This window comes from Martinezella lusitana (assembly GCF_014207095.1).
Lineage (GTDB): Bacteria > Pseudomonadota > Alphaproteobacteria > Rhizobiales > Rhizobiaceae > Rhizobium > Rhizobium lusitanum_B.
On sequence record NZ_JACHBG010000023.1, the window covers coordinates 1 to 57,671 of the forward strand.

The 57,671-nt window shown below is 57.9% G+C and carries 49 protein-coding genes and 5 pseudogenes (1 of these 54 running past the window's edge); 31 read left to right on the forward strand and 23 right to left on the reverse strand.

The annotated features are described in order from the left end of the window. Together GGD46_RS28005 and GGD46_RS28010 are read right to left on the reverse strand one after the other, a co-directional pair. On the reverse strand, positions 1 to 1,302 hold a 1,302-nt coding region (locus tag GGD46_RS28005; RefSeq protein ID WP_246806489.1), incomplete at its 3' end, for an IPT/TIG domain-containing protein. An 890-nt stretch (positions 1,303 to 2,192) separates the two neighbouring features. Then, positions 2,193 to 3,446, reverse strand: coding sequence for a carboxymuconolactone decarboxylase family protein (locus tag GGD46_RS28010; protein WP_246806490.1), 1,254 nt, complete (start codon positions 3,444 to 3,446; stop codon positions 2,193 to 2,195). Positions 3,447 to 3,604: 158 nt separating this feature from the next. Between GGD46_RS28010 and GGD46_RS28015 the strand changes: the two genes are divergently transcribed. From GGD46_RS28015 to GGD46_RS28040, 6 genes and pseudogenes are all read left to right on the forward strand, one after another. Next, positions 3,605 to 4,519 (forward strand): LysR family transcriptional regulator, encoded by a 915-nt coding sequence (locus GGD46_RS28015; protein ID WP_184710042.1) that lies wholly within the window; start codon positions 3,605 to 3,607, stop codon positions 4,517 to 4,519. A gap of 331 nt (positions 4,520 to 4,850) precedes the next feature. After that, complete coding sequence (gene blh / locus GGD46_RS28020; RefSeq protein WP_184710044.1) at positions 4,851 to 6,149, forward strand: bifunctional sulfur transferase/dioxygenase Blh; 1,299 nt, start codon at positions 4,851 to 4,853, stop codon at positions 6,147 to 6,149. Beyond that, positions 6,140 to 6,487 (forward strand): sulfite-sensing transcriptional repressor BigR, encoded by a 348-nt coding sequence (gene bigR / locus GGD46_RS28025; RefSeq protein WP_184710046.1) that lies wholly within the window; start codon positions 6,140 to 6,142, stop codon positions 6,485 to 6,487. Before blh ends, bigR begins: the two co-directional genes overlap by 10 nt. Beyond that, positions 6,484 to 6,894, forward strand: coding sequence for a YeeE/YedE family protein (locus GGD46_RS28030; RefSeq protein WP_184710048.1), 411 nt, complete (start codon positions 6,484 to 6,486; stop codon positions 6,892 to 6,894). The genes bigR and GGD46_RS28030 overlap by 4 nt, the downstream gene beginning before the upstream one ends. Beyond that, complete coding sequence (locus tag GGD46_RS28035; RefSeq protein WP_184710050.1) at positions 6,891 to 7,322, forward strand: YeeE/YedE family protein; 432 nt, start codon at positions 6,891 to 6,893, stop codon at positions 7,320 to 7,322. Before GGD46_RS28030 ends, GGD46_RS28035 begins: the two co-directional genes overlap by 4 nt. 12 nt (positions 7,323 to 7,334) lie before the next feature. Then, a pseudogene (locus GGD46_RS28040) lies at positions 7,335 to 7,533 on the forward strand (ISKra4 family transposase); the annotation flags it as partial. A gap of 78 nt (positions 7,534 to 7,611) precedes the next feature. Here GGD46_RS28040 and GGD46_RS28045 read toward each other — a convergent pair. Both GGD46_RS28045 and GGD46_RS34565 read right to left on the reverse strand, forming a co-directional pair. Further along, positions 7,612 to 7,956, reverse strand: coding sequence for a GSU2403 family nucleotidyltransferase fold protein (locus tag GGD46_RS28045; RefSeq protein WP_184710052.1), 345 nt, complete (start codon positions 7,954 to 7,956; stop codon positions 7,612 to 7,614). Further along, positions 7,934 to 8,349, reverse strand: a pseudogene (locus GGD46_RS34565) (GSU2403 family nucleotidyltransferase fold protein). Before GGD46_RS34565 ends, GGD46_RS28045 begins: the two are co-directional and overlap by 23 nt. A gap of 351 nt (positions 8,350 to 8,700) precedes the next feature. Here GGD46_RS34565 and GGD46_RS28060 point away from each other — a divergent pair. The 4 genes and pseudogenes from GGD46_RS28060 to GGD46_RS28075 form a co-directional block, all read left to right on the forward strand. Next, positions 8,701 to 8,877: a hypothetical protein gene (locus GGD46_RS28060; RefSeq protein WP_184710059.1), complete on the forward strand. Its 177-nt coding sequence runs from the start codon at positions 8,701 to 8,703 to the stop codon at positions 8,875 to 8,877. 179 nt (positions 8,878 to 9,056) lie between these two features. Beyond that, positions 9,057 to 10,094: a DUF3991 and toprim domain-containing protein gene (locus tag GGD46_RS28065; RefSeq protein ID WP_184710062.1), complete on the forward strand. Its 1,038-nt coding sequence runs from the start codon at positions 9,057 to 9,059 to the stop codon at positions 10,092 to 10,094. Positions 10,095 to 10,160: 66 nt separating this feature from the next. Beyond that, positions 10,161 to 10,754 carry a DUF1419 domain-containing protein gene (locus GGD46_RS28070; protein ID WP_184710063.1) on the forward strand — a complete coding sequence of 198 codons (594 nt, stop codon included), beginning with the start codon at positions 10,161 to 10,163 and terminating at the stop codon, positions 10,752 to 10,754. Positions 10,755 to 10,843: 89 nt separating this feature from the next. After that, positions 10,844 to 15,586 (forward strand): annotated as a pseudogene (locus GGD46_RS28075) (DEAD/DEAH box helicase family protein); the annotation flags it as partial. Between the two features lie 53 nt (positions 15,587 to 15,639). On the opposite strand, the gene GGD46_RS28080 reads toward GGD46_RS28075, so the two are convergent. Then, positions 15,640 to 16,407: an IS6 family transposase gene (locus GGD46_RS28080; protein ID WP_184710065.1), complete on the reverse strand. Its 768-nt coding sequence runs from the start codon at positions 16,405 to 16,407 to the stop codon at positions 15,640 to 15,642. A gap of 163 nt (positions 16,408 to 16,570) precedes the next feature. Here GGD46_RS28080 and GGD46_RS28085 point away from each other — a divergent pair, with 163 nt between their 5' ends. Further along, the gene (locus GGD46_RS28085) at positions 16,571 to 16,936 is read left to right on the forward strand and encodes a hypothetical protein (RefSeq protein ID WP_246806492.1); all 366 of its coding nucleotides are present in this window, start codon (positions 16,571 to 16,573) and stop codon (positions 16,934 to 16,936) included. A 59-nt stretch (positions 16,937 to 16,995) separates the two neighbouring features. Here GGD46_RS28085 and GGD46_RS28090 read toward each other — a convergent pair. Continuing rightward, a pseudogene (locus GGD46_RS28090) lies at positions 16,996 to 17,115 on the reverse strand (IS5/IS1182 family transposase); the annotation flags it as partial. Positions 17,116 to 17,162: 47 nt separating this feature from the next. Here GGD46_RS28090 and GGD46_RS28095 point away from each other — a divergent pair. Beyond that, positions 17,163 to 17,702 (forward strand): hypothetical protein, encoded by a 540-nt coding sequence (locus GGD46_RS28095; protein ID WP_184710067.1) that lies wholly within the window; start codon positions 17,163 to 17,165, stop codon positions 17,700 to 17,702. A 469-nt stretch (positions 17,703 to 18,171) separates the two neighbouring features. Further along, positions 18,172 to 19,647, forward strand: a complete 1,476-nt coding sequence (gene ltrA / locus GGD46_RS28100) for a group II intron reverse transcriptase/maturase (RefSeq protein ID WP_184710069.1) — start codon at positions 18,172 to 18,174, stop codon at positions 19,645 to 19,647. Between the two features lie 217 nt (positions 19,648 to 19,864). On the opposite strand, the gene GGD46_RS28105 is transcribed toward ltrA, so the two are convergent. Further along, positions 19,865 to 21,079: an IS701 family transposase gene (locus tag GGD46_RS28105; protein WP_184710072.1), complete on the reverse strand. Its 1,215-nt coding sequence runs from the start codon at positions 21,077 to 21,079 to the stop codon at positions 19,865 to 19,867. A 45-nt stretch (positions 21,080 to 21,124) separates the two neighbouring features. Between GGD46_RS28105 and GGD46_RS34455 the strand changes: the two are divergent. The 4 genes and pseudogenes from GGD46_RS34455 to GGD46_RS28120 form a co-directional block, all read left to right on the forward strand. Next, positions 21,125 to 21,418 (forward strand): annotated as a pseudogene (locus GGD46_RS34455) (winged helix-turn-helix domain-containing protein); the annotation flags it as partial. 244 nt (positions 21,419 to 21,662) lie between these two features. Next, positions 21,663 to 22,856 carry an ImmA/IrrE family metallo-endopeptidase gene (locus GGD46_RS28110; RefSeq protein ID WP_184710074.1) on the forward strand — a complete coding sequence of 398 codons (1,194 nt, stop codon included), beginning with the start codon at positions 21,663 to 21,665 and terminating at the stop codon, positions 22,854 to 22,856. Positions 22,857 to 22,865: 9 nt separating this feature from the next. Beyond that, entirely contained in the window at positions 22,866 to 23,360 is a 495-nt protein-coding gene (locus GGD46_RS28115; protein ID WP_184710076.1) for a DUF4411 family protein, read from the forward strand. Between the two features lie 191 nt (positions 23,361 to 23,551). Continuing rightward, positions 23,552 to 24,256 (forward strand): IS6 family transposase, encoded by a 705-nt coding sequence (locus tag GGD46_RS28120; protein ID WP_184710078.1) that lies wholly within the window; start codon positions 23,552 to 23,554, stop codon positions 24,254 to 24,256. Positions 24,257 to 24,258: 2 nt separating this feature from the next. Here the strand turns inward: GGD46_RS28120 and GGD46_RS28125 are convergent, their stop codons facing one another. After that, on the reverse strand, positions 24,259 to 24,654 hold the full coding sequence (locus GGD46_RS28125; protein ID WP_246806493.1) for a DUF1016 N-terminal domain-containing protein: 396 nt from the start codon (positions 24,652 to 24,654) through the stop codon (positions 24,259 to 24,261). Between the two features lie 638 nt (positions 24,655 to 25,292). Between GGD46_RS28125 and GGD46_RS28130 the strand changes: the two genes are divergently transcribed. Beyond that, complete coding sequence (locus GGD46_RS28130) at positions 25,293 to 26,129, forward strand: alpha/beta fold hydrolase (RefSeq protein ID WP_184710080.1); 837 nt, start codon at positions 25,293 to 25,295, stop codon at positions 26,127 to 26,129. A 77-nt stretch (positions 26,130 to 26,206) separates the two neighbouring features. After that, positions 26,207 to 26,884, forward strand: coding sequence for a gamma-glutamylcyclotransferase (locus GGD46_RS28135; protein WP_184710160.1), 678 nt, complete (start codon positions 26,207 to 26,209; stop codon positions 26,882 to 26,884). Positions 26,885 to 26,925: 41 nt separating this feature from the next. Here GGD46_RS28135 and GGD46_RS28140 read toward each other — a convergent pair whose 3' ends face one another. The 5 genes from GGD46_RS28140 to GGD46_RS28160 form a co-directional block, all read right to left on the reverse strand. Next, complete coding sequence (locus GGD46_RS28140) at positions 26,926 to 27,825, reverse strand: LysR family transcriptional regulator (protein WP_184710082.1); 900 nt, start codon at positions 27,823 to 27,825, stop codon at positions 26,926 to 26,928. Positions 27,826 to 28,341: 516 nt separating this feature from the next. After that, complete coding sequence (locus tag GGD46_RS28145; RefSeq protein ID WP_184710085.1) at positions 28,342 to 29,250, reverse strand: glyoxalase; 909 nt, start codon at positions 29,248 to 29,250, stop codon at positions 28,342 to 28,344. 462 nt (positions 29,251 to 29,712) lie between these two features. Next, entirely contained in the window at positions 29,713 to 30,096 is a 384-nt protein-coding gene (locus GGD46_RS28150) for a type II toxin-antitoxin system VapC family toxin (protein ID WP_184710087.1), read from the reverse strand. Further along, the gene (locus GGD46_RS28155) at positions 30,097 to 30,297 is read right to left on the reverse strand and encodes a type II toxin-antitoxin system VapB family antitoxin (protein ID WP_184710089.1); all 201 of its coding nucleotides are present in this window, start codon (positions 30,295 to 30,297) and stop codon (positions 30,097 to 30,099) included. Positions 30,298 to 30,561: 264 nt separating this feature from the next. Next, positions 30,562 to 31,491, reverse strand: a complete 930-nt coding sequence (locus GGD46_RS28160) for a LysR family transcriptional regulator (protein WP_210325745.1) — start codon at positions 31,489 to 31,491, stop codon at positions 30,562 to 30,564. A 157-nt stretch (positions 31,492 to 31,648) separates the two neighbouring features. Between GGD46_RS28160 and GGD46_RS28165 the strand changes: the two genes are divergently transcribed. From GGD46_RS28165 to GGD46_RS28175, 3 genes are all read left to right on the forward strand, one after another. After that, the gene (locus tag GGD46_RS28165) at positions 31,649 to 32,425 is read left to right on the forward strand and encodes an SDR family oxidoreductase (RefSeq protein WP_184710091.1); all 777 of its coding nucleotides are present in this window, start codon (positions 31,649 to 31,651) and stop codon (positions 32,423 to 32,425) included. Further along, on the forward strand, positions 32,418 to 32,819 hold the full coding sequence (locus tag GGD46_RS28170; protein ID WP_184710093.1) for a heme-binding protein: 402 nt from the start codon (positions 32,418 to 32,420) through the stop codon (positions 32,817 to 32,819). Before GGD46_RS28165 ends, GGD46_RS28170 begins: the two co-directional genes overlap by 8 nt. Positions 32,820 to 33,043: 224 nt before the next feature. Further along, complete coding sequence (locus GGD46_RS28175) at positions 33,044 to 33,406, forward strand: hypothetical protein (protein ID WP_184710095.1); 363 nt, start codon at positions 33,044 to 33,046, stop codon at positions 33,404 to 33,406. A 482-nt stretch (positions 33,407 to 33,888) separates the two neighbouring features. Here the strand turns inward: GGD46_RS28175 and GGD46_RS28180 are convergent, their stop codons facing one another. From GGD46_RS28180 to GGD46_RS28225, 10 genes are all read right to left on the reverse strand, one after another. Beyond that, positions 33,889 to 35,097 (reverse strand): MFS transporter, encoded by a 1,209-nt coding sequence (locus GGD46_RS28180; RefSeq protein WP_184710097.1) that lies wholly within the window; start codon positions 35,095 to 35,097, stop codon positions 33,889 to 33,891. A gap of 68 nt (positions 35,098 to 35,165) precedes the next feature. Beyond that, a complete protein-coding gene (locus GGD46_RS28185) occupies positions 35,166 to 35,933 on the reverse strand; it encodes a class I SAM-dependent methyltransferase (protein WP_184710099.1) in 768 nt (255 codons plus the stop codon). A 30-nt stretch (positions 35,934 to 35,963) separates the two neighbouring features. Then, entirely contained in the window at positions 35,964 to 37,136 is a 1,173-nt protein-coding gene (locus tag GGD46_RS28190) for a 2-aminoethylphosphonate aminotransferase (RefSeq protein WP_210325746.1), read from the reverse strand. After that, the gene (locus tag GGD46_RS28195) at positions 37,133 to 37,882 is read right to left on the reverse strand and encodes an NTP transferase domain-containing protein (RefSeq protein ID WP_184710101.1); all 750 of its coding nucleotides are present in this window, start codon (positions 37,880 to 37,882) and stop codon (positions 37,133 to 37,135) included. The genes GGD46_RS28190 and GGD46_RS28195 overlap by 4 nt, the downstream gene beginning before the upstream one ends. Continuing rightward, positions 37,879 to 39,012 (reverse strand): phosphonopyruvate decarboxylase, encoded by a 1,134-nt coding sequence (aepY, locus tag GGD46_RS28200; RefSeq protein WP_184710103.1) that lies wholly within the window; start codon positions 39,010 to 39,012, stop codon positions 37,879 to 37,881. Before aepY ends, GGD46_RS28195 begins: the two co-directional genes overlap by 4 nt. Then, a complete protein-coding gene (aepX, locus tag GGD46_RS28205; protein ID WP_184710105.1) occupies positions 39,009 to 39,926 on the reverse strand; it encodes a phosphoenolpyruvate mutase in 918 nt (305 codons plus the stop codon). Before aepX ends, aepY begins: the two co-directional genes overlap by 4 nt. A 216-nt stretch (positions 39,927 to 40,142) precedes the next feature. Continuing rightward, positions 40,143 to 40,829: a CDP-alcohol phosphatidyltransferase family protein gene (locus tag GGD46_RS28210; RefSeq protein ID WP_184710107.1), complete on the reverse strand. Its 687-nt coding sequence runs from the start codon at positions 40,827 to 40,829 to the stop codon at positions 40,143 to 40,145. After that, complete coding sequence (locus GGD46_RS28215; protein WP_184710109.1) at positions 40,826 to 41,551, reverse strand: HAD family phosphatase; 726 nt, start codon at positions 41,549 to 41,551, stop codon at positions 40,826 to 40,828. Before GGD46_RS28215 ends, GGD46_RS28210 begins: the two co-directional genes overlap by 4 nt. A gap of 544 nt (positions 41,552 to 42,095) precedes the next feature. After that, a complete protein-coding gene (locus GGD46_RS28220) occupies positions 42,096 to 43,010 on the reverse strand; it encodes a hypothetical protein (RefSeq protein ID WP_184710111.1) in 915 nt (304 codons plus the stop codon). Positions 43,011 to 43,258: 248 nt separating this feature from the next. Then, positions 43,259 to 43,453, reverse strand: coding sequence for a hypothetical protein (locus tag GGD46_RS28225; protein ID WP_184710113.1), 195 nt, complete (start codon positions 43,451 to 43,453; stop codon positions 43,259 to 43,261). A 179-nt stretch (positions 43,454 to 43,632) separates the two neighbouring features. Here GGD46_RS28225 and GGD46_RS28230 point away from each other — a divergent pair, with 179 nt between their 5' ends. From GGD46_RS28230 to GGD46_RS28270, 9 genes are all read left to right on the forward strand, one after another. Beyond that, entirely contained in the window at positions 43,633 to 44,520 is an 888-nt protein-coding gene (locus GGD46_RS28230; protein WP_246806494.1) for an amino acid ABC transporter permease, read from the forward strand. Beyond that, positions 44,520 to 45,281 (forward strand): amino acid ABC transporter ATP-binding protein, encoded by a 762-nt coding sequence (locus GGD46_RS28235; RefSeq protein ID WP_184710115.1) that lies wholly within the window; start codon positions 44,520 to 44,522, stop codon positions 45,279 to 45,281. The genes GGD46_RS28230 and GGD46_RS28235 overlap by 1 nt, the downstream gene beginning before the upstream one ends. Before the next feature lie 41 nt (positions 45,282 to 45,322). Continuing rightward, on the forward strand, positions 45,323 to 46,153 hold the full coding sequence (locus tag GGD46_RS28240) for an ABC transporter substrate-binding protein (RefSeq protein ID WP_184710117.1): 831 nt from the start codon (positions 45,323 to 45,325) through the stop codon (positions 46,151 to 46,153). A 130-nt stretch (positions 46,154 to 46,283) separates the two neighbouring features. After that, positions 46,284 to 47,156, forward strand: coding sequence for a polysaccharide deacetylase family protein (locus GGD46_RS28245; protein WP_246806495.1), 873 nt, complete (start codon positions 46,284 to 46,286; stop codon positions 47,154 to 47,156). Beyond that, positions 47,153 to 48,052 (forward strand): polysaccharide deacetylase family protein, encoded by a 900-nt coding sequence (locus GGD46_RS28250; protein ID WP_184710121.1) that lies wholly within the window; start codon positions 47,153 to 47,155, stop codon positions 48,050 to 48,052. The genes GGD46_RS28245 and GGD46_RS28250 overlap by 4 nt, the downstream gene beginning before the upstream one ends. After that, complete coding sequence (locus tag GGD46_RS28255) at positions 48,042 to 49,403, forward strand: MmgE/PrpD family protein (protein ID WP_184710123.1); 1,362 nt, start codon at positions 48,042 to 48,044, stop codon at positions 49,401 to 49,403. The genes GGD46_RS28250 and GGD46_RS28255 overlap by 11 nt, the downstream gene beginning before the upstream one ends. Positions 49,404 to 49,451: 48 nt before the next feature. Then, positions 49,452 to 50,840 carry an argininosuccinate lyase gene (gene argH / locus GGD46_RS28260; RefSeq protein ID WP_184710125.1) on the forward strand — a complete coding sequence of 463 codons (1,389 nt, stop codon included), beginning with the start codon at positions 49,452 to 49,454 and terminating at the stop codon, positions 50,838 to 50,840. Positions 50,841 to 50,912: 72 nt separating this feature from the next. Further along, the gene (locus GGD46_RS28265) at positions 50,913 to 51,854 is read left to right on the forward strand and encodes a LysR substrate-binding domain-containing protein (RefSeq protein ID WP_184710127.1); all 942 of its coding nucleotides are present in this window, start codon (positions 50,913 to 50,915) and stop codon (positions 51,852 to 51,854) included. Positions 51,855 to 52,405: 551 nt separating this feature from the next. After that, positions 52,406 to 57,671: the 5' portion of a YDG domain-containing protein gene (locus GGD46_RS28270; protein ID WP_246806496.1), read on the forward strand. Its footprint extends 3,218 nt past the window's final position; only the first 5,266 of its 8,484 coding nucleotides appear in the window; it begins with the start codon at positions 52,406 to 52,408; its stop codon lies beyond the right edge, outside the window.

Sequence of the window (57,671 nt, forward strand, 5' to 3'; positions counted from 1 at the left end):
CGTGCCGCCACCGGTGGTCACGCGAACATCGACCCTCCCCGCGCCCGCCGGTGTCGTCGCCGTGATCTGCGTTGCCGAGTTGACCGTGAAACCGGCCGCAGCCGTCGCGCCGAAGGTCACGGCCGTGGCATTGCTGAAGCCGGTTCCGGTCAGTGTAACGCTCGTCCCGCCCGCCTCGACACCCGCAGCCGGCGAAATCGCCGTCACCGTCGGAGCAGCAATGTAGGTGAACTGATCCGCCGCAGACGTCGTACTCGTCCCACCCGCGGTCGTCACCGTCATATCGTATGTTCCAGCCGCATTGGCCGGAGACACGGCCGTGATCTGCGTTGCCGAATTGACTGTGTAACTGGCTGCTGCCGTCGCGCCGAAGGTGACAGCCGTCGCGCCCGTCAGGTCCGTGCCGGTAATCGTCACACTCGTCCCGCCCGCGGCTGGACCCGACGTCGGAGAGATCGACGTCACCGTTGGAACGGGCCTATTGACGGTAATCGAACCAGGCGACGGAGCGACATAGACTGCGGCGCTTGTTCCGGAAAGTGCATAACTCACCGCGATTGCCCCCGGTCCGGCATTGGATGCGGCCGTCACCGTGAAGCTTTGGGTTGCTCCGCTCGAAAAATTCAAAGTGGAAGGTGCAAACGTCAATCCAGTCGCCGACGGGGTCACCGATACGTTACCGGGCGCAGAGGCGATCATTGTCAGGGTGGCGGAAGTGCTGCCCTGGATCAAGGCCGGGTATGCCGGTGGGCTAATAGTGCCAAGAACGGTCAGCGACGAGTTCGCCGGCGTTACATATTGCGCAGCGTCGGCGCCACCCAGCGCGTAGCTGATCGTTGCTGCCCCGGGCGTTGCGCCGTTGTTTGCCGTCACTGTGAACGTCTGGCTGGAACTACCCGCTCCAAAGGCGATCGTAGGTGGGGTAAATGTTAGTCCCGTTGCCGTCGGGGTCACAGTGAGGCCGGAACCCGGCGCCTCCGACAAAGTCATAGTCAAGGCGCCTGTCGTGCTGCCCGCCTGCACCACAGGAAAGGTCGGCATGGTGATCGGTGTCGGAATACCTTGGCAGGTGACTGTCGCATGAACCGCGCCGGTCACTCCTAGCGACCATGCATAGACCGTAAAGTCGGGATATGCCTGGTCAGCCGTGTAGGTGCCGTTCAGATTAAGTTCGTGGCTAGCGGTCGAATAATCTTCAAGAATGACCTCCGGCCCCGGTCCGCTTGCATCGTGTTTGGTATATAATGCAAGTCCTGATCCACCGCTTGGATTCATATCCGTGTTGGTACTTCCAGTGGTCATAACACTATAAGTGATCTTGTCACCTGCATTCAGAGAGAGGCCTGGTTGCCACAGCGATCCTCCGTTGGAGAATGTCCTCCCGCCACCCCAAGAGGCATTGATCGCCTTACAGCCTGAGGAGGCAAACGAACTCGGTGCAAAAGCGACCTGCAGCACGAACAAAATAAGTGCGAGAACAAATCCCGGCTTAAGCTTCGAAAGGCGGTTTGTCTTGCCGTCGTCCTTCCAAACGGAAGCGCGAATTGTCTGAAGGCAAGAGCGATTGTTCATGTGGGATCCTGCAAGCGTCAAGAATAAAGAAAATATTGGCAGGACATTCTACGGTGGCCACACACAGCGCCTTCCCCTACCCGTTGAGCACCCTATAGATGTGAATCTGCGTTGGGAACTTTAGTTTCGCTTGTATATTTAGATCATAGCGTGTGTGTGTTTTTAGTAACAATTAGTAAGGGTTGCTTGCAGTTCGAATGAGAGGGAAATCATCGAACAACTGTCCACAAGTCGTTCTTTCGATGCATCCCGCCAGCACCAAACCCAATGACGCAATTCCGGCGTTTGCCGCTGCAATACTAGGACATGCGTTTCATTGAAGGATTGTAGCCTATCAAGGAAGCTCTGCTTCGGAGGGTGTTGACGGGCGAAAATACAAGAGAACCGGTGCGGCGGTGCCAGCTGACGAGACAGCCTAGGTTTGCGCGATATCGGAAAAGCGATTTCGAAGGATCTCGCTACCGGGGGCATTGACCGTGCAATGATGTCGCCGCGACACAGCGCCAAGGCTCGCTCAGACGCTCATCCGACCAGCCGAGAATCCTTTCACGGGACAGTTCCCTATGCCCCGAATCCGGCTCAATCGAGACCGGTCGGCCGGGCGGTTGCCGAAGACGAGCTCACCCATATTTGGCGAATTCCTCCGCGGCGATGCGTGTAGCATGCTGAACGGCGGGATAACCACAATAGGGAGCCAGGTTTACGAAGGTTTCGATTATCTCATCACGGGTTGCACCGACATTAAGGGCAGCGGTGATATGCACGCGAAGCGGCGTCTCGGCGGCATTCGTGCCGAGCGCAGCCAGGGCGGCGCAGGCCGTCAGCTCCCTCGTCTTCAGATCGATGCCATCACGGCAAAAGATCTCACCATACGAATGTTCGACGATCATTCGTCCAAGGTCCGGCGCAACGTCGTTGAAGCTGTTGATCACCGCATTCCCCGATGCCCCCGATGTCTGCGCAAGTGTGGCACGGCCACGCTCGCGGCGCTCCATGCGACCTTCAGATCTGGTAAACGGGAGGGTCTCGGCGCGGGGCAAGTTCGTTTGCGCGGATAAAGCTTCCTTCGCGACGGAAAAGGCGTTCAGCGCTGCGGGAAAGCCGCAATAGACGCTAAGCTGTATCAGCACTTCAATGATCTCTTCAGGCGTGACGCCGGCCGCAAGCGCGCCGCCAAGATGAAGACGAAGCGCAGCGGCGCGATTGCCGTTTGCCGCCAGCATTGAAATGATCGCGAGCAGTTTGGCTCTCCGATCGAGCCCGTCGCGCGCCAGCGCCTCACCGAAAGCAAACTCGACCGAGAGTCGGGCGAGATCGGGGGAGGCTGTTTCGAAGGCATTAAAGTAGGCAGTGACATCGCCGGCCGCGAGTGCACGAAGGGTGGCTGACCCTGTCTGGCTGCGCATGGTGCCGTCGTCGGTTGCAGGCGCTAGAGGCTCTAGTTCCATGCCGCGCTCGGAAAATACGGCCCGAACCAATCCGACTGCGTTGACCGTTGACGGGAAGCCGAGGATTGCGACCGAAATGAAGAGGAGTTCCAATAGCGTCTCGGGCTTGCCGCCGGCATTGAGATAACCCGCCATGTGAAATTTCAACTGCGGCTGCGCATTGCCGTCAGCCAGCAGCATGGAGACCGTGCAGAGCTGTCGTAAGGTCAGATCGAGGCCGGGACGCGAGAGTACATCCCCATAGGGATATTCGACAGTGAAGCGCGAAAGATCGGGCGATGTTTCGGCAAGGCTGTTGATTGGGGCGTCGAAATTCTCTCCGCCGATTTTCCGAAGAATGGCGAGACCGCGTTCGAACCGTTCCGTGCTGGATGTGTGCATTTGGGCATGGACCTCACGATTGCCGATGGCGAGTAATGCGGCCATGACAGGAAGCCATCGCCGGGGCGCTGCCGATCCACCATCGATTGTTGCTCTCCAGGTGTGCAGGATCGCGTTCCTGTGGCATGGCCGTTTCTGGAATTCCTTGACTGCATCTCCCACAGTGCTTGTCATCAATCCAATTCATTATTAGCATAGTCACCATGAACAAGGTGCATCTCTCTGGCGTTGATCTGAACCTCCTCGTCGTCTTCGACGCGCTTGTCTCGGAAGGCCATGCCACACGCGCCTCCGAGCGGATCGGGTTGACCCAGCCGGCGGTCAGTCATGCGCTCAACCGTCTGAGGGCTCTGTTTGGCGATCCGCTCTTTGTCCGTTCGCCACGTGGCATGGTGCCGACGCCGCTGGCGCAGGAGATCGCTCCAGGCGTAAAGTCAATCCTTGAGCAGGTGGAGGGTCTTTTGCTCGGCGGTCGCGGGTTCGATCCCGCTTTGAGCAGGCGTCAGTTTACGCTCGGCCTGTCCGACTATGCTGCCTTGGTGCTGCTTCCACGCCTCACCGCACGGCTTGACCGTGAAGCGCCAGGCGTCTCTCTGATTGTCAGGAACACCGGCCATAGTCATGGCCTGGCGATGCTGGAGGACGGCTCGGTAGAGCTGATCGCAGGCAACTTTCCTGAGCCGCCAACACATATGCGGGAAGAGCTGCTTTACGAAGAAGACTTCGTTTGTGCGTGCCGTAGTGATCATCCCGGCTTCGACGGAGCGATCGACCTCGACCGCTATCTTTCGCTGAGACATCTTCAAGTATCGACGAGAGGTAATCCGAGAGGCCATGTCGATGAGGCGCTTGCGAAGAAGGGGTTCAAACGCAACGTCACGGTGACGGTTGGTCACTTTCTTATGGCGCCGATGCTGGCCGATGCGTCTGATCTGGTGGCGACCGAACCCCGTCGTCTGTTCGTGCCGCTTGCCGGGCGTCTCTCGATCAGGCTCTTTCCGCCGCCTTTCGACATTCCTCCGTTCAAGGTGGTTCAAACCTGGCATGCACGGCACGAGGCCGATGAAGGCCATCAATGGATGCGGCGCACGCTGCGGGAAGTAGGGCAGGAAGCGTAAGGATGGCCATCGAATTGTCCTGTTCGGGCGCGTTCGTCTCACTGATTCCGCGGAACGAGACGTTTCCTAGCGCGCGATCTTCCTGAGCCAGTTGCTGAAGATCGCAGGCCGCAATTGCCACGCTCATACGCCGTTTCCTACGCAAGGCGACGGGAATTTGACCTCCTGTCAGTTGCTCCAAGCCCTTTCCGCGTCTGGCGGGCATCCATTGATATCTTTGCTGGCACAGAGGCATGAGCTTTCCGAACAATGAGAATGCGATTTTCATCTTGAAAGTTTATCAATATATAATATGTTATAATGTATATTGATTGGCGCTATGGAGCTCGCTATGTCTGCAATCAAAATTTCGGAGAAACTGTCTGTTTCGCATCAGCCAAGTGTCGAAGACATCCAGGTGTTAGCCGGGGAAGGGTTCAAGACACTGATCAATAATCGACCAGATAGGGAAGAAAACACCCAATCCGGGACTCAAGTCGAAAGCAAGGAAGCCAACCGCCTCGGCCTGTCCTATGTCTTCATTCCCGTAACCCCCGATACGATCACCGAAGCCGACGTAAGGGCCTTTCAGAAGGTAGTATTGGACTCGAAAGGTCCCGTTTTTGCCCACTGCAAAACCGGCACACGTTCGTTGAGCCTCTACCTGATCGGCGAGGTGCTTGACGGCCGCATGTCTGCCGACGAGGCTGTTGAATTCGGGCGCAGCCGTGGAGCCGACACCAGCGGCGTTAAACGCTGGCTTGAAAAACACACCAGCCGCCGGCCGCAAGTGAAAGGCTTCTTCGACAAGCGCACCTCGAGTGTTCAGTACGTGGTGTCCGATCCAACGAGCCGAAAGTGCGCCATTATCGATCCCGTCCTCGACTTTGACGAGAAGGCCGGGGCGACCGCGACGATCAATGCGGATGCAATCCTCGGCTACATCAGCGATAACGGACTGACGGTCGAGTGGATTCTCGATACTCATCCACATGCCGACCACTTCTCCGCCGCCCACTACCTAAAAGAGAAAACCGGTGCTCGCACCGCAATTGGCGAGCACGTCGTTCATGTTCAGCGCCTCTGGAAGGACATCTACAACTGGCCCGAGCTGAGACCCGATGGCTCCCAGTGGGACCGGTTATTTGCCCATGGCGAGACCTTCAAGGTCGGCTCGATCGACGCAAAAGTGCTGTTCTCGCCCGGACATACACTCGCTTCCATTAGCTACGTGATCGGTGACGCCGCCTTCGTGCATGACACGCTCTTCATGCCCGACAGCGGTACGGCACGCGCCGACTTCCCCGGTGGCGATGCACACGCCCTGTGGAGGTCGATCCAGGAGATCCTGGCACTACCAGACGAGGCGCGGGTGTTTACGGGACACGACTATCAGCCGCAGGGGCGCATGCCGCGATGGGAAAGCACCGTGGCCGAACAGAAGAAGTCTAATCCGCATATTGCTGGCGTCACGGAAGCAGAATTCGTGGCGCTTAGAACGGCGCGAGACAAGACGCTACCCATGCCGAAACTCATCCTGCATGCCCTGCAGGTCAATGTTCGCGGCGGCCGTCTACCGGAGCCGGAGGCTAACGGTAAGCGCTACCTCAAGCTTCCGCTCGATGCCTTGCAGGGGGCGGCATGGGAATGAGTATCAACCTGAAAGAAACGAGAAAGGCAAAGCTCTCGTCAGTCGAAATGGCCGAGAGGGCCGGAGACGTGGCAGACCTCCTGAAGACGCTTTCGCATCCAGCGCGCCTGATGATTGTCTGCACTCTCGTGGAGGCCGAGTACGCCGTCAGCGACCTTGAAGAAAAGGTCGACGTACACCAACCGCACCTGTCGCAGCATTTGACGGTGCTACGACACTCAGGAATCGTCGAGACGCGGCGGGAGGGAAAACAGATTTTTTACCGCCTGACGGAGAAGAACGCCGCCCGACTGATTGGCGCTCTCTACGACATCTTCTGCGTTAAGGAAGAAAAATGAATACCTATCTTCTATCTTTATTGGGCGGTTTACTGATCGGCGCATCGGCCGTGCTGCTGCTGCTCCTTAACGGCCGTATCGCCGGCATCAGCGGGATCGTCGGGCGTCTTGTCCAAGGTGTCGGTCTGACCACCAACCTCGCCTTTGTCCTCGGCCTGCTGCTCGGGCCGGTCGTCTACCTGCTTTCTTTGGGCACCTGGCCTGTTGTACAGGTTACCGTAGAGTGGCCGCTAATCATTGTCGCCGGGCTGCTCGTCGGCTTCGGGTCGCGCATGGGATCGGGCTGCACCAGCGGCCATGGTGTGCTCGGGCTTGCGCGCATGTCGCCTCGTTCCATGGTGGCCGTTGCCACCTTCCTGACGACCGGAGTGGTTGCGGTCGCAGCCTTACGAGGTTTCGGATTGTGAACCGTAGCCTATTCCAATTCGGGGCCGCCCTCGCTTCGGGCATCGTATTCGGTTTCGGCCTGTCCCTGTCCGGCATGTTAAATCCCCATCGCGTTCAAGGCTTTCTTGACATTTTTGGTGCCTGGGATCCGAGTCTTGCCTTCGTTCTCGGCGGCGCCGTCGTCATTGCCTTCATCGGCGTGCAGGTCATGAAGCGGATGCGGCATCCGGCATTCGACGAGAGCTTTCATGTGCCGACGAACCGGCGGATCGACGCGTCGCTTGTAATTGGCTCGGCGTTGTTCGGCCTGGGCTGGGGTCTCGGCGGCTTCTGTCCGGGGCCTGCGATTGCGTCCCTCGCCGTTGGCGTGCCACAGACAGCGCTGTTCGTCATCGCAATGCTGGTCGGCATGATCATATACGACAGAGTGTGGAGCAGCAGGTCTTAGGGAGACCGACGGGAGGGATATCGCGGTTATGGCGACGTTACTGTGCTCTCCGATGGCGCTGAAATCCTCAAGCGCCTGCCACGCGCCATGCCGAAACCGACAGCCCACATTATCGACTGGTTCCACATTTGCCATGCGGGTCCAACCCATGCAGCAGATCGCGGACTGCATTGTACGATCCCAATCCGGTCTCTCACCAGAACAGATTGTCTGACGCATGCTATCGGAGGTTCTACGCCTCATTCGCGTGGCTAGGTTCGCACCTAGCCTTTGAAATACAGTGATCACGTCAGGCCGGCTTGAAAAGCGGCATTGCGGCGTCGAACACTGCTTTTGGTAAAATGCTAAGCTCGGCCGCCGCGTATGGCAGATGTGGGAAATGCATGATCGTAAGTTCAGCGACGGCTTCGGCCTGTGCCCTGTCGCGCTGACGTTTGAGTGGCTCGCGATCTTCACGTTGAGACACCCAAAGTTTATGCGCGGCAAAAACGCGTGGATCAGGAGAGACGATACGCAAAGGCTCGCCTTTTTCATCTATCGCGATAGCCTCGAACTGACGCGCGTTTTCGAGCCATTCAAGACCAACGATCGCGGCAGCGACGAACTCGCCCTCATTTTCTCCGATGCGTTTCACGGCTCTCCTTCCAAACGGGTTTGGGGAGCGGCTTGATGAGATCGACCAGATAGCCATCACGGTTGATCGCTCGGAAGGTGGAGCGTATTCGCTCAAACGACTTATCAACCTTCCTCAGGAGGTCGATAAGGGTGCCCTCCTTCAACTCGCCATCTGCCAGGATTTTCAATGAGCGTCGGGCATCCATGAGCAAGTCGATATCGCCGGTGGTCGTGAGTCGGGGTCCACGAAAACGCCGGCGGCCGCCTCATAAGCGGAGATGGCGTTGGTGCCGGCAACACGAATGCGCGTGCCAAGCAAACCAGGATTGTCGAGTGCGCGGATAATTCGAGCCGTAAGGAGCGGTACGCGGCCAAGGCGCAGTGCTCGATTGACCGCAGCTTGCCGATCCATCTGAGCTTTTCGCGCAGCGAGCACGTCCTGGGCAGCTTGCCCGGCCGTACCGTTTTTGAAGCGGAAGCTGTCGTTTCCGGTTTCAACGATGTGGCAATGATCGGTGAGCCGGTCGAGTCAGACTGGGCATTGAAGACCATGCGTCAAGCCTTTGCAGCAACGAAAGCAATCCAATCCCGCTTCTGGTGATGGCGTCCTGGACCAGGTCCGGATCTCCGTCGATCAACCCTCAAGGGGTCGGCTAGCCAGCTGCCGCCGCTGCGTCTTCGCCTTCGCGGTGATCGCGACCGTCCCTGTTCCCTTGAGGAGCCATCAGCGGGAATTGGCCCGCTTCCGATGGAGCACTCGAACATGGCGCACGATCTTTCCCTCGCTCAGTCCCACGCCTTCCAGCTTTGCCGCGACTTGATGGTCCCGATCACCCTGTTCAAATCCGGCGACGAATTCGGCGTCCTTCCGTCCGACGAACTCGATGACGAAGACGATCTTGAGATCGTGCACGAATATTTCCCGCGCGGGTCTCATTGAGACCCGCTTGTCCCCGCCGCTCGCGAGCCGTCGGCCGCAAGGGAAGCTGCGCCGCGGCCGGTGCAAATCTGCACCTTGATTGCCGCGGCCTTGCCCCCTCCACTCTTCGCGGCCTGAAAGACGATAGCCGCAGGTGTGCGGACGGAAAAGAAGGGCGATCGACTAGCGATCGAAGAAAAATGAAGAGAGAAGAGTTAGAGGCGCTGCGCGCCAAGGTCAGTTGCGAAGCAGTGCTAGAGCGAGCTGGCTACCAAATCGACCTGAAGGAAAGCACGCGTCGCGCTGTCAAATACCGGCGAGGCAGTCACATCATTATTGTCACGCATGCTGGACGCGGATGGTTCGATCCGCTCAGCGACGAGAAGGGCGATGTCTTCGGCCTTGCCATGTTCCTCGATCGCATTCATTTCCCGTCTGCGGTGGAAGCGGTCGCGTCGCTTATCGGGTTTCAGCTATCGCGGTCGGAGTGGACATCGCCACGATATTCCGCGCCGATCGAGGGCATCGCCGAACGCTGGCAATCCCGTCACTCGCCGTCGCCCAGGTCCAGCGCCTGGCGCTATCTCTGCCACGCGCGGTCGATTCCGACCGCCATCGTCCGACAGGCAATTCGCGAAGGTGTCCTGAAGGAGGGACCGCTCGGCAGCATGTGGGCGGCCCATGTCGATAGCAACGACCGCGTCATTGGCTGGGAGGAGCGCGGTCCCGACTGGCGAGGTTTCTCCTCTGGAGGATCAAAACTGCTATTTCGGCTAGGTCCGGCCGATGCCTGCCGTCTTTGCGTCACGGAAGCGGCGATTGATGCGATGAGCCTTGCAGCCCTCGAAGGTCCGCGGGAACAAACCCTCTATCTCAGCACGGGCGGCGGTTGGTCGCCGGCGACAGATGCGGCTCTTGTCGAGTTGGCCGCACGGCCAGGGCTCACCCTGGTTGCCGCCACCGATGGCAATTCTCAAGGGGACGCCTACGCGGACCGGCTGCGTGTCGTTGCTGAACAGGCCGACTGCGACTGGCAGCGCCTCCGGCCACCGGCGGACGATTGGAATGCTGTTCTGCAAAATAGAGCAAAGGAACATCGGGAAAGGGAGATGGAACAGAAAAGCAAGGCGTGCCGCGTGCGCGTCGGTCGCGTCAAGGGAGGCTTCGCCCGGCATGCGCCGGCCCTTGACCCGGCCGGACACGAAGACGGCTTGGCGGGAATGGTCACGAAGGACTGAAGAGAATGGTGAGGTCGTAACCGCGTCACCGCCTTCGGTCCAAAAAAAACCGAAAGGACCAAGTTGATGACCTTAACAATCCTCCCCCGCAAAATCTTCCAGGGCGTGGCGAAACGCTCGGACATGTTCCGCCTGTTCGACCGGCACGCCAAACGCCCCAACCGTTTCGATAGCGACCAGCCGGCAATCTACGCCGGCGAGTGGTTCGAGATCGATGAGGTCGCCTATAGTTACATGCTCGACATCCTGCCGCCGCTATGGATGCGCGGGGCGGTCTTTGCGATGCGCGAGTTCATGATCGGATCGGTGACGTCGGTCTTCTATGCAATCCGGATCGACGAAGCGGTGCGCTACTTCCACACCTATTGCGACCTTTGCGACTCGAGTTCGGTGGAGGCAATGCGCGCTGCGATCATTGAGCGCCAGAGCCGGCCGGTCCGGGCAATGAGCCGTGAAGAACGGCTCGAGCATATCTGGAGCACGACCGCGGACGACTATCGAGGCTATGCCGGCGAAGCCTGGCCAGAGACGGTCCAGGGATATCGCACCGTCATGATCTACGGCGGCAGAGAAGGCACCTCCCTGAAGCTGACCGACGACGAGATCGCAGCCAAGCTGCCTTTCCACTTGCGTCACCTCTCCTTCTCCCTGGCTGCCTGAGCCGGATCAACCCACGCAGTTTCCGCGCCAGAGATGAACGGCCCTTCGGCCGAACGATGGCGCATGCCCTCATTCCAAGGAGCTTTCCCATGAGCAATGACCCATTTACACTAGACATGTTCGGCTTGATCGCCCTTTCCACCGGCCTTGGGCTTGGTGTGACAGCTTTCGGCGACTTCTCGTTGATCGCCGCCAATGATGACGATCCGACCCCGCCGGCGCCAGCACCAGCGAAGTCCGTCGTTACAACGCCAACCCGGCGCGCGAGGCTTCGGACGAACTTCTATCTCGATGGTGACCGCGGACTGGCTTCGTCCTGGAAGGACCGAGCCCGCGTGAGTGTCGCCGCCATCCTCGTCGCCGATGCGATTGCCAAGCAGGACCGGCCGGCGACACCCAACGAGCAGGCGCAGCTGATCCGCTTCACCGGGTTTGGCGCTGGCGAGGTGGCCAACGGCATGTTTCGCCGGCCAGGCGAGGTCGATTTCCGGCAAGGCTGGGAAGATCTCGGTTCCTCGCTCGAAACAGCCGTCTCCGAAGCGGAGTATGCGTCGCTCGCCCGCTGTACCCAATATGCGCATTTCACGCCCGAGTTCATCATCCGGGCGATCTGGGCCGCGATCTTAAAACTCGGCTGGCGCGGCGGGCGGGTGTTGGAACCGGGCATCGGCACGGGCCTCTTTCCGGCGTTGATGCCCAAGGTCTATCGCGACTCTGCCCATGTTACGGGCGTCGAGCTCGACCCGGTCACAACGAGGATCGTCCGCCTGCTCCAACCGGGCGCGCGGATCATAAGAGGCGATTTTGTCCGCACCGATCTGGCGCCGATCTACGATCTCGCCATCGGCAATCCGCCCTTTTCCGATCGCCCCGTCCGCTCCGACCGTGCCTACCGATCGCTTGGGCTGCCCCTGCACGACTATTTCATTGCCCGGTCGATCGACCTCCTGAAGCCCGGGGCACTCGCCGCCTTCGTCACATCGCATGGCACGATGGACAAGGCCGATACCACGGCGCGCGAGCATATCGCCAAATCCGCCGATCTGATCGCGGCTATCCGCCTGCCCGAAGGCAGCTTTCGCCGCGATGCAGGTACGGATGTCGTCGTCGACATACTCTTCTTCCGGAAGCGCAAGGTCGGCGAAACGGCTGGCGATCAGTCCTGGCTCGATCTCGATGAGGTTCAGCCGGCCAACGACGATGAAGGCGCGATCCGCGTCAATCGCTGGTTCGCTCGTCACCCCGATTTCGTGCTCGGGACGCACGCGTTGACGTCAGGGCCGTTCGGCGAAACCTATACCTGCCGGCGGCGCGACGGCGAGGATCTCGAAACCACGCTCACGGCAGCCATCGACCTCCTGCCTGCCGATCTCTATGACGGCGAGCCGACGCCCGTCGATATCGATCTGGAGGACGAACTTGGCGACATCGCCGATATCAAGCCGAAGGAGGGTTCTGTCCGCGAGGGCAGCTTTTTCCTCGACCGGTCAAAGGGCCTGATGCAGATACTGGACGGATCGGCCGTGCCGATCGCCGTCCGCAAGGGCCGCTCGGGCGACGGGATCACGGAAAAGCGCGTCCGGATCGTCACCAAGCTCATTCCGATCCGCGATGCCGTCCGCGAGGTGCTGAAGGCGCAGGAGGCCGACCGGCCCTGGCGGGACCTTCAGGTCCGGCTGCGCATCGCCTGGTCGAGCTTCGTGCGCGATTTCGGGCCGATCAACCATACGATCGTTTCGATCCAGGAGGATGCCGAAACCGGCGAAGTCAGGGAGATCCATCGCCAGCCGAACCTTGCGCCGTTTCGTGACGATCCCGATTGCTGGCTGGTCGCCTCGATCGAGGACTACGATCTGGAGACCGACACGGCGAAGCCGGGTCCGATCTTCGCAACCCGTGTGATCGCTCCGCCGATGTCGCCTGTCATCACCAGTGCGGCTGATGCGCTGGCGGTCGTACTCAATGAGCGCGGCCATGTCGATATCGATCATATCGCCGAATTGCTGCATCTCAATGTTTCCAACGTTATCGATGATCTCGGCGATGAAGTCTTTCTCGACCCGACCAATGGCTCATGGCAGACGGCCGATGCCTACCTCTCCGGTTCGGTTCGTACAAAGCTCGCCACTGCGCAGGCAGCGGCCGAGCTTGATCCGGCTTTTGAGCGCAATGTCCGCGCATTGCATGCGGTACAGCCGGCGGATCTGCGGCCTTCCGATATCACCGCCCGCCTCGGCGCGCCGTGGATTTCCGCCGCCGATGTCGTCGCTTTCGTGAAAGAACGGATGGAGGCGGATATCCGCATCCACCACATGCCGGAGCTCGGATCCTGGACCGTCGAGGCCCGTCAGCTCGCCTATAGCGCAGCTGGTACCTCCGAATGGGGAACCAGCCGCCGGCATGCCGGTGAGCTGCTTTCCGATGCCCTGAACAGCCGTGTGCCGCAGATCTTCGACGTCTTCAAGGATAGCGACGGCGAGCGCCGCGTGCTGAATGTCGTCGATACCGAAGCCGCACGCGACAAGCTGCAGAAGATCAAGCAGTCGTTTCAGGACTGGGTCTGGACAGATCCGGATCGCACCGATCGTCTGGCCCGCGATTACAATGATCGCTTCAACAATATCGCACCGCGCAAATTTGACGGCTCCCATCTGAAGCTTCCCGGCGCCTCTGGCGCCTTTACTCTTTATGGGCACCAGAAACGCGGCATCTGGCGGATCATCGCCGATGGATCGACCTACCTTGCCCATGCCGTCGGCGCCGGCAAGACGATGACCATGGCGGCCGCCATTATGGAACAGCGCCGGCTTGGCCTGATCGCCAAGGCCATGCTGGTCGTTCCCGGCCATTGCCTGGCGCAGGCGGCGCGCGAATTCCTGGCGCTCTATCCCAATGCCCGCATTCTCGTCGCAGACGAGACGAATTTCACCAAGGACAAGCGCGCCCGCTTCCTGTCGCGCGCCGCGACCGCCACCTGGGATGCAATCATCATCACCCATTCAGCGTTTCGTTTCATCGCCGTCCCATCGGCCTTCGAGAGCCAGATGATCCAGGACGAGCTTCAGCTTTACGAGGATCTGCTGGTGAAGGTCGACAGCGAGGATCGCGTGTCCCGCAAGCGCCTCGAGCGCCTGAAGGAAGGTCTGCAGGAGCGGCTGGAGGGGCTTGCGACCCGCAAGGATGACCTGCTGACCATCTCGGAAATCGGTGTCGACCAGATCGTTGTCGATGAGGCGCAGGAATTCCGCAAGCTGTCTTTCGCCACCAATATGTCGACGCTGAAGGGCATCGACCCGAATGGCTCGCAGCGCGCCTGGGACCTATATGTGAAATCCCGCTTCATCGAAACGAAGAACCCGGGCCGCGCGCTGGTGCTCGCCTCCGGCACGCCGATCACCAATACGCTCGGCGAAATGTTCTCGATTCAGCGGCTTCTGGGTCATGCAGCGCTCTGCGAACGCGGGCTGCATGAGTTCGACGCCTGGGCGTCGTGCTTCGGCGACACCACGACCGAGCTCGAGATCCAGCCGTCCGGCAAATACAAGCCGGTCAGCCGTTTCGCCTCCTTCGTCAACGTGCCTGAGCTGATCGCCATGTTCCGCTCCTTCGCCGATGTCGTCATGCCGGAGGATCTCAGGCAATATGTGAAGGTTCCCAACATCTCGACCGGCCGGCGGCAGATCCTGACCGCCAAGCCGACGGCGCTGTTCAAGTCCTACCAGCAGACGCTCGATACACGCATCAAGGCGATCGAGAAGCGAGAGGGACCGGCCAAATCCGGTGACGACATTCTGTTGTCCGTCATCACTGATGGCCGCCATGCGGCGATCGATCTGCGCTTGGTCCTGCCGGCGGCGGAAAATGAGCCAGAGAACAAGCTCAATCTTCTGGTCCGCAATGCCTATCGCATCTGGAAGGAAACCGGAGAGACGATCTACCAGCGCCCGGATGGGAAAGACTTCGACCTACCAGGCGCCGCCCAGATGATTTTTTCCGATCTCGGCACGCTGAACGTCGAGAAAACCCGTGGCTTCTCCGCCTATTGCTTCATCCGTGACGAACTGATCAGGCTCGGCGTGCCGGCATCGCAAATCGCGTTCATGCAGGATTACAAGAAGACCGAAGCAAAACAACGGCTGTTCGGAGAGGTCCGGGCCGGCAAGGTCCGTTTCCTGATCGGATCATCCGAGACAATGGGGACCGGGGTCAATGCCCAGCTCCGCCTCAAGGCGCTCCACCATCTCGATGTGCCATGGCTACCATCGCAGATCGAGCAGCGCGAGGGCCGCATCGTCCGCCAGGGCAACCAGCATGACGAGGTCGATATCTTCGCCTACGCGACCGAAGGCTCGCTCGACGCGTCCATGTGGCAGAACAACGAGCGCAAGGCGCGGTTCATCGCCGCGGCGCTATCGGGTGACACCTCGATCCGGCGACTGGAGGATATTGGCGAAGGGGCGGCCAACCAGTTTGCCATGGCCAAGGCAATTGCATCCGGCGACGAACGGCTGATGCAGAAGGCGGGACTTGAGGCCGATATCGCCCGTCTCGAGCGGCTGCGCGCGGCCCATGAAGACGACCAGTATGCCGTCCGCCGGCAGATGCGCGATGCCGAACGCGAGATCGAGGTCTCGACCCGGCGCATTGGCGAGATAGGACGGGACATCGCGCGGCTGGTGCCGACCGGCGGCGATCTGTTCAGGATGACCGTGCTCGGCGAGGAGCATTCCGAGCGCAAATCAGCCGGTCGCGCACTGATGAAGGAAATCCTGACCCTTCTCCAAGTGCAGCAGGAGTGCGAGGTTCATCTCGCCACCATCGGCGGCTTCGATGGCTCTGTTGCAAATATTCCGGATGTCTGTGAAGAGGCTTTTCTGCGCTTCAGTCACGCGGGTCTGGCGTCGAGATTCTGCTGGAGCATTGCCACCACCTCGGTGAGCGCGCTTGGCCCAATAGCGAAAGCGCGTTCCACGATGCGGGCCTCTCCGCGAATGTCGCCGGTCAAGTTGAAGATCGCGGCCTGGCCCTTGCGTAGAGCACGCATGACCTCAAATCCCTTGATCGTCGCATAGGCGGTTTTCAAGGTCTTGAACCCTCGAACTGGCTTGATCAGCTGTTTGAGCTTGCCGTGATCCGCCTCGACCACATTGTTCAGATACTTGACCTGCCGGTGCACGAGCTCTTTTGGGCATTTGCCTTCGGCCTTCAGTTCCGAGATCGCGATGCCATAGGTTGGCGCCTTGTCGGTGTTGATGACGGTTGGCTTTTCCCAATCCTTCAGGCCATTCAGGGCTTTGCCGAGAAATCGCTTCGCCGCTTTGGCATTGCGTGTCGGCGACAGATAGAAATCGATCGTGTTGCCGAACTTGTCGACAGCCCGGTACAGATATGTCCATTTGCCACGGACCTTCACATAGGTTTCATCGACGCGCCAGCTCGTCGATTGCGGTCGGCGCCAATGCCAACGGAGCCGTTTTTCAATCTCAGGCGCATATTTCTGGACCCAGCGGTAGATTGTGGAATGATCCACGGCCACGCTCCGTTCGCCCATCATCTGTTCGAGATCCCGATAACTCACCCCGTAGCGGCAATACCAGCGAACTGCCCACAAGATCACTTCGCCCTGGAAATGCCGCCACTTGAAATCGCCCATCAAAAATCTCGCTGAATATCACCAGCGCTCTTTCCCGCACGAGCGGATTTTTTGCAACAGAGCCTGTCGCGATTAGGGACCCCAACGGCATGCAGTATTTTAGTCCCAGAGCAACGTTTAAAGAAGCTTTTACCGGAGAGGTCGTGGTACCTAGGAGCCCATGATGGAAATCGAACTGACAATTGCCAAAAATCTCGTTACCCGCGCACTTTTGGAGCAAAAGGGCATCCCGTGTGTGTGCCGCGTCGGACTTGGCCACGACTTCGAAATTGATTTCATTCCCCCTTTGCCGGAAGCACATGGCATTGTTAGCAATTGGGATCGAAAGAAAATAGAAGAGCGAGCGCCTGCTGGAGCAGGGGGCAGGTATACGCATTATTGCTTCGGAAAATTAAGTCTCATGCCGATTGAAGGCCGCAAATATGCGATTGTCGATTTAATTTTCTTCTATGAGGATTTTGGTTGGTGCCCGGTCGTAGTCGACGGAGAATACGGGCCGATTGGCTCTTTCTGGGACGAGGAAGAGTAGGCCATCAGCGTTGGTGCATCGGTCGCTGAAAGAACGGATTTCTGTCTTTGCTGCTCTGGCTACGCGGTGACGGTTTTGCAGTGGAAAGATTTCGGGCGTGCGCATGCCAGCATTCGATTGAGGACGGCACCCCCCATGGCGACTTCCGTCTGCTGCGCTCCGAACGAGCGCGCCGGCAACAAGCGCGGCCGCGGAAAAGCTTGCCAACGGCATTCTCCAGAACGCATTGGATGCCAATCCAAATCTCACCTATACGCAACGAGCCGCCGTTGGTGAATGGGCTGCCGCTCTTGTGGGGGCTGCCGCAAGCCTCGATAGTTTCAACAACAACTATCTCAAGCACGATCAATTGGCCCTGCTTCTACAGAAGCTGAAAGACTGCGCCGACGACGCGTGCAAGCAAGCAGCCATGGAGACTGCGCAACAACAGTCTCAGTTCAACACCGCACAAATGCAGCAGTGTGGCAGCGCGGCCTGCTTTGAGGCTGCGCTGCAGGAAATGCGCCAGGACATGGATCTGCTGAAGGGAAGCGAGGAATATGCTGGATTGCTCGCAGATAATTCAATTGGCGGGCTGACTGCTCGGGGCTTCGTTTTTGGCCCTCGATCCGATGGAGGCTTGTCCAACTTCGATCTGAGTTACGCGCAGCGCGCCCTCGACATATTGGCTGGCAAACCACTGAACCGGCTTATCCCTTCGGCGACGTGCAAAAGGACTGGAACGCGCTTCAGGCGGCGATCAAAACAAATAATAGCGATGTCGTAAGCGCCACGCTGCACAACTATCTCTCAACGGTGCAGGGGTACGATGTACTCGCCTGTTTGTCGGCCTACGAGGGAGCGGCAAATGTCGGTGGGTTAGCATTACAGTTGGTGCGCCGGGAGACCGGCAAGGAGTAGATGGTGCAAGTCCATTGCGATGAAGGCGTAGCGAGCCACATCGGCCCCGAGCCGTGCGCAGGCATCCGCGAGGGTGTGTGCGAAGCGTCGGTAGGGGAGCATACAGGCCAGCCATTGAGCCGCGTAAGAATGTTATCCCGGGTGCCGACGCCGTCAACTGTGCGGAAGGCGACACGGGCGGGTGCGCAATCGCGAGCATCCGTCTGGCCCGGCGTGGTCGCAGACCCTGGCATGTATGGAAGCTCCTTGTACGGGAACCGGGAGATCTCCGGGTCGGCCATGACCCATTTTGGGTACCTGGTCCGCAGCGGGAAGGCGAGGAGCCGTCGCCGCTGATGCACGACACGGAGAAGTCTGACTTCGGCATAGTAGCTATGAAGCCGACGAACAAAACCGGGTTGCCGGTAGCGGAGTTGGTGGAGCCAAGGCCGGGGACCAAGGGGAACGCGGAACAGCAACGCATGCACCGGACACAGAGCCGGGCGCGCATGTCCCAGTCGCTGGATCGCGTACGGAAAGTCGCAAGGCTAAAGAAAAAGGAACGGTTCACCGCACTTCTCCACCACATCAATGTCGATGCACTTCGAACGGCATTCTACGCGCTCAGGCGCAAAGCTGCCGCTGGCGTGGATGGCATAACATGGCAGGACTATGAGGCAGAGCTTGAGCCTCGGCTCAGGGGCCTGCAAGCACGAGTTCACGGGGGAGTGTACCAACCGCAACCATCTCGCCGGACGTACATACCGAAGGCGGATGGAAAGCAGCGGCCGCTGGCGATCGCAGCCCTAGAAGATAAAATCGTCCAGGGCGCAACGGTCTTGGTGCTCAACGCGATCTATGAAGGCGACTTCTGCGGTTTCTCATACGGGTTCCGACCCGGACGAGGCCCGCACGATGCGTTGGATGCCTTGTCCGTCGCGATCAGCGAGCGGAGGGTGAACTGGATTATGGATGCCGATATCCAAAACTTCTTTGGGGCGGTCAGCCAGGAATGGCTGGTCCGCTTCCTGAAGCATCGGATCGGCGACAAGCGCATCATCCGTCTGATCCAGAAATGGCTGAAGGCGGGCATCCTCGAAGATGGAGTCGTGATCGTCGATGACAGGGGCACTGGTCAGGGCTCGGTAATCTCACCGTTCCTCGGCAACATCTACCTGCATTACGTTCTCGACCTCTGGGCCAAGCGCTGGCGACAGCGTGAGGCCACCGGTGACATGATCATCGTGCGCTATGCCGATGATCTGGTCGTTGGTTTCGAGCGTGAGGACGACGCTCGTCGTTTCCGCGATGCGATGCGTGCGAGGCTTGAGGAGTTCATGCTGTCGCTCCATCCGGACAAGACCCGCCTGATTGAGTTTGGTCGCCGTGCGGCGGTCAACCGCAAGAAGCGTGGAGTTGGCAAACCGGAGACCTTCGATTTCCTGGGGTTTACGTTCATATGTGGAAAATCGCGCCGTGGGAACTTCCTGCTTCAACGGAAGACGCGACGTGATCGCATGCGGACCAAGCTTCGCGAGATCAAGGCGGAGCTGCGGCGTCGAATGCACAGGCCGATCCCTGAACAAGGGAGATGGCTGAAGCAGGTCGCAACTGGGCATTTTGCGTACTTCGCGGTCCCCACGAACGGCCGAGCCCTGAACGCGTTTCGGTTCTACATAACCGATCTCTGGAGACGAACCCTTCGGCGGCGCAGCCAACGGAGCGGTTTGACCTGGGAACGCGTAACAAGGCTCACCGATCACTGGCTTCCCAGACCCCGGATCCTTCATCCCTGGCCACAGTTGCGCTTCGCCGTCACACACCCGAGGTAGGAGCCGAGTGCGGGAATTCCGCTCGCTCGGATCTGTGCGGGTGGCGCCTGGCAACAGGCGTCCCTACCGCGAACATTTTAGTTTTTCCGATGAGCTCGTCGCGCGGCAGCCTGATGGGCGCGTCTCCAACTTGACCATGCGATGACGTAGGCGGGAGTTATGCGCCGCTGGGCGAGTCTGATGGCGATGCGCCGGACTTCCTGGATAGACCAGCGGATCAAATCCTGATGGTCGGCATCCGCAGTCTTTTTTGGGGCGTTACGTCATTGGCGCGATACCGGATCACCGCCATCATAGCGAAGGCGAGCATGACGAGGGAGACGTGGCGATGCCAGCCATGCCACGACCGGGTTTCGTTGTGATCGAGCCCGAGCTCATTCTTGGCGGTCTCGAAGCTGTCTTCGATCGCCCAGCGATGGCCTTCAACGGAAACGAGCGTTTGGATGTCCGTCCCGGCCGGGCACCATGTGGTGAAGAATGCGAGATCACCGTCGCTGATAGTGCGCCGGATCAGGAGCCCACGGGTCCAAAGCCCCGATTTCGTCTCGTTATATTCGTCGGCATCGAGATCGGCGAGTTCGCAGTAGGCCCAGTCATGAAGCCGCGCGCCTTTGGTGCCCTCACCGGCGGAAAGGCGCTGCCATGCAGTTGGATCGAGATCACGAGCGATCTCCTGCGCTGTGCCGGCGACCGGAGGCTTGCCCGACCAGGAACCGAAATGGTGGTCCGACTTAACCCCGAGAACGTAGCCTTTGCAGGCTCGGCGCAGGGTTCCTTCGACGTCCCCGACGCCATAGACCGCATCTGCGGCCACCCATGAAAACGGCACATCGGCTGCCAGCGCCCGCCGTATCATATCGACAGCCAGGCCTGGCTTGGTAGCGAAGGCTGTAGCCTGAGGAACGTGAGCTGCTGCAAGCCTTGCCGGATCGCCAGTCCAGCTCTTGGGCAAGTACAGGGCTCGATCGATAAAGGCATGACCGCGAACGGACACATAGGCGGCGAACACACCGATCTGGCAGTTCGTTATCTTGCCAGCCGAACCTGTATATTGACGTGCAACACCGCACGATGTCTTGCCCTGCTTGAGGAAGCCTGTCTCGTCGATGACCAGGACCGCATTATCGGTGGCGAGGTTTTCTACGACATACTGTCGCACGATGTCGCGAAGTGCGTCCGCGTCCCAGCGCCCGCGCCCCAGAATGGCTTGTTGCCGCCACGGGCCGGGATCACCGGCCGCTTCAGCGCGCATCCAACCTGTCTTACGCCGCTCGTCACTCAGCAAGCCGTCCAGGAAAAGGTTCGCAGACGCTGCAACTCGCTCCTGCGTAAAAAGTCCGCGCATGCGGGCTTTCACGTCGCGCAATGATGTTGCCCAAAGCTCAAGCGTCGTCTCGATTGATGCACCCGACATCCATGACCTCCGAATCATGGAGACCTATAGATTCAGATTACAGATAAATATACAACTGTAATGCTAACAGGTGCAGCCGACACCGCGAACCAAGCTTTTGAAGCTGTCACTCGGATTGTCGGCCTTTTCAAGGAAGACAGGGAGAAAATCACAACCGAGAGCGATAGAGCCGGATCAGCCCTTCGCATTCACGACCTCTTTCAGCAAAACCCCTTTCATACGGCAAATCAGACCGTTCAAACAGCAGGCCTTTCTGCGCCGACTGTCAATGCAGTACTCGCTGACTTGGAACGTTTGGGGATGGTCGACGAAGTCACAGGTCGCAAGCGTGGCCGTGTTTTCAGCTACCGTAGATAACCCGCGATCCTAAGCGAAGGCACTGACCCTCTGCCTACCACGTGACTAAATCGCGGGGTCGCAAGTTCGAATCTCTTCAAGAGCAATCGAGCCGCTAGAGGCCAGCCGTGGCATGAGCGGAATGCGCGAGATTGCTGTTCGGCGGTGTATTTTATAGATGTGCCCCACTCCATGACTATATCTTTCGTAACGATTGCATGATCAAATCAAACGACGTATCGGCCTGTCCGAACAGAGGTGAAAGGTGCCAAAGGTCAATCCATTGATCCTGCGTTGGGCGCGCGAGACCGCGGGGCTCAGCGTAGAAGATGCTGCAGACAAGCTCGGTATCGGCGATGCACGCGGTGTTGCGGGCATCGATCGCCTTGCCATGCTTGAAGACGGCCAGGTTGAGCCGACCCGTCCACAGTTGATCAAGATGTCCACACAATACCGGCGCCCGCTGCTCACCTTCTATCTTGCCGAGCCGCCGGTAACCGCGGCGCGCGGCGAGGATTTCCGGACCCTTCCCGACGAATATGCGCGGCGCGATGCAGCGCTTGTAGATACGCTGTTGCGCGAAGTTCGCGCTCGTCAGGAAATGGTGCGTTCATTGCTTGAGAGCGAGGAAGAGGCCGAACCACTCGATTTCGTGGCATCTTATGACATTCGCCGTGGAGCGGAAGGTCTGGCCACGGTGATCAGCGAGCGTCTGGGTTTCAGCCTCCAGTCTTTCCGATCCAGCAATGGTCGAGGCACGCCCAAAGGGTTTGCCTATCTGCGCGAACGCGCAGAGGCTGCAGGGATTTTCGTGCTGTTGATCGGCAATCTGGGAAGTCACCACAGCGCTCTCAATGTCGAGCTGTTCAGGGGGTTCGCCCTTTCCGACAAGGTCGCGCCCTTCGTTGTGATCAACGACCAGGACAGCGAGCAGGCTTGGTCGTTCACTTTGCTGCACGAACTTGCCCATATCTGGCTCGGCCAGACAGGTGTGAGCGGCGGCCGGCCGACATCGGATATCGAAACCTTCTGCAACGATGTGGCGGGGCGTATTCTGCTGCCTTCGGCCGAGATCGCCGGCGAGGTCGCGTTGCGCGGAGCGCGCCAGGACGTCGTGATTGCGCGTATCGGCGAAATCGCGGAGCTACGACAGATCAGCCATTCGATGGTCGCCTACAAGCTCTACCGCGAAGGGATCATCGACCAGGCCATATGGTCGTCAGTGACGGCTGTCTTCCGGCAGCAGTGGCTGAACAATAAGGCAGCTCAAAGAGCACGCGCGCGTGAAAACGAAGGTGGGCCGAGCTACTATCTCGTTCGTCGCCACAGGCTTGGCAATCGCCTTCTGAGACTTTCGAAACGGATGCTTGCAGACGGAGCCCTGTCTCCTTCCAAGGCGGCGGCGATCCTCGGCGTGAAGCCGAACAACGTCTTCTCGCTGACCGACGGCGTGGCTTAAGGGGGCGGCGTGCATCTTCTCGACGCGAATGTCCTCATTACGGCGCATAATCTTTACTACCCGATTCAGCGGGTGCCCGAATTCTGGGACTGGCTCGTCCATATGGGCGAGACAGGCGCGCTGAAAATCCCGGTCGAAATCCTCGAGGAGATCACCGAAGGTTCGGAACTGGCGCAATGGTTGAATGAGGGGGACAATTATGACGCCCTCAAGCTAAATCAGGATGTCGATCCGGCTCTCGTTCAGACCGTCATCGAAAAATATGCGCCCGACCTCAACGACGCCGAGATTATCGAAGTCGGCCGCGATCCATTCTTGATTGCCTATGCCTTGGTACATCGCGCCGACCGGATCGTCGTGACGGTCGAGGCGTCCAAGCCAAGTACCAAACGGGCAAATCGCAGGATACCGGATGTCTGCAACGATCTCGAAGTGCGCTGGTGCAACAGCTTCCAAATGCTGACGGATTTGAATTTCAGGACCGGCTGGCGCTCGCAGCTCTGATCGCAAATAAGAGGAGATATTCGGCCATTCGCGGTAATTGTCGGATCTCCAAGCAATTGTCGTGGATTCAGCCAGCTGACCATCTGAGAGATGGTGGCCGCAAGTTCGATTGCGTTCAAGAGCTTCACGTGCGCTTAAAGGGCGTTGTCACATAAACGAGCCGTCAGTGAATTGTGCATAGAGACGGTGGGATGAAGAGTGCTGCCATCAGCTACAAAGGTCACCGTTTCCCGCAACAGATCATCGCCCATGCGGTATGGCTGTATTTCCGGTTCCCTTTGAGTCTGCGGATGGTCGAGGAAATGCTGTTGGAGCGCGGCATTGTCGTTTCTTACGAAACGATCCGTCGATGGGGTCGAAAATTCGGAGCGGCTTACGCCAGTCGGTTGCGCAGAAAGAAGCCATCGCGAAACGATACCTGGCATTTGGACGAGGTCGTGATTTCTATCGGCGGCCGAAAACATTGGCTTTGGCGTGCCGTCGACCAGGACGGTTACGTTCTCGACGAGATCGTCCAGGCCCGCCGGGATACCAACGCTGCCAGGCGATTGCTGATCAGGCTGCTGAAGAAGCAAGGCCTCGCGCCGAGGCGGATCGTCACTGACAAGCTACGTTCATATGGAGCGGCAAGACGGGACGTGATGTCTGCCGTCGAACATCGCACGCACAAGGGCCTGAACAATCGCGCAGAGAATTCTCACGGGCCACTTCGAAAACGAGAACGGATGATGCAGGGATTTCGATCTCCTGGCGGATTGCAACGCTTCATTTCAGTCTTCTCAGCACTTCGAAACCTCTTCGTCCCGCCGCACCCGAAACGCTCCGCCCTCGCCATCCACATCCATCGCATTCGCGCCATGGCGCACTGGAAAACCGTGACCGGCGCAACAGCCTGATTTCACTGACAACCGCCTTGTCCGCGTGCGCGTGAAACAACGTGACGTCGCCGCTTGACGTTATGGCCCCAGGGCAAATGTGCAACAAGCTGTTGCACGATTTCCTCGTTTGGGAATGCCTCAGCAAAGGCACGCATATATTTGAGGTTTCGAGGCGAAAGGCCAGTCATTTCCGGAAAATCACGCCTGAGGTCCGCTGCCAGGCGATCAATCACGCGGGCTCCCCAACCTTCCACTGTCTGGCGGGCGAGGATGTCACGGCCAATGCTCCAGTAGAGCATGATCAGTTCTTGGTTGACAGCAATGGCCGCCCTGAGCCGAGCCGCTCGGATTCTTTCCTTGAGCTCTGCGAGTAGGGATACGTAACTAACGTCTGGTGCAGGGATAGGGGTCGTCATGTCGTGAGTCTTTACCAGCTGTGGCCCTAAAAAGCTTCATTTCATTTCAGCCGAGGCCGAGCGGTTTATAAATTCCTAGAAACATAACAGTTTCCGTAAAGAGGCAGATTCCGGTTCGTTTCCCTTCACATCAATGGATCCGATTTTTTTGATCGGGGTCGTGATCTTTAAAAATGGGGTTGCAGCCAACTGCGGGACGACTACTTTGCGCCTCCATTTCGGACAGCGAGCGATTCACGGGACCGCCTGGAAGCTGCCATCCCCTGCTCGCAGCCTCGTCAGCGTCGGGGTTTAATCCTTCTCGCCCCCGCAGAGCAAAGGTCTCAGGGCTCATTTTCCGAGGGCGCCGCGTTGGCCAGGTAGCTTGGCTTCCAATTGTCACGGATGAGCGCAGCGTGTGGTTTCTGTTCGAGATCCTCCGCAATATCAGTAGATAATCTAAGCGAGGCAGGCAATAAGCCCTCCAAGATCGGATCTCGATAATTGCGATATAGGCAATAATATAGAGAAAATTACTGCAATTGTCATCGTCAATGAGCGGCGGCAATATTGAGACATCAGACGAACAGAGCATCGCCTGAGCTGCCATGTTGATAGCAAATGCTGCTTCCATTCAACCGATTAAAGGAACGACCGAAATGACTACCATTACTACCGAAGATGGCACGAAAATCTTCTACAAGGACTGGGGCTCCAAGGATGCGCAGCCCATTGTCTTCCACCATGGCTGGCCGTTGTCCTCCGACGATTGGGACGCGCAGATGCTCTTCTTCCTCTCCAAGGGCTATCGCGTTGTTGCTCATGACCGCCGTGGCCATGGGCGTTCGTCGCAAGTAGCCGACGGCCATGACATGGACCACTATGCGGCCGATGTTTTCGCCGTCATGGAGCACCTTGACCTGAAAAACGCGGTTCACATCGGCCATTCGACGGGCGGTGGTGAGGTTGCACGCTATGTCGCCAAGTTCGGCCAAAAGGCTGGTCGTGTCGCCAAGGCGGTTCTCGTTTCCGCCGTTCCGCCGCTGATGCTGCGGACTGTCGATAACCCGGAAGGTCTGCCAATGGAAGTCTTCGACGGATTTCGCTCGGCGCTTGCCGCAAACCGCGCCCAGTTTTTCCGCGATGTCCCCGCCGGTCCGTTCTACGGCTTCAACCGCGCTGGCGCCGAGGTTCAGGAAGGTGTGATTCAGAACTGGTGGCGTCAAGGCATGATGGGTGGTGCCAAAGCCCATTACGACGGCATCAAGGCGTTTTCAGAAACGGATCAAACCGAAGATCTAAAGGGGATCAGCGTTCCAACGCTGGTTCTGCACGGCGAAGACGACCAGATCGTGCCGATTGCAGACTCTGCCCATAAGGCGATCAAGCTTCTGAGAAACGGGACGCTTAAGACCTATCCCGGCCTCTCGCATGGCATGTTGACTGTCAATGCCGATCTGCTCAACGCGGACATGCTGGCGTTCGTTCAGTCCTGACCTAAAATAGGTGGCTGCGGTGGAGACCTGCCGCGGCTACCTGCACATGAGCCTTATTGAGAAGCGAACATGCGATGATGATGCTGACACGCGAACTTGTTGCCCTGACGAAAAGAGACGTCCGCGATGACGGCCCGGAACCGGGGTGGACGCCACTCTCCCGGGCAGAACTCGACAAACTGGTCCGGCGGATAGAAAGCGAGGCGGGCGATGATCCTCTTTTTGTATTTGCCTATGGATCGCTGATCTGGAACCCTGAATTCGAACCGGCGAGCCGAGAGCGTGCCACCATACATGGATGGCATAGGTCGTTCTCTCTGAAGATCGAGCGCTGGCGAGCAACCAGTGACCAACCCGGACTGATGATGGTCCTCGAGCGAGGTGGCCAATGTAATGGCATCGTCCTTGAGTTGTCATCCGAGCGGCTGCAAGAAGATCTGCGCATGCTCGTAGCTCGCGAGATCAAGTATCGCGAAGTCATAGACATGGTGCGATGGGTCCCGGTGCGAACCAAGGCAGGCGTTCGCAAAGCGCTGACATTTTGGGCGAGCACGAAGCGTGCTGGTCTGACAAGGCCGCTCCCATCAGAGCAGGCATCTTTGCTCATCGCGAGAGCCTGTGGGCAAGGCGGCTCCTGTGCCGAGTATCTTCACAACACGATCGTCGACCTTCGCGCTGAAGGCATTCATGACCGCAATCTATGGCGCATGCAGGCTTTGGTCGCGGAAGAAATAGTCGGCCTTCATAGGAGGTAAGCGCGCGCGCTTCGTGTCGTGCGCAGAAGAGAAGTGTCACTCTAGCTCAACGGCACCATATGAGCAGCGACCTGCTCCTCGAAGAATTTAGAAAACGAGGCGATGCGGGGTGGCAAAGCCTGATAGGGTGGATAATAAAGCGTCAGCCACAAATCGGCCGGTGCCCATCCGCGCAGCACGTGAACCAGACGACCGATTCTCAAGTGCTCTGAAACATTGAAGCCCGGCAGCATCGCCACGCCCGCTCCATCGGCTGCCATATCAGCAAGAACTTCGCCATTATTGGCACTGAACGCCCGGCCTGCGGAAATTGTCATACTCGACACGCCATCCGACAGCACCCAGTTCTCGCCGCGGCTTTCATCGCTGTAGGCAAGGCAATCATCGGGCGTTAGCTCGCTCGGGTGCTGCATTCCGGCATACCGGCTTGCCGGTGCAGCGACGAGAATGCGTGGAACAATGCGGATCTTGCGCCAGATCGTGAACTTGTCGGAGGGTTGCGACGAGATGCGAATTGCCAGGTCGTAATCGTCGTCCACAATGTTCACGAGCCCATCAGACAAGGAAATCTCAAAGCTGATTTTCGGGTTAAGTCGCCGAAAACCGGAAAGGATTTGCGGCAGTACCGCCTTGCCGAACCATGTCGGCGCACTGATCCGTAAGCGCCCCTGGTCGGCTTTGTGAGCATCGCGAACGTCCTTGCGGGCGTTTTCGAGCGTGTCGACGGCCGGCTTGATCTGCGCGGCAAACACCGCTCCATCAGTTGTCAGCGATACCTGACGGGTCGTGCGTACGAATAGCTGCACACCAAGATCGTCTTCAAGTGCTGCAATTGCTCTTGTGACAGCAGCGGGAGTAAGATCAAGTTCGCGGGCAACCTGCGCAAAGTTGCGCTTTTCGGCAGCCAGCAGAAACGTCTTCAGGGCCTTATAATCGTTCATCTCATTATTTCACGAATTGCAATTCATTGACATCGAGTATTGCAAACCACATCCGCAATCAACGGCATATCGGAAATGTGCTGATCCAAAGGGCGGCGCCGGCTATTAAATCTGTCCAGCTTGTATCCCTGCAGCGGGGATGCCGCTCGGGCCGCTTCTGTTGCGCTCTAACGCTGCTAACCGTCTGCATCCTAAGATGCAAACCTGAAGAGCGGACATTACCAAGGCATAAGCTGAGGAGCTGTCACCGCCAGGCGTGCGTAATTTTTGCGGATCCTCAGTGTTAAGCGGAACGCATGCGGCAAATGGATCATTCCTGCTTGGCACGATCTGCTAGGCTGGCTTTTGCGGGCGGTTGGCGGTGACGGAGGGCCACTAAGTGCCGCTAACCTTATAGATGCCGGCTACGCGACCGACGCAGATGACCCCGAAAAAGGCCATTGCAGTAAGGAAGACCTTACCAGCAAGGCCAATCGTATCCTTCTGTGTCGTCGCGGCCGGATTTAGGACAGTCAGTCACTGCGAGGCGAATGGTGTGTGGACTTCGGCAATGTATCCGCCCGGAAACCGGAGGATCGCAACCTGCCGCTTGTCCGACTGATAAGGCTGGACCAGCACCGCCGCGCCAGAAGCGGTTGCCTTTGCGATGGTCGCGCTCAGATCCTTCACCTCGTAACCGGTTGCCTCATAGCCGTAAGGGTAGGGAAGATGGCCGTCGGTCACGAGCACCGACATGTTGCCGAAGTCCGATGTGATGCGGATGCGGCGGTAAGTATCATTTGGGCGGCCGATCTCTACGCCAGGGGCTTGCCTATTGTCCAAGACAATCTCTCCGTGTGAAAACTTGAGAAAGCCGTGAATGAAGGCGTCGACAGAGTCCTTTGAGATGTAAACCCTGTTTTCGGGAACTGTTTCGAGGCCCGCATAGTGTGGAGCATCGGTGTGCCAATAGAGCTGCATGTTGATGCCGCCTGGCCATTGAATGACGGCATCGCGGCCGATCGGATCGGGGAAGGTGTCAACAATGACCGAAGCTCCGGCATTCTTTGCCTGTCGGATCGCCTCGTCCATATCCGTCACGAGATAGCCGGTGCGCTCAAGACCGAAGGGGTAGGGGATCGGCGTTTTGAACCCGAACAGCGATACAGGTCCAACGGGAGTCTGGATCAGTTGTGAGGTCGTCCTGCTCTGTGTCGGCGTCACCGTGGTGACGATCTGTTTGGTCGAGGCGCCGCCGAAGGTGGCGACGAGACTATTCGCAAAGGCATCGACATCAACCACGGGGACATAGACGTGAGTGGTGTCGTACTGCGCTCCAACCGCGACGCCCCGCTCGGCCGCATGGAGTTGTGTTATAGAGGCGGCCAGAAGCGTTGCAGCAGCCGCAGTAAAAAAGAATTTCGATCTAAATGAGGGAGAGGTCATCGGTATATCCCGGCAATTTGTAAGGGGTGGCTTAGTTCGTCGCAGTTGGTGTTTGCGAAACAACAATGACCCAGAAGTACGGCCGCTAGCAATTGCAACAATATTGTCGAATGCGTTGCTGATTCTGCAATAATAGCTGAGGCTTAAAGGAGAGACTTTCCACTACGTGCTTTTTCCAGTGCTGGGTTATGATTCATTTGCGCATACCTGGTTTGATCCAGAGCGACTTTGCATAGGCCGTGCTCATTTAGGGTCCGGCAACCGCATGAAAGCGGCGTTTCGACGCGGTGTGTGAGAATATCAAGAGGATGGCGGAGAACGGGCGTCGGGCAGATAGCCTCATGAGTCGTCAATAAAAATCCATAGCTTGACGTTCTAAAAGCGACAGGTCAGCGGTTCCTATCCTCTCAAGAGCGAGGGGATCGCAATCCTGCCTGAAGCATCAGGCCTATAGCGTCAGCGTTAGTGAGGGGCACTGACTGGTATATGCAGCGAGGCTTGTGCCTTTTCCGCAGCTGCCTGCAGGCGCTTGTCCCTGGTCCACAAGGAGGCTCTTTGGTCAAGAAGAACGGACGCCAGCAAGTGAGCATCCGTGTAGCCAATGCCCATGCTGAAAATACCATGTCGATCGATCATTATCATGACTTCGTCATGTGTCGCGACGACAGCCGCGCGCTGAGCCGCCAGGAGAGCTATCACGTTACCGCGATCCCGAAGGCTGCCAAGAGCCAACTCGCCGATCACGCTTGGATGGCAAAGTAGTCGATCATCTTCGATAATCCTGCGCAGTTCCGCGTCGGCAGATCGGAAATGATCAATCCAGATCGAGGTGTCTGCCAATATCACTCAATTGCCTCGCTCGCTGCGGCGGCGCGGCGGTGCTTCGGCGTCCGGCATGGTTCCGCCAAGCGCGATGAGGCGTTTCCCGGACTCTATACGGACAAGTGTCTCCAATGCCTGGCGAACGAGCGCCGCGGTTTCCTTGGTCCCGGTCAATGACTTCGCCCTATCCATGAGTGCATCGTCGAGATTGATAGTCGATCGCATGAGCCGAATCCCTTTGTTGAAGCATGTAAAATAGCACCAATTGGTGATGAATTCCACGCCTCTTTTCTGTTCCCATGCGCAGGGCATTGTCTTCAGTCCACGGAAGCGGGGCTCTACTGTTCGAACTGGTCAAGAGCTTGGATACGCGCGACCTTGCTCCTTAGTTTGGCCACAGCTTCAACGCCATGATCAAATGAGGTTGCCGGGACTGCGCCGCCAGGGTTCCACTTGAGTTGGGATCAGCCAGCATGAAATCGCAATCTGTTATGGATTAAGATGCTGCGCCCGCCGTCCTTTTTTTACAGTATCAATTAACGCTCGCAAGGCTGACGAAACATGTCGATGGCCCGGATAGTATAGGCACACGCCGGGGAAAGGCGGACACCAGCTGTCGAGCAATTGTTCGAGTGCCCCTGAGCGAAGTGCATCAACGACAAGGAAGTCGGGCACAAAAGCAATCCCGATGCCATCGATCGCCGCCTCCACCATCAGCGTCTGATCCGTCAGGGTCAATGGCCCATTGACATTGATGGTTTCGACAATGCCATGACGTTCGAATTCCCAGCGGTAAATCGCTCCACTTTCGAACCGAAAACGGATGCAATCGTGCTGATAGAGGTCCTGCGGTGCTACCGGCCGGCCGCGAACGGCGATATACTCTGGTGATGCGACAGCAGCAAACCGAGCGGTCTCGGTGAGGCGAACCGCGATCATGTTCTGCGGCACCGCTTCCTCCAGGCGAATGCCCGCATCAAAGCCCTCGCCGACGATATCACCAAGTCTGCCATCCGTGACGATATCGAGATGGACTTGGGGATAATCGCGCCTGAAACGAGTCAATATCGGCCGCAGGACCATACGGATAGCCGCGTCGCTGGCGTTGATCCGCACCGTACCGGTTGGAACGCCGCGAAAGTCGTTAACCTCCCGCAATGCTTCGGTGACCGACGACATGGCTGGTCGCAGCTTCGCGGCGAGTCGTTCGCCGGCCTCCGTCAGGGAAACGCTACGCGTCGTTCGATTGAACAGGCGGACGCCAAGGCGTTCCTCAAGACCTCTGATGGAGTAGCTGATCGCGGAGGGTGTTACCTCGAATTCAGGTGCCGCCGCCCGAAAACTCCGGTGATTGGCGACTGCCAGGAATACATTCAAGGCGAACAGATCGCCGCTTCCCGATTGGTGAAGATCTTTCATCGCACTATCAAGCATTGCTGACATTGTTGTGTCAATTGCGATTGCATAGCTTTGAAACTCGGCTGAGGAGAGATTGCGAAAGCTAATTTATGCATCGGATCCCACCTCCGCCGAAAAGGTCGAAACGACATCAATGACAGAGTGAAGAAGAAACGTCATGACAAAGAAGATCTTGATTACTGGTGCCAGTTCCGGTTTCGGCCGTGGCGCGGCAATCGAACTTGCCCGCCGCGGACATCAGGTCATAGCGACCGCTGAAAGCTGGCCTCTCGTGCGGAGCTTGCGGTCCGATGCAGCGGACGCGGGCGTCAAGCTTGAAGTCATCAAGCTCAATCTACTGGACGAGATCGATATAGCCCATGCAGCGACCTATGATCCCGACGTGCTCGTGCTCAATGCCGGCGTCATGGAAAGTGGCTCCGTCATCGACATTCCGATGAAGCAGGTACGCGAGTCGTTCGAGATCAATGTTTTCGGTCATCTGAAACTGGTGCAGGGCATCGTTCCCAAGATGGTGGCGCGCAAGTCCGGCAAGGTGGTGTGGACCTCATCAATGGGCGGCATCCTCGTTGTTCCTTTCGTGGGGATATACTGCGCCACGAAGCATGCCATCGAGGGCATAGCCGGCTCCATGAGGGCTGAACTAGCGCCACATGGTGTCAAGGTTGCTACCGTAAACCCTGGCGTCTTCGGCACCGGCTTCAACGATACCGGCGCGGAGAGCCACGCGCAATGGTACGATAAAAAAACCGCTGTCGTCCCGATGCCGGACTTCGGAAATTCGCTGGCGGATCAAGCCGACCCAAAGGAGATGATCGATGCAATGGTCGAGATCATCCCGGCAGACGATCATCTTTATCGCACGATGCGTCCGTTCGGAACGATCGAAGCCGCAAAGCAATGGCAGGAAACGGAGTGGGTCCAAAATGCCTGATATGACGCTCGAATATGCGCAAGGTCTTGTCGCAAAGGGCCGCGCGGCCGCCGAGGACTCTGACATGAAGGTGGTGTTTGCGGTCATGGACAAAGGCGCGAATCTAGTGGCGTTCTCCCGCATGGATGGGGCCTGGCTGGCATCAAACGAACTCGCAATTGCCAAAGCGCGCACGTCCGTAATGTTTCAGGCACCCACCGATGCACTGAACGCACCGTTAGAGCTTGGCGAGCCACTCCTGCATTTCGATCATATCCACCATGGCGGCCTCCTTCTGGTGGGCGGCGGCGTGCCACTGTTTAGCGTCGACGGGGCATTGATCGGTGCGCTTGGAGTATCGGGCGGTACGCCCGAGCAGGATGCGGCTATCGCTTACGCGAGTACCGTCGGATAGAGCCACCGATTCCGCTTGATTCCGCGACGGGATTAGCCAACTACTCCGACTAGTTTCGGATGCCTCGAAGGCTGACTCTGATTGAATTGGCTGCTGATTATCGCGAGAATCTGCCCCACTTTTTCATTTCGCGATCATCCAATCAGGCCTTTAAATGGTGTTTGCCGATAATTTGATAGCGCGGATACTGTGGATCAACGCGAAACGAAAAAGTGGGTTAAATCATGCTGCAATTCAACATACTGGGTCGTTTACGCACCGACGCGGACTTTAAGCGTCTGCGCTTGTTCACGACTGCGGCTCTCATGGCAGAGGGACGTAAGGAAGTTGAAGATTGGCGAAAGGACGGTTTCGACGCCGTCGATATGGAAAGTGCTGCCGTATTCTCAGTCGCTGAGTGTTTCAATATGCGAAAAGGCTCAATGCTTTTTGTTTCCGACCAGCCGTATAGTGAGAAGGGCCTCCTGCACACGGAACGAGATGATCGACTACTCGAGCGGGTTGATGACTCTGTGATTGAGCTGATTCTCGCCTTCCTTGAGAAAAATAACCGAGTGGATATCGAAAATATTCAAACAGGCGCATGAGCGTTCTACTCACGGATGTCAGGATCCGATAAGTGGACCAAGGCTAACGCACCCTACGTTAGCGGGGAGCTAGGGTTCGATTCTCCTCAAGATCATCGATTGCAGTTTCCGTAGGTAGTCGCAGGTCAACGATAGCGATCTCCTTGCATTCTTTATCCGCTTGAGAAGATGTTAGGCTCTCCAGTTTCACGACGCCTTGACCAAGATTTGCATTTGAGGCTGATCCATTCTGTCGCGAAGATATCGTTGATGAATTTGCGATATCGGCATCCAGATCGGGTTTCGATGAAACGTAAAGTCGAGTGAAATCTCGAAACAAATGAACATCATAGCTGTCCCGAAGTACGCCAGTGCGGAGCCACCAGGTCTGTCCAGCGTTGCTATTTAAAGTGGAAGACACACAACCGCTTCTGGCTTCGGCTACCTACATCGCTCTCGCGCGGCGGTCATTTCCTATGCAGCATTCATGATATGACAGACGGCTACTTCTTGCGGATGGCATAAACGAGCGATGTTATTGGCAAAGTTGTCGCCGCAAACAAGCCAAGGCAAGCTGCGATAGGAACTTCCAACCGAAGAAGAAAGGTGCTCAACGCTAGCGCTAAAACGATAAAAAGGGAGCTCGAGATGTTGTTCGCAGCAAAGATACGGGACTTCTCGCTTTCATTGATGCATTGATAGAGCGACGACGAAAAGTGAGAAGCGTATATTCCCGAAGCCACCGCGATGACAAAGAAGTCAAGTAGCGTCCGATTGAGCGCGGAAGGGATCGAGAATTGCAAATCGACACCTGTGCTCGCGATCAGAACGGCCATTGCGCCGGGCAGGTACTCGGCTATCCGGCCCCGATTGAGCCAAGGGCCGCCTCCTAGCCCGAGGCCGGCGCCCAATGTGAAAGTCAGCAGGATCGATGCGATCTGCGCCTCGGATCCGAGCAAAGTATAGCGAACCAGCACTGCGACGTTCGAGAGATATACTGCACCCAATGCCCAGTACCAGGAAAGCGCAAGGATGGAAGCCAACACGCGGCGGTCCTGTATGGCGAGACGAAGAATCCGCAGTGTCGGCGGGATTGGATTGATATCAAGTCTGCTGCGCGAGGCGCCCGCATTTGCAATGCCGGGACTGGCGATCGTCAAAAAAAACGACACGCCGACCATTAGCAGTGCGACAAGGCCAATTATTCCGCGATCCGGCTGAGCTCCGAGGATGGCGCCCAGGTAAGTCGCACATAAAATTGCGGCCATGGAGGCCGCTTCGACGGCGGCATAGCCTATCCCGTGCACCGAACGAGGAAGGAGATCCGAGACCAACGAATATTTGATCGGGCTATACAAAGTGGAAGTGACCCCCTTTGCAAATACCAGCGTCAGCAGAAGCGGGACACTGCCGATGTAGAAGCCAAAGGCGGTACATGCCGCAATTATCAGGTCTGCATATCGGAGCCCAAGTGCAAGACTCCTTTTGTTGAAATAGTCGCCGAGATAGCCGCCATGTGCCGAAAAGATGAAAAATGGCGCCATGAACAGAATCCAAGCCAGGGATGCCAGCCAACTGAGGCGCTCCGCATCTATATCGCTGCGGAATGCCAGGGACACGATCACTGAATTCTTGAGCAGCACGTCGAAAGCCGCGTTCGAGGCGCCGATAACGCAATGCATCGCAAATGGCCAATTAACCGGATGTTTCATCGCTTCGGTCGTCGGTCTATCGCAGTTCAGAGGGGTCGCGATCACACATGAATATGCGCGGTCCGGTTTCACTCTGGGAGACGGGCGAGGACGGCACAGGCGCGATAATGATCTGTCAACGGGAACACACCTTCCATGCGGGAGAACGTTGCAAGCTGAGAAACGTCAAGGTGGCAAAGAACATGGGCGAAGAAACCCGAATTCAGGCCGAAGCTGTAGAAGTCATCGAAGTTGGCGAAGCGCACCTCCTTCGTGAAATGTTCGACGGCAACTACATCAAGGCCGGCCTTCGCGCAGAAAGAGACGATCGTGTCGGCGTCCTCTGGAGCCCTGTTTTTATCGCGGATGAATTGATCCGGAAGGACCGTGCGCGCCAACGAGTAGACGCGTGGAAATGCCTGAAACGTGCTGCTGACGATCGAGTAGTATCCCTTTGCCTGCAAGAGCTTTGCGGTGCGCGCAACTATGTCTTCGCCATCGATAAAGGTCGTCAGGAAGTGCATCAAGATTAGGTTCATGCTCTCAAGGGAGAAATGCTGCAGCGTATTAGCCACATCGTCGTGAACCGCATGAAAGCCCAACTTGGCCTTGGCGATACGCAACATCTCCCCAGAAAGGTCGATTCCGTGCAAGGCGGCGTTGGGGTAGTTCTTCTCGATCGCAATCAGCGATTCACCGGTTCCGACGGCGAGATCCAATACGTTTTGGGTCTGATCGGCAGTGACATGCTTGCTGATCTGCTCCAAAGCAAGAGCTCTGGCGCCAGCAAGCAGGCCGCGTTCATCATCATCATATGTCTCAGCTATGCGCTGATCGTATAGTCTGCCAATGTTCATGTGAGCGTATTCCCTATGATCTTTATCGGTTCAGCTGATATGTTGCGCGGTCTGCGCGCTTTTGCTGTTTTGGTCGAGCATGTCTTGTCGTAGATCGATCCCGCTTTCGGCCAAATATTCGCGGAGCATGTGCAGGAATGCCTCGATATCCTTCGGTTCGATCTGACCAATGTTGGCCAGTCGGAAACAGTCGATCTGCCCGACTTTTCCGGGATAGATGGTAAAACCCCCGCTAAGAAGCGCATCGTGCATGGCATCGAAGCTGAAGTTGAGAGCTGGGGGCATCAGAAAGGTTGTCAAAAGCTTCGATTGTGGTAGATCCGGAACAGCCATTCCGAAGCCCAGTTCATCCATGCCCTTGACGAGGGCTTCCCAACAACTGCAGTAGCGCATGTAGCGCTTGATCTGAGATTCTTCAAAGAACTCGTCAAGAGCGGCATCTAGTGCATATAAAACCTGAACTGGTGGCGTGAAGCGCATCTGCAGGCTGCCGTGAAAGCTGCTATATTGCTTATATAGATCCATATACAAGCTTCTCGGGCGATAGTCCGGAGGCGGGTTGAGCAGCTTGCTACGGCAAATTGCAAAGGAGATACCAGCCATGCCCTGAATGCACTTGTTCGACGACGAAATGAGGACGTCGATAGGCGTTCTTCTCAAGTCGATAGGGATGCCTGCATAAGAGGACATTGCATCCACGATGAGCGTCACTCCAAACCGGCGCGTCAGCTCGCTTAACTGTTCTATCGGGTTAAGAACACCGGTGGTAGTTTCATGGTGCACGGCTACCACGTGGGTTATCGCCTTGTCCTTTCCGAGAAGCGCGGCTATGGCTTCCAGATCGGGCAGTCGATCGTAGCCAGTCTCGTGGATTGCCACCTGCTCCGGACCAAGATGGATATGGCACATCTCCAAGATGCGAAGACCATAGGCGCCATTGATCGACACCAGGATCTTGCCGTCCGCGGGAACCAGAGAACTGATGCAAGCCTCTACCGCGCATGTTCCGGAACCGGCGAAAATGACGGCACTATGTGTGTTTTCGCCGTGGACTACCTCCACCAACCGTCGCGCGATCTTTTCCTGTAGCCTGCCGAACTCGATCTCACGCGGACAAATGTCGGAGACGATCTGAGCCTGTTTCACCCGCTGGCTGGTTGTCGCCGGTCCTGGAGTCAAGAGAATGTTCCGCATCGGGATCATGCTGGCTCTCCCGAAGCCGACACGATACGCGGCCAGATCACCGCATTTGCGCGTGCAAGATGATCGAGCGTGTCGATTTCTGTCCAGGTCAGTTCCGTCTTTTCAACGTGCAGCGGGAGCGAGCGGGCAATCCCAACCAGACCTTCCTCGTAATGGAAGCCGACGGGACGCTTGTGCCCATTACGCGACAGCCACGCATCGAGGGCAAGCGGAACGCTGCGCTCGAGCTTGCAGATCCCGACAAGCTCCGCATCGATACGCGCCAACGAGCCGCGGTCTTTTGACAGGTTCACGAGATGCGAACGATCGTCCGTCTGAATGTAGACCTCATCTCCCGATCCGGTATGCCCGGAGGCAAGCACGACATTGGGAAACGGGCACCCCAGCACTCGATCGATCATCGCCGCATCATAAAGCAGATCGGACTCGAGCGAGAGAAAGTCGCAACCCAGGTCTCGCGTACAAAGCAGAAGCGTTTCGAGGCTGCCCGAATTGGCAAAATCACTGTTAGCAATGCAATCGATTTGCACGTGCCTGATGCGCGAGGATAGCGCCTCGTACTCCGATGCCATGTATCCCGTTCCGATAACGATGCGGCGGATACCACGATCCGCCAGAATTTCGATCGATCGTTCGACGATCGGCTGTCCGGCGACGGGTATAAAACCCTTGGGGGCGTTGTGGGAATATTCCGATATTCTGCTGCCAAGCCCCGCGGCCATGATGACCGCTGTATCGATGCTCATTTCATGAACTCCTGCAGCCGGCGCACCGCATCGGCGGGCGAAATGGTGGGGCGTCCCAGTGGTGAAATCGAGCCTGGCGCTATCGAGACATGCAGAAAGGTTAGCCGCGATTGTGCCAGCCAGTCGTCCAGAGCCTGCTCGACCTCACCCAGGTTTGAAGCGCTCGCCACATGCGAATATCCGGCACCGTGCGCGATCATGGGCCAGTTCATCCCACGCGATGCTGTAGCTTGCCCACCAGTCGAATCATGCGTTTCGTTGTCAAGCAGAACGTGAAGAAGGTTGTCGGGTCGATAGCAGGCGTTAGTCGCCAGATTTCCCATGCGCATAAGCAGGGCGCCGTCTCCATCGAGCGCGATGATCTTTCGTTCGGGTCTTGCGATGGACAGTCCAAGTCCGATTGAGGAGATGCAGCCCATGGAGCCGACCATGTAAAAATTGTTCGGCGCATCCTCGAGTGTGAAGAGCTCTCGTCCGCACATTCCCGTTGTTGCAAGCAGTACCGTGTCATCACGCTTGCAATTGGAGAACACCTTCAGCACGTCATAACGGCGGGGTCGCTGGAGGTCACTTCCGGCGATTGGGATCGTCAAGGTTCCACCTTGATATGCCTGGAGCGGTGAGGAACGTAGATCCAGCGAAGAGAAGGTGTTCTTCGATACAAGAAAGAAGACAGACTTGCCTCTTCGCAGGAAGTTCTGGGCCTCTTCCAGCTGCCTTGCGGCAGAGGATAGATCGGTCTTCAGATGAATAACATGCACACCGCTCGTCTCCAGCAGCGGTCGTGTAATCTGTCCCATAAACTCATGTTGGACCTCGTCTGGAACACCGTCTTCGCCGCGAAAGCCAACGAAGCCAGTAACCGGAAGCTCACAGATGTTGGTCAGCGACGTCAGTGGAGCGAGCGCATTTGTAAGTCCGGAATTCTGGAGGAGAACTGCCGATTTCTTGCCGCCAAGCTGAGCGCCGGTTGCGATGGCAACAGCTTCGCCCTCGTTCGTCGCAGCGACATAATCGAGTGAATTGTTGGCGAGATTGATCAGAGGCTGCAGAAGGGAACACGGGACTCCCGAAAACAATTCGTAGCGGTATGACTGCAGCAGGGCCCCGAATTCGCTCGTATCGATCATGGCCGCTGGCCCACAGCAACATAATTCCTGGTGTCATTTAGCTCGCCGGGGAGGTATTTTTCCTCGGCCCGCTGTAGTTCATCAGCACCTTGGAGTCGGAATATTTCCGACACCGGAGCGATCTTGTCCTCTTGATGCGTGATCGACTGCATCTTGAAGATGTCTTCGGCGGTCTTGCGCATCACGGATATGGCGGATCGAAGAATGTGGTTTGCCCAGATAATCGTGGAGACGCCGAGTTTTTCGAAGTGAGGCGTCGGCGTGGAATGATAGGTCGTCGGAACGATGACGACGGGATGCCGATTGCCCCATTCCCTCATGAAGGCTTCGATCTCCTCAGGCCCACGCTTCTTGCTATGCACCAGAATGGCGTCGGCGCCCGCCAAACGGTAGGCTTCGGCGCGGTTAAGCGCTTCTTTCAAGCCCGCCCCTACAATCATGGCTTCTGTTCTCGCAACAATCACGAAATCATCGTCCCGTTGCGTATCTTTTCCGGCTTTGATCTTCCCGCAGAATTCGTCGACCTCGGCCAGTCCCTGTTTTTCGCCGTCGATAAAGGAATTGGTTTTCGGGAACAGCTTGTCTTCGATGCACACACCGGCCACCTGGCGGGACTCGAGCTTCGAGACCAGCCGGCGCAAGTTGTTGAAATTGCCGTAGCCGGTATCACCGTCAAGAAGGATAGGAACGCGCGTGGCATCGCTCATGAATTCCACAAACTCGAGGACTTGGGTCCAACTGGCTTCATTGTTGTCGCGAACCCCCATCGAGCCTGAGAGGGTCAAGCCACTCGCCCATATCCCCTTGAACCCTGCTTCTTCGACGATGCGGGCGCTCAAGCCATTGTGAGCCTCGCATAGGAAATCCAGCTCCTCCCTGCGAAGCATCTTTTTGAGTTGCGTTGTCTTCTTCACAGTCTAATTCCTTCAAATCTCATGGTCTTGGCACGAGGATGTTTCGCCATATGGGCTCTGTGCCTTTTGAGGACGACGTCACCCGCTCCGGAAAGCCGCGTCTGCTGCTCACGAATGACCTGTTCTGCCAGAGAACGGCGTCGCGACAGCGAAAATTGCGTTTGGCTGGCGTTACGACGGCGTCATTGAACGCGCCGCCTGGCAGAAGGTCCGGCGTTAAGAGTGCTTTCCTGTTCGGGTGAAGCTCTTCTTCGAGGCGAGAACCATCAGGCCGATCTCCAGAAGCGTGAAAGGAACCGCGATGTAGTAGGCCAGTAGAACGGTTCCTAGGAGATCGAGCCTGGGAAGAAAACCGATCTGGAGACTGAAGCCCGGAAAGCAAAATATTGCAACCATGAGAGCCGCGTATGCATAAATCTCGAAGCTCCAACCCAGCCGAGTTATGAACAGTTGGCCTGCATATATGCGAATGACGTATGTCCAGCATGCGAGGGCTTGCCGCAGCAACATGGCACCGAAGACCAGAGCTTCATGGAGATCGAACCTGTAGATGATGGCGGCCTGGAGGACGAAGAAGCCAAGAGCATCCCCGAAGTGGTCGAGAAATCCCCCGAATTCGCTAGATTGCCCCGTATTCCTGGCATGAATGCCATCGCAGGAGTCCAGTAGGATCCATAGCACCAGTAAGGCGGCGCATATAAGAAGCGAGTAAGGTTGTGTCGACAGCGCAAGAGTTGCTGCTGCAGCAAAGCCGATACAGATTGCCGCAAGCGTTAGGATGTTCGGATGAACAGATCGTGGAATATGTGCGACAAATTTCGACAATAGAGGATAGATCAGTCGATCCGTTATATCGTGGTTGGTAGCGGACGGTTTTGCAACAGATGGCTCCTGTCGGATCATGTATTTTTTCCAATTATTTGCTGTACAGATGTCTTAGCGTGACGGAGGCCGTGATATTTAGGCGAGGTGAAAACCCTCGTTTCCCAGTTGCGCGACTTCGCGTGGCGCTTGAGTTTGGCGTCCGGATTGATCGCTACCGGATAGCCAACGATTTCAAGCATATGTCGGTCCTGCCAGTGATCGCCATATGCATGGCATTGATCAAGTGCGATACCGTTGCGCTGAGCGTAGTCTTGCACAATCTTGGCTTTCGCCTTGCCGAACGGAATTGGCCCTCGCACTTCACCTGAAAACTGATCACCGTGGGTTTCAAGAAACGTTGCATGGCATTCGTCGACTTTGAGATAGTCTCCCGCTTTCAATGCGATGAAATCGATCGTTGCAGATACGATGACTATCTTATCTCCAGCCTGCCTATGCTTCTCGATCTGAGCAAGCATCCCTGGATAGAAAGCTTTGCTGAGCTTTGCCTCGAACAGTTTCTCATAGATATCAACGCAAGGTCTGATACTCTCTCCTGAGAACAATTCCCGAAGTATCTTTCGCTTTAAATTCCCGGTACCGTTAATCAAATGCAGATCATACCTCAGCTGCAGGCTGATGATCTTGACGAAATTCTTGAAGCTGATACCACCACGCGCGAGCTGATGATACGCAAAAACCTTCTCTCCGACGCAATCCCAAAGAGTCTTATCAAGATCAAAGAAAGCTGCAGCAGGCATTGTAAGTCTTTCGGTGACGCCAATAGATGTGAGTGCACAGCCGCGCCTTGAATAGAAGCGCTGATGTGGCAATCATTACAGCAATTCACTCTTGTATTTGGTAGGTTTGTATTACGAAGATATACGAACGCGAACATGAAGCATTATCGTATCGGGTGATACCTCGCGATTGGTGCTCCGCTGCTGCGCAATAGCGTTATAGAAAATGCCTGCAGATTTGAAAGAGGAATCGCTCCCTTAAAGTCCTACCTCGGTGTCTCATATTTGGGTATATCGAGTTAGGCGCGAGGCAGAGCGGCATTTCATCACCCATCGAGGTCGCGCTAATTCAGCACGATCTGAAATGTGAGCATCAACACTATCGCAGGAGCTTTACATCCGCGCGATTGCAGATCAAGGGTGGTGGCTGGTTGGGGCGACCTGGATCACCGATCGACAGTCTGAGATATCACACGGCTCGCGATCGCGAAGGCTCGAGAGTCCAATCGATATCATGGGGGAGGAAGAATGTGTGGCGATCGAAATGCGCCGTCGCACGGCTTACTCAGTTTCCGCCACGCAGATGCTGAAGCGCCCAGTGAAAAGACGCATCGATCGCAGCGAATTTGGATGCCTGCCAACGTCGATGATCCCCGATCAGCATTTCGGAAATCCAGAAATTGCCACCATTGCCGGGAAGCTCCCATCCGATGACACCGAGATTGCGTGCGCGCACGAAGACGCGTTGGGCATGACTGCGAGAGATGATGTAGCGCTTGGCGAGCTCCCCGATGCGCAAAGGTCCGATCGACATCTTTGGCTCCAGTAGCCGCTCTGGCGACAGTCTCGACATCACGTCGTGCAGGATATTGCTACCCGACGCTGTCCGAACAAATGCGTCCACCGCTTCGGGTGGTTCACACCAGTTCGGGTCGCCAAACAGCGACCTGGACATTCTCGGTTGTGCGTACCAAAGTAGCCGGTGATCCGCCGCAGATTGCAGATAGCGTGTCCCTTGGTCGAGCGTGTCGAGTGATTTCAAATGCTCGTCGAACCATTCGCGGATCAATCCTTCTGCAGTATCGACAATCCTCAGCGGACGAACGCGCTTGTCGCCTTCTGGCGTGGCGTCTACGAGAAGCCGGTAATTGCGCATCTCGGCCAGATGCGCGGTTGCCGTGTTCCTGCTTGCAACCTTGCTGTCGGCGATAAATGTGATCAGATTCGCGGCTGATAGGCTGGGCTTTGTCGGGTCGGTGACCGTCTCAAAATGAAAAGCTAGAATTGCTTGGGTCAGCAGCCACCTTTTCATGTCCGCCGTATAGCGCACGATCCGCGGAGCAGCATCGTGCATAGCAATTAGCTTCAACGCGGCGTTTCTGAGCGCGACAGCAAAGAGCGGATTCTCCGTGATCGCGTCGATCGTCAGGGGATGATGCGCATTGCTAACGGCGAGCATCGGGGTTGGGACGAAATTCATGCGATATCTCCACGCGAAGGCAACCGGAGCAAGTCCTCGTGGATAGGATTGTCTGTCTCAGGCGACAACGCTTGGATACTACCCTAACCACAATTCTTTTGGTTGCCTATCTCACCGAATATCGTCGTTCCATGCGAATGTTTGCCGCTGCAAAGAATTGGTCTGCTGGTGCCAAAAAGATTGCATTTCGTGTCATCACGTGGGCAATTTGGCGCTCGAATTTATCGATCCAATGGAAAGCATATCTTTCAGGCTGTTGGTGTCGCCTTCGGCGACTGATGCCAATCGGCATCGTATTCGGCGAGCATGACAAAGCCTCCCACCGACACGATAGCGCGCAACCGCAAACGTCGCTGCTGGCCCGCCGAGTCTATGGTCAGATCGTCAGCCTCTTCCATCTTCACCAAAAACATCGCATCGCCAACGATCATCGCGAAGCGCATGCTATCCCACTTCGAGGCGATGACAGCGAAGATGGCGCAAAGTCGTCATGAATGCCCATGATTTATGTGAAAAGTGCATAAATTACATGTCCAAATCTCGTTTGTCGCCGAATTCAAAATCAACGTAAGTTTGCCCCACTAGAAAACGGAAGCTCACCAACGAGCTCAGGGGATCAAATTTGACGAACTCAGCGCCACTGGACGTGCATGCGCTTGTGATCGTGCCGCAGCGAAAAATCGGCACGAAGATCATGGCGGCAGTCTGCATAATCCTTCTTCTTCTTCTGGCGAGAGCCTTCTGGAAGGGCGACATTGCCTGGGAATATGTCGCACAGAACCTGTTTACCAGGGCCGTCATGACGGGTGTGGGCAACACGATCATCATGACGTTCTGCGCCATGATCGTCGGTATCGTTCTGGGTGTCATTGCCGCGATCATGCGTATGTCGGTTAATCCGGTTCTGCGCAGCATCTCGGTCGGCTATGTCTGGCTCTTTCGCGGTACGCCGGCGCTGCTCCAGCTCCTTCTGTGGTTCAATCTTGCCCTGATTTTCCCGACGATCGGTATTCCGGGACTGTGGTCGCTCCGCACCGTCGATGTCATGACGCCGTTCGTTGCGGCCCTCCTTGGCCTTGGTATCCAGCAGGGAGCCTATACTGCCGAAGTTGTGCGTGCCGGCCTTCTGTCGATCGACAAGGGGCAGATGGAAGCAGCACAGTCGATCGGCATGACGAAGCTGCGGGCAACGCTGAAGATCGTGCTGCCGCAGGCCATGCGCGTCATCGTCCCGCCGATCGGCAATGAAACCATCGGTATGGTCAAGCTCACCTCGCTCGCGAGCGTCATCCAGTATTCGGAAGTTCTGAAAAACGTCGAGGATATCTATTACGTCAATTCGCGCGTCATCGAACTGCTGATCGTGGCCGCCATCTGGTACATGGTCGTCGTCACCATTCTCAGCATTGCGCAAGTCTATATCGAGCGGCACTTCTCCAAGGGCTGGGGCCGGCGCGATGCGGGCGCTCAGCGGGCCGCCAGTCAGGCTCTGGTCGGGGAGGCTTCCTGATGGATACGATCATCAAGGCACACGGCTTGCAGAAATACTTCGGCACCTTTCATGTCCTCAGGGATATCGATTTCGAGATCAGGAAGGGCGAAGTCGTTTGCATTATCGGGCCTTCCGGTTCGGGCAAAAGCACTTTCCTGCGCTGCATCAACCAGCTTGAGCAAATCGATGCGGGTTATGTCACGGTCGAAGATGAGATCGCCGGCTATCGCCGCGAGGGCAATCGGCTGTTTCCGCTGCCGGATCGTGAGATCGCCCGTCAGCGTCAGTCCGTCGGCATGGTCTTCCAAAAGTTCCATCTCTTCCCGCATCGCACGGTCCTGCAGAACATCATCGAAGGCCCGGTCGGGGTGCAGAAGCGGCCGAAGCAGGAGTGCGTCGCCGAAGCGCGCGTTCTTCTGCAGCGCGTCGGTCTTGCCGACAAGGCAGGCGCCTATCCGGGCGAACTTTCCGGCGGCCAGCAGCAGCGCATCGCGATTGCCCGCGCGCTCGCCATGAAGCCCAAGGCCATGCTCTTCGACGAACCGACCTCGGCGCTCGATCCAGAGCTTGTCGGTGAAGTCCTTGGCGTCATGAAAGAACTCGCCGCCTCCGGAACGACCATGATCGTCGTCACCCACGAGATCGGCTTTTGCCGCGAGGTGGCCGACCGTGTCGTCTTCATGGACGCCGGCATGATCGTCGAGACCGGTACGCCCAACGACATATTGGAAAACCCCAGGAATCCCAGAGTGAAGAACTTCATCTCTGCGGTGCTTTAGCAACAAAAGAACCTGAAGAAAGACCATCAGAGGAGAATTTCATGAAACTCATTCGTCTTGCTGTTTCGGCGGCCCTTCTTTCGCTCGCGGCCACCGCTGCTTCCGCGGATTCGAGCCTGAATCTGATCAAGGATGGCGAACTCCGCATCATGACCAACCCGATCTATCCGCCGATGGAGTTCGTCAATCCGGACACCGGTACGATCGATGGTTTCGACGTCGACCTGGCAAATGCGATCGCCAAGAAGCTCAATCTCACGACCGTCTTTGTCACCTCGGCCTTCCAGGAGCTGCAGAGTGGCCTTCAGACCGGCCGCGCCGACATGATCATTTCCGGCATGAGCGACAACGTGAAGCGCCAGGCCAGCATGGACTTTGTCGACTATATCACCAGCGGTCCAATTCTCTTTACCGTCAACGCCAATGCCGGGACCTACAAGCAGGCGACCGACCTTTGCGGCAAGACGGTTGCCGGGAGCCGTAGCACTTCCTTCGGTGACAACGTCAAGGCGTGGAGTGCCGAAAATTGCGAAGGCAAGGGCAAGCCCGCCATCAAGTTTGAAGGGACGGCGGATTCGAATGCCGCCCGTCTCGGCATGAAGCAGGGCCGCTATGACGCGGTCGTGCAGGGCATTGAAACGATCGCCTACCAGATGCGCATCGAGCCCAACACCTACACGCTCGTCGGCGAGCCGCTGCTCAGCAACGACACGTTCGGCATCGGCTTCAAGAAGGACCACACCGCGCTTCGCGATGCGGTAGCCGGCGCTCTCGACGCGCTGATCAAGGACGGCACCTATGATGAGATCCTCAAGAAGTGGGGCCTCGTCCACAATGCCGTTCCGAAGGCGGTGATCAACGGCGTCAAGTAACGCCTGAGGAAGCGCCGCGATAACAGCGGCGCTTCTCTTTCCCATCGCAAGCAGCCATCGGCCGGGGCGTCTCAGCGCCCGCGGATGGGGGGTTGCGTCCTAAAACACCTTGAAACGCATGCAGAGTCCCATGACTGCGAAGAGTGCAATCAAATCGGCAAGACCAAGCCTGTGGCCGGCAGGCCGGCAATCGGCTGTGGCGCTCGCCTTCGATGTCGATGGTCCGACGGGCGATGCAATGCTCGACGGCTCGCTGCTCTCCAATCCCCGCTATTTCACGCAGGGCGCCTATGGCCCGTGGCGAGCGCTGCCGCGGCTTCTCGATCTTCTGGCTGCCTACGGCCTCAAGGCGACCTTCTTCGTGCCGACCTGGGTGGTCGAACATTGGCCGTCGCAATGCGAACGCATCCTTCGCGATGCCCATGAGATCGCCTATCACGGCCACTATCACGAGGTTTTCATCGACTGCAGCCGCCAGCAGCAGCTCGATATTATGGGGCGCTCCCGCGATATCTTTCAAAGCCGCATGGGCGTGACACCGGTCGGCTTCCGGACGCCCTCCGGCGACTGGAGTGACGAGACCGCGCAATTGCTGCACGAGTTCGGCGTCATCTATTCAAGCTCGATGCGCGGCGACGACCGACCTTACTTTCATGCGACATCACGCGGTCGTGGCCTCGTCGAGATTCCAGGGCGCTGGGATATCGATGATTATACCGCGCTCGCCTATAGCGAGGAACCCGATTTTCCCATCGGCCTCGACCGTATCTCCGGCTACTCTGATGTTCAAAGGAACTGGTGCGCCGAATTCGAAGGCTATCACCGCGAAGGGCTCTGCTGGACGACGATCCTACATCCGAAAGTCTGCGCCAAGCCCGGTCGGCTTGCGATTCTCGAAGGTCTTTTCAAGGCAATCACCGCCCATGGCGACAGCGTCTGGACGACGCACTGCGCCGAAATCGCAAAGTGGTGGATCGCGCAACATCCGGAGAATGCCGCATGACCAGCACGGCTTTTGAAGGCTTCTGGCCGCAGGGCAAGACATGCGCGGCAATCGTCTCGGTGATCTTCGACGACGGGCTTGATGCAGTCGCGCAGGCGCCGGATCTGAAGGGACGCAGCAAGAGCTTTTCGGTCTGGCAATACGGCGTCACGCGCGGCATCGAGCGCCTTTGCAACGCCTTTGCCCATGCCGGCATATCCACGAGCTGGTTCGTGCCGGGCATCGTCGCGGAGAAGCATGAACAGTTGCTGCGCGCTGTGGTGTCGCCACACCATGAAATCGAGAGCCATGGTTGGGATTTTGAGCGTTATGACGCTATCTCCGCGCCCGAAGCCGTCGATCTCTTGAAGCGCAGTCGCGAAAGACTGAGCGCGATCGCATCGAACGAGGTTTCCGGCTTCCGGTTGCCGGCCGGCAACTGGCCACGTCACTTCGATCGCCTGCTCGTCGAGGCCGGCTATTCTTGGTCGGCATCGTTGAACGGCGACGATGTACCCTACAGCCATTCCTCCTCGCTGGTGGAGGTCCCGGTCCACATCGAGCTGGAAGATCGGCCCTATTTCCAGTTCAATTTCACCCCGGCCTTCCCGAAGGGGCAAAGTCGCATTCCGTCCTATGAGGCGGTTCTCGGCAACTGGATCGCCGAGTTCGATGCCTACCGCAAATACGGCCTCTGTTACGTCATCCAGCTTCGCCCGGAATGGACCGGCACGCCGGGACGGATCGCACTTGTTGAAGCCCTGCTTGCCCATATCACGAGCTTCGACGACGTGTGGCTGGCAACGGCTGCGGACGTCGCCCGCTGGCACGCCGACAAGGGCCTTGCTGCATCGGGCGACCACCCGATCAATGTCTATGAAGACTATGTCGATGAGGAACGGTCCCGTGAGCGATAATCTGACCCGGGCGCTGGCGGAGCTTGTCTGCTCGACCAACTATGAAGCCTTTCCGCCCGAGACCATCCACAAGGCGAAGCTTCATATTCTCGATACGCTGGGTGCTGCGATCGCCGGTTCGGCTTCCCGCGAAACGGACGCCGTCGTCGCGATTCTCGGTATCCAGGCCGGAACTGGATCTTCCCTGATCTGGGGCCGATCGATTGCGTCGGACGCGAGAACGTCGGCTTTCGTCAACGGTGTTTCTGCCCATGCCTACGAGCTCGATGACAGCGGCGGCTGCGATCATTCCGGTGCAGTCGTCCTTCCAGCCGTGCTCGCCGCGCTTGGCGATCACAAAGGACCGGTCGGCGGCCGTGACCTGTTGCGCAGCGTCCTGCTTGGCTATGAAATCGGCCGGCGCGTGCTGGAAGCGGTTGGCGGATATGAAGAGCACAATGGTCTTGGCTGGCATTCGACGGGGACGTGCGGCGCATTCGGCGCCGCCGCCGCCGTCGGCAGCATGGTGAAGCTCGACGTGAATGCCATGGCCTCCGCTCTCGGCTCGGCATGCTCCTTTGCCGCCGGCACCTGGGCGTTCATCCACAATGGCAGCTCGACCAAGAAGCTCCATGCCGGCCGCGCCGCCGAAGGCGGCCTGATGGCTGCCTATCTCGCACGACATGGGTTCGAAGGCCCCGACAGCGTCTTCGAGGCGGAGCGCTGGGGCAGCTTTTTTGCGACCTTCGGCGCGGGCAAGGGCGATCCGCAGGCGCTTTTGCGCGATTTCGGAGATTACTGGCGCCTGAATCGATGCTCGATCAAGCCGCACGCCACTTGCCGTGGCACGCATGCCGGCATCGATGCGCTTGATCTCATGCTGCAGCAACATGGTCTCGAGCCCGCCGATATCGCAGGCATCGAGGTGGATATAAGCGGCTTCCAGTACGGCATGTGCAGTGGCAAAGTCATCGAGTCGCGCGCACAGGCCCAGATGAGCCTGCCCTACGCCCTGGCGGCTCGGCTGCGTTACGGTAAGGTGTTTCTGGCCGAACTTGAGGAGTCCGCGTGGTCGGCTGCCGAGATTGGCCCGTTGATGGAGCGCATCACGGTGCGTATCGATCCCGCCATGAAGGACGAGGATGAACCGGCGATCACCATCGTGACTGCCGCGGGCGGGCGACATCGGCTCGTCGTCGAATTCCCCCTTGGAGGACCGCAGAACCTGCTGAGCGATGAGCGATTGATCGGCAAATATGCCGCGCTCGCCGGCCTGGTGCTGCCGGGATCAAGGGTCGACGCTCTCAGCGACTACGTACTCGATCTCGAAAATCAGACCGACGCCCGCAGCCTGCTTGCGCTGCTTCAATAAAGGATGCGCCCCGAGGAGGGCGGCATTCGTTCAAAAGGGAAGACCGCGATGAGAAATCAGAAAGAAGCCACTTGGTCGCCGCTATTCAAGGAGGCGGTCTCCAGGGATTTCGAGAGCTTTCACGAGTGCCTTGACCAGGACAAGCGCATCGCGCTGCACGATGTTGCCGGATCGAAGGTCCACGCCGAGATGCTTGCCCGCGCCGGCATTCTGACCGCTGACGAAAACGGCAAAATCCAGACCGGTCTCGACCAGGTGGCCGAAGAGATGCGTTCGGGTGCCTTCGAATGGAAGACCGAACTCGAAGACGTCCATACCAATGTCGAAGATCGCTTGATCGCACTGATCGGCGATGCCGGCAAGAAGCTGCATACCGCAAGATCGCGCAACGATCAGGTGGCGACGGACATTCGTCTCTATGCCCGCGAGCAACTGGATCTTCTCGCCGACGATCTGAAGACTCTGATCGGCGCCTTTGTGGATCTGGCTGAAAAACACGCCGATGCGATCATGCCCGGCTTCACGCATTTGCAGGTGGCGCAGCCTGTCACTTTCGGCCATCATCTCATGGCCTATGTCGAAATGTTCCTGCGCGATCTCGATCGAGTCGGCGCGGCGCGCGAACGGCTCAACATCTCGCCGCTTGGCGCTGCGGCGCTTGCGGGTACGGGCTATCCGATCGATCCCGAATACAGTGCCTCCAAGCTTGGCTTCTCTACGTCCTTTGCCAACTCGCTCGACGCCGTATCCGATCGAGATTATGTCGTCGATGTCTGCAGTGCCGGCTCTATCATCATGGGACACCTGTCGCGCTTCAGCGAGGAAGTCATCCTCTGGTGCACGCCGATGTTCGATTTCATCGAGGTCGGCGATCAATTCTGCACCGGTTCCTCGATCATGCCGCAGAAGCGCAATCCGGATCTGGCCGAGCTGGTGCGTGGTAAGGCCGCCCGTGTCATGGGCAATCTCGCCTTCTCCGCAGCCTTGATGAAAAGCCAGCCGCTTGCCTTCAACAAGGACCAGCAGGAATCGAAGCCGCCGCTGACCGATACACTTGAGACCGTGCGCGCCGCCGTCAGCGTCACGGCGCAGATGATCCCGACCATTACCGTCAAGCACGCAAAGATGCTCGTGGCTGCCAATCAGGGCTATTCGACCGCAACCGATCTTGCCGATTATCTCGTCCGCGCTGGCCTGCCGTTCCGCGATGCGCATCACGCCGTCGCCGCGATCGTCGGTGCGGCTCGCGACAAGGCCCTTCCGACGCTCTCGGAGCTTTCCCTTGCCGAGATGCAGGCCTTCGCGCCTGGTGTTCGCGAGGATGTCTTCGAAGTGCTGACCGTGGAAGGTTCTGTCGCCAGCCGCGATCATAAGGGCGGCACGGCGCCGCGAAGGGTCCGGCAAGCCATCGAGACAGTTCGTCGGTCGATCGCCTGAGCGCATCGGTTGCCATTCCACCCACATGCTTTAATGCTTGCCGTTCGAGACAGCAAATAAGCCGGGTAGGGAATGGAGCCGAGGTTCGATCACAACAGGTTACCGCCGCTGCAGACGCTGCAGACATTTTCCGTTGTCGCGGAAACGGGCAGCTTCACGGCGGCGGCGGCAGAACTCAATCTGAGCCAAAGCGCGATCAGCCGTCAGGTGCAGCAGCTCGAGCACTATTTTGGCTGCAGCCTGTTCGAGCGTCATACGCGCAAGGTGGCGCTGACGGAACGCGGCATGGCGCTGATCCCGATCGTCGATGGTCTGCTCGCCTCGCTGAAGACCTCATTCGAGGCGACGCGAACAACCGTGCGGTCGCTGACCATCCGCATGCCACCGACCTTTGCGCGCAAATGGTTCCTGCCGCGCCTGCCGGATCTTCACAGCCATCATGAAGACCTGAATATCAATATCGATACCGCCTGGTTCCTGAGGCCAACTTTTTCGGTCGGCGATATCGACATGCTGATCACCTACGGCAATGGCCGCTGGCCCGGTATGGATGTGCTGCCGCTACTGCGGGAGCAGCTGACCCCGATGTGCTCGCCGCAGTTTCTATCGAAACTCGGCGATCCGCCTGAGGTCAAAAACCTGCAGAATTGCGTTCTGCTGCATTCCAATCCGCGTCATAGCGACTGGACCCTTTGGCTGCAGGCCGACGGCGCCTATTCGTTCCAGGCCGCCCGTCATCAGGTCTTCGACACCCAGGATTTCGCGATGACCGCTGCCGCGAGCGGCTATGGCGTGACAATGGGCGATCTCGCCTTTTCGCGGCAGGATCTGGAAAGCGGTGAGCTGGTTGCTCCATTCGAGCGGATCATCGAGAGCGGTTACGGCTACTACGCACTCTGGCCGGCTCGCGCCGAAGCGCGCCAGAAAGTGCGCGCCTTTTCCGACTGGCTCGGGCACACCTGCAACGCGGGTCCGGACGGCTTTGACAAAGATCGAACCGAGGCTTCGGCGTAGCGTTACTTTCGGCGAAATGAGAGATTTTCGCCCCTCCTTGAGCCGACAGACGAGGAGGTGACTCGGGCACCGGTTGTTGTTCGTGATCCATCGCTAGCCCTGTCATGCCTTGTTTATATCGAACGACAGCACACGCTCGATTCGCGGAAGCCGTCGGTTTTGATAGCAGTGTCCTCCTCACCGACAATTGTGGATGCCATCTTCATCAACGCGATATATCTGAATAAACGAGGTATTCGGAGCTGAGATAGCGGGCAACGGTTCTATTCCACTTCGAGAGCAGAAAAGATGCCAGCGAACTTGGCGCCTCCGCGCTAATCGCGGAATGAGCTCTTTCGAGGGGATAGGCCTTCGTCATCGGCCAAGCGAATCGTCCCAGCCAGCCCGAGGATTGCAGGCCCTCGCCAGCGTCTCGAACATCAATTTTCGATCGCATGTCAAAAATGGATGTGGCCCTTTGGCAGAATATTCCTAACGTCACCGGAAACGGCGATGTGAGGGCGACTGGTTTAGCGTGATGCGCCGGCGCTCGCTCTTGGTGTGCCGAACGAATGGACGATGAAAGGGAGTGGCGTGCGGCTTTGGTTGCCGGCCTCCTGCTGAAGGTGATGGCAATGACCAGACAGACGACCCGCATGACGCTGTCCCATAAGACCCGTCTCGTTGCGCTGCTTGCCTCGACGGCACTGGTGCATTCGACGGCGGTGCTGGCGCAGTCGCTGCCTTCAGGCGGTCAGGTGGCAGCCGGCAGTGCGACGATCGGGTCGCCATCGGCAGGGGCTCTGACGATCAACCAGACGAGCGGCAGCGCCGTCGTCAACTGGCAGAGCTTTGACGTCGGCAAGGGCAACCGCGTCACCTTCGTCCAGCCGGATGCCAATTCAGCCATCCTCAATCGCGTCACCGGTCAGACGAGTTCGACCATATCAGGTCAGATCAATGCTAATGGCCAGGTCTATCTGATCAATCCGAACGGCATTGCCATTTCCAATTCAGGCACGGTCAAGGCCGGCGCCTTCGTCGCCTCGACGCTCGGCATCTCCGATGACGATTTCATGGGTGGCAAGCGGACGTTTACCGGCAATGGCGCCTCGGCGCCGGTGACGAATGCCGGTGCGATCACGATTAACCGCGGCGGCTATATGGCGCTGATCGGCGGCACGGTCGCCAATTCCGGTGTCATCACCGTGCCGATGGGCAAGGCAGCACTCGGGTCGGGCGAGCAGGCAACGCTTGATCTGTCCGGCGACGGCTTTCTGCAGGTGGCAGTGCCGACCAAGGCTAAAGGTAGTGGGGCACTGGTCGACAATAGCGGCAAGATTTCTGCCAGAGGCGGGACGGTACAGCTCACCGCAGCAGCGGCGAGAGACATGGCGCGCCAGGCGGTCAACATGTCGGGCACGATCGAGGCGAGGGGTGTCTCGGGCAGAAGCGGCGATATCGTGCTGTCGGGTGGCGATGGCGAGATGGCGATCTCAGGCAAGATCGATGCCAGCAGCAAGCATGGCACCGGCGGCAAGGTGCAGGTGACCGGCCGCAAGATCACGCTTGCCAATGCGAAGATCAATGCCTCTGGCAAGACCGGTGGCGGCACGGTCAATATCGGCGGCAACCGCCAGGGCAAGGGGACGCTGCAGCATGCCGAGACGCTGACGGTTGATGCCAACACCGTCATCAATGCCGATGCGGTCACGACAGGCCATGGCGGCAATGTCGTTCTGTGGTCGGATGATCTGACCCGCTTTGCCGGCACGATCACGGCGAAGGGCGGTTCGATCTCCGGCAATGGCGGCGAGGTGGAGGTCTCCGGCAAGGCGAAACTCTCCTACACCGGCCTGACCGATCTGACCGCCACTCACGGTTCGTTCGGCAATCTGCTGCTCGATCCCTATAATGTGACGATCTCGACGGCGACGGACAGCAATTCCTCCGGCTTCACGGCGACAGGCAATGACAGCATCATCAATGTCAACACGCTGACCAATGCGCTCGCAACTGCCAATGTTACGGTGACGACGGGCTCGTCGTCGGATGCCACCAATCCGCAGGCCGGCACCATCACCGTCGCGGCGCCGATCGCCTGGACCTCCGGCTCGACGCTGACGCTGAATGCCGCCTCGGACATCAACATCAACGCGGCGATCACCGCCACGACCGGCGGACTGACGCTCGCCTCGGGCGGCACGATCTCCGCACCGGCTGCCGTCAGCATCGGCGGCACCTTCAACCTCACCTCGGGCAACTGGGTGCAGAACACGGCCGCACTGCCCACCTACTCAGCCAAGGACTTCCAGCTCACCGGCGGATCCTTCCTGCGCGTCACCGGCGGCGACGGCTCAAGCGCCACACCCTATACGCTCGCCGATGTCTACGGCCTGCAGGGCATCGGGTCGTCCGGCGCATCACTGGCCGCCAAGTGGACGCTCGCCAACAATATCGATGCCTCCGGTACCGCCAACTGGAATGCAGGCGCAGGGCTCAATCCCATCGGAACCTATTCCGTGACCTTTTCGGGCGTCTTCGATGGTGCGAGCCACATTATTACCGGCCTGACGGTCAATCGAGCGGCTAGTTTTCTCGGGCTATTCGGTAACTCGGCGGGAACCATCCAAAACATCGGGCTGACCAGCGAGTTTATCAATGGCTACTCCTATACGGGAGGATTGGTCGGTAACAATACCGGCACGATCAATAACGCTTTCACGACCGGCACCGTCAACAGCATACAATATGTCGGAGGGCTGACTGGATGGAATTCCGGTTCGATTAACAACAGCTCCGCCACCACTGCGGTCTCAGGCAGCTATGATGTCGGCGGATTGGTCGGTCACAATCATGGATCGATCAGCAATAGTTACGCCGCCGGCGCAACTTACGGCTCGAATACCTATGCCGGTGGTCTGGCCGGCTTCGATGATGGCACAATCAAATTTGCCTATGCCACTGGCTCCGTAAGCGGCAATACATATGTTGGCGGCCTAGTGGGGTATAATGATTCCGGAAGCTCCATAGATAATGCCTATGCCACGGGCGCAGTTAGCGGGAGCGTCGCCGTCGGCGGCCTGGTGGGCCGAAACTTCTATAGCACCATCACCAACAGCTTCTGGGATGTCTTCACGACCGGGCTATTCAATGGCTCCGGCCAATCCTTTTTCGGCATGTTCCGGGCGATCGGCCTCACGACCGAACAGATGCGCGATTCGGCCAACAACGCCACGAACTACGCGGGCTGGGATTTCGCCAACACTTGGTATCAGTCCGGCAATATGCGCCCGATCCTGCGCTCGGAGGCTGCAACCGCCAACGCGAACGGCATAGCCACGATCAACAATCTGCATCAACTCGCACTGATCAGCGTCAATCCGTCGGGCAACTATGTGCTCAGCGCCGACATCGATGCCTCGGCCACCGCAGGCACCAATGCCTCCGGCGTCTGGGATTCAGTGAACGATATAGATGGCGGCTGGCAGCCGATTGTCACCTTCACTGGCAGCCTGGACGGCGCGGCTCACACGATCAGCGGGTTGACCTCCTCTTCGGGCGGCCTGTTCGGAACCATCGGCGGTGGCGCTAGCGTCAGCAATCTCTCGCTTAAAGCCGCCGACATCAAAGCCTATACTCCGTTGGCGGCGATGCTTGCGAGCGCCAACGCGGGCTCCATTACGTCCGTATCGGTGAGCGGAACCGTGTTGGGCGGCTTGGATGCCGGTGGCCTCGTGGGCAGCAACAGCGGCACGATCATCTCATCCTCCGCGAGCGGATCGGTGACAGGCAGCGGAGATCTCGGCGGCCTTGTCGCCAACAACAGCGGCTCCATTTCGGGCTCCAGCACGTCTGCTTCCGTTACCGGCGAGACCTATGGTGGATCCGAGGGACGCGGCGGACTGATCGGCCGCAACAGTGGCACCATCTCCAATTCCTTCGCCACAGGCATCCTAAGCGACCTCAGTGCTATTTCGTGGGGCGGTCTTGTGGGTATCAATACCGCAACGGGTATTATCAACCAGTCCTACGCGTCTGGTTCCGCGAATATTGCCTACGCCCTTTACAGCGGCGGTCTCGTTGGGCTGAACAATGGCAGCATCACACAATCCTTTGCCACGGGCGGCATTGGCGGGTATGCAAACGAATTTACCGGCGGCCTCGCGGGGTATAACACAGGGATTATCTCGCAGTCTTATGCTCTGGGTTCCGTGAGTGGCAGCAAAGCAGGCGGGCTGGTCGGATATAACACCTCCACCGGCCAGATCAGCCACTCCTATGCGGCCGTGTCGGCCAGTCGCGGCGGTCTTGCCGCGTTCAACGACGGCACAATCACCAATTCGTTCTGGAACCTGACCGTTTCGGGCCGACCTGCGGCCTCCGGCGGGGGCAGCGGCACGATCACCGGCACGACCGGCCTGACGACGGATCAAATGGCTAATCCGTTCCTCTTCATCGACGCCGGCTGGGATTTCGGTTTGATCTGGGCGATGTCGAAGACTGGCGGCGCGCCGGTGCTGCGCGGCCTGACCTCCGACCCGATATTAAATTACTACGTCCGTCTGAGCGGTAACACCTCATCGATCTACGGTGATGTGGCCTCGGTCTCCGGCATCGCGCTTGATGGTTATGGAACCGGCAATGTCAGCATCGGCTGGGGTAGCGCCGCCAACGTCGGCACCTACGCCTATGGCGACGCCAATGTACTGGCGCTTAGCTATTCCACCGGAGTAGCCAGCGACTATTATATCGATTACGGCTCGGGCAGTCTGACCATCAACAAGCGGGTGATCTCGCTCTCCGGCAGCCGCACCTATGACGGTACGACCAGTGTCTCCGCTGGCAATCTGACACTTTCCAACCTTGCCAACGGCGAGACTCTGACGCTCTCGGGCATAGGTTCGATGGCCGATAAGAATGCAGGCTCGGGCAAGGCGGTTTCGCTCGGTTCGCTCTCGCTCGACGATGGCTCGGGCCTTGCCTCGAACTATACGCTGATCGGCGGCACCGACACGGTCGATATCAGCAAGGCGACGATCTCGTCGATCTCAGGCATTACGGCCTTGGGCAAGACCTATGACGGCAACACGACTGCGACGCTGAACACGGGTAGCGCCGTCTTCAATGGCATGCTCGTCGGCGACAGCCTGACGCTCGGCACTGGCGTCACCGGCGCCTTCTCCGACAGGAATGTCGGCGCCGGCAAGACTGTGACGATCTCGGGCCTCATGCTCAACGGTACGGATGCCGGCAACTATACGCTTGCCCTGGATACGGCGACGACGACGGCCGATATCACCAAGGCGACGATCTCTTCGATCACTGGCATCACGGCTTCGGGCAAGACCTATGACGGTACCACGAGTGTCGTCCTGAACACCTCTGGTGCAGGCTTCTCCGGCATGGTCGGTGGCGACGCATTGACAGTCGCGACCTCAACCGGCGCCTTCGCCGACAAGAACGCCGGCATCGGCAAGGTGGTCAACATCTCCGGCATGACGCTTGGCGGCGCCGACGCAGGCAACTATACGCTCGCTTTGGATACAGCGACGACGACGGCAGACATCGCCAGGGCGACGATCTCCTCGATCACCGGCATCACCGCCAACAACAAGACCTATGACGGCAACACGACGGCAACGCTGAACACATCGGGTGCGGGCTTTACCGGCATGCTCGGTGGCGACGTTCTGACGGTTGCGACCTCGAGCGGCACCTTCTCCGACAAGAATGCCGGCGCCGGAAAGACCGTTGGCATCACCGGGTTGACGCTCGGCGGCACGGATGCGGGCAACTACACACTCGTCTCCCACATCGCAGCGACGACGGCGGATA

What these genes read in the sequence shown, in the direction of transcription:
- GGD46_RS28070 (WP_184710063.1), top strand. Translation starts at nt 10,161, where the DNA reads ATGACCTTAACAATCCTCCCCCGCAAAATCTTCCAGGGCGTGGCGAAA.
- GGD46_RS28160 (WP_210325745.1), bottom strand. Translation starts at nt 31,491, where the DNA reads ATGAAAGATCTTCACCAATCGGGAAGCGGCGATCTGTTCGCCTTGAAT.
- GGD46_RS28030 (WP_184710048.1), top strand. Translation starts at nt 6,484, where the DNA reads ATGAATACCTATCTTCTATCTTTATTGGGCGGTTTACTGATCGGCGCA.
- GGD46_RS28140 (WP_184710082.1), bottom strand. Translation starts at nt 27,825, where the DNA reads ATGAACGATTATAAGGCCCTGAAGACGTTTCTGCTGGCTGCCGAAAAG.
- GGD46_RS28120 (WP_184710078.1), top strand. Translation starts at nt 23,552, where the DNA reads ATGAAGAGTGCTGCCATCAGCTACAAAGGTCACCGTTTCCCGCAACAG.
- argH (WP_184710125.1), top strand. Translation starts at nt 49,452, where the DNA reads ATGAGAAATCAGAAAGAAGCCACTTGGTCGCCGCTATTCAAGGAGGCG.
- GGD46_RS28085 (WP_246806492.1), top strand. Translation starts at nt 16,571, where the DNA reads ATGGAAATCGAACTGACAATTGCCAAAAATCTCGTTACCCGCGCACTT.
- aepY (WP_184710103.1), bottom strand. Translation starts at nt 39,012, where the DNA reads ATGATCGATACGAGCGAATTCGGGGCCCTGCTGCAGTCATACCGCTAC.
- GGD46_RS28010 (WP_246806490.1), bottom strand. Translation starts at nt 3,446, where the DNA reads ATGGCCGCATTACTCGCCATCGGCAATCGTGAGGTCCATGCCCAAATG.
- GGD46_RS28245 (WP_246806495.1), top strand. Translation starts at nt 46,284, where the DNA reads ATGACTGCGAAGAGTGCAATCAAATCGGCAAGACCAAGCCTGTGGCCG.
- GGD46_RS28220 (WP_184710111.1), bottom strand. Translation starts at nt 43,010, where the DNA reads ATGAATTTCGTCCCAACCCCGATGCTCGCCGTTAGCAATGCGCATCAT.
- GGD46_RS28080 (WP_184710065.1), bottom strand. Translation starts at nt 16,407, where the DNA reads ATGGGCGATTTCAAGTGGCGGCATTTCCAGGGCGAAGTGATCTTGTGG.
- ltrA (WP_184710069.1), top strand. Translation starts at nt 18,172, where the DNA reads ATGCACGACACGGAGAAGTCTGACTTCGGCATAGTAGCTATGAAGCCG.
- GGD46_RS28185 (WP_184710099.1), bottom strand. Translation starts at nt 35,933, where the DNA reads ATGAACATTGGCAGACTATACGATCAGCGCATAGCTGAGACATATGAT.
- GGD46_RS28145 (WP_184710085.1), bottom strand. Translation starts at nt 29,250, where the DNA reads ATGACCTCTCCCTCATTTAGATCGAAATTCTTTTTTACTGCGGCTGCT.
- GGD46_RS28065 (WP_184710062.1), top strand. Translation starts at nt 9,057, where the DNA reads ATGAAGAGAGAAGAGTTAGAGGCGCTGCGCGCCAAGGTCAGTTGCGAA.
- GGD46_RS28125 (WP_246806493.1), bottom strand. Translation starts at nt 24,654, where the DNA reads ATGACGACCCCTATCCCTGCACCAGACGTTAGTTACGTATCCCTACTC.
- GGD46_RS28015 (WP_184710042.1), top strand. Translation starts at nt 3,605, where the DNA reads ATGAACAAGGTGCATCTCTCTGGCGTTGATCTGAACCTCCTCGTCGTC.
- GGD46_RS28190 (WP_210325746.1), bottom strand. Translation starts at nt 37,136, where the DNA reads ATGATCCCGATGCGGAACATTCTCTTGACTCCAGGACCGGCGACAACC.
- GGD46_RS28105 (WP_184710072.1), bottom strand. Translation starts at nt 21,079, where the DNA reads ATGATTCGGAGGTCATGGATGTCGGGTGCATCAATCGAGACGACGCTT.
- GGD46_RS28195 (WP_184710101.1), bottom strand. Translation starts at nt 37,882, where the DNA reads ATGAGCATCGATACAGCGGTCATCATGGCCGCGGGGCTTGGCAGCAGA.
- GGD46_RS28060 (WP_184710059.1), top strand. Translation starts at nt 8,701, where the DNA reads ATGGCGCACGATCTTTCCCTCGCTCAGTCCCACGCCTTCCAGCTTTGC.
- GGD46_RS28225 (WP_184710113.1), bottom strand. Translation starts at nt 43,453, where the DNA reads ATGCGCTTCGCGATGATCGTTGGCGATGCGATGTTTTTGGTGAAGATG.
- GGD46_RS28215 (WP_184710109.1), bottom strand. Translation starts at nt 41,551, where the DNA reads ATGCCTGCTGCAGCTTTCTTTGATCTTGATAAGACTCTTTGGGATTGC.
- GGD46_RS28135 (WP_184710160.1), top strand. Translation starts at nt 26,207, where the DNA reads ATGATGCTGACACGCGAACTTGTTGCCCTGACGAAAAGAGACGTCCGC.
- GGD46_RS28165 (WP_184710091.1), top strand. Translation starts at nt 31,649, where the DNA reads ATGACAAAGAAGATCTTGATTACTGGTGCCAGTTCCGGTTTCGGCCGT.
- GGD46_RS28210 (WP_184710107.1), bottom strand. Translation starts at nt 40,829, where the DNA reads ATGATCCGACAGGAGCCATCTGTTGCAAAACCGTCCGCTACCAACCAC.
- GGD46_RS28235 (WP_184710115.1), top strand. Translation starts at nt 44,520, where the DNA reads ATGGATACGATCATCAAGGCACACGGCTTGCAGAAATACTTCGGCACC.
- GGD46_RS28180 (WP_184710097.1), bottom strand. Translation starts at nt 35,097, where the DNA reads ATGAAACATCCGGTTAATTGGCCATTTGCGATGCATTGCGTTATCGGC.
- GGD46_RS28130 (WP_184710080.1), top strand. Translation starts at nt 25,293, where the DNA reads ATGACTACCATTACTACCGAAGATGGCACGAAAATCTTCTACAAGGAC.
- GGD46_RS28265 (WP_184710127.1), top strand. Translation starts at nt 50,913, where the DNA reads ATGGAGCCGAGGTTCGATCACAACAGGTTACCGCCGCTGCAGACGCTG.
- GGD46_RS28175 (WP_184710095.1), top strand. Translation starts at nt 33,044, where the DNA reads ATGCTGCAATTCAACATACTGGGTCGTTTACGCACCGACGCGGACTTT.
- GGD46_RS28250 (WP_184710121.1), top strand. Translation starts at nt 47,153, where the DNA reads ATGACCAGCACGGCTTTTGAAGGCTTCTGGCCGCAGGGCAAGACATGC.
- GGD46_RS28240 (WP_184710117.1), top strand. Translation starts at nt 45,323, where the DNA reads ATGAAACTCATTCGTCTTGCTGTTTCGGCGGCCCTTCTTTCGCTCGCG.
- GGD46_RS28155 (WP_184710089.1), bottom strand. Translation starts at nt 30,297, where the DNA reads ATGCGATCGACTATCAATCTCGACGATGCACTCATGGATAGGGCGAAG.
- GGD46_RS28170 (WP_184710093.1), top strand. Translation starts at nt 32,418, where the DNA reads ATGCCTGATATGACGCTCGAATATGCGCAAGGTCTTGTCGCAAAGGGC.
- blh (WP_184710044.1), top strand. Translation starts at nt 4,851, where the DNA reads ATGTCTGCAATCAAAATTTCGGAGAAACTGTCTGTTTCGCATCAGCCA.
- bigR (WP_184710046.1), top strand. Translation starts at nt 6,140, where the DNA reads ATGGGAATGAGTATCAACCTGAAAGAAACGAGAAAGGCAAAGCTCTCG.